This window comes from Micrococcus sp. R8502A1 (genome assembly GCF_006704135.1).
Classification (GTDB): Bacteria; Actinomycetota; Actinomycetes; order Actinomycetales; family Micrococcaceae; genus Micrococcus; species Micrococcus luteus.
Genome location: NZ_VIGS01000005.1, coordinates 1 through 53,930 on the forward strand (window position 1 = coordinate 1; position 53,930 = coordinate 53,930).

At 70.9% G+C, this 53,930-nt stretch carries 65 protein-coding genes and 1 tRNA gene (1 of these 66 running past the window's edge); 54 read left to right on the plus strand and 12 right to left on the minus strand.

Features of this window, described 5'->3' with window-relative positions:
* Window positions 1-122: 122 nt before the first annotated feature.
* From asd to mshD, 7 genes are all read right to left on the minus strand, one after another.
* The gene (gene asd / locus FLM69_RS01830; RefSeq protein ID WP_181743464.1) at window positions 123-1,295 is read right to left on the minus strand and encodes an aspartate-semialdehyde dehydrogenase; all 1,173 of its coding nucleotides are present in this window, start codon (window positions 1,293-1,295) and stop codon (window positions 123-125) included.
* Window positions 1,296-1,305: 10 nt separating this feature from the next.
* Window positions 1,306-1,536, minus strand: coding sequence for an NF038396 family protein (locus tag FLM69_RS01835; protein WP_141842814.1), 231 nt, complete (start codon window positions 1,534-1,536; stop codon window positions 1,306-1,308).
* A 1-nt stretch (window position 1,537) separates the two neighbouring features.
* A complete protein-coding gene (locus FLM69_RS01840) occupies window positions 1,538-2,098 on the minus strand; it encodes a dihydrofolate reductase (protein ID WP_061867131.1) in 561 nt (186 codons plus the stop codon).
* Between the two features lie 22 nt (window positions 2,099-2,120).
* Window positions 2,121-2,951, minus strand: coding sequence for a thymidylate synthase (locus tag FLM69_RS01845; protein WP_061867130.1), 831 nt, complete (start codon window positions 2,949-2,951; stop codon window positions 2,121-2,123).
* A gap of 82 nt (window positions 2,952-3,033) precedes the next feature.
* Entirely contained in the window at window positions 3,034-3,390 is a 357-nt protein-coding gene (locus FLM69_RS01850) for a GNAT family N-acetyltransferase (RefSeq protein WP_036337891.1), read from the minus strand.
* 59 nt (window positions 3,391-3,449) lie between these two features.
* Window positions 3,450-4,460, minus strand: coding sequence for an NUDIX domain-containing protein (locus FLM69_RS01855; RefSeq protein WP_141842817.1), 1,011 nt, complete (start codon window positions 4,458-4,460; stop codon window positions 3,450-3,452).
* A 137-nt stretch (window positions 4,461-4,597) separates the two neighbouring features.
* Window positions 4,598-5,551: a mycothiol synthase gene (gene mshD, locus FLM69_RS01860; RefSeq protein ID WP_141842819.1), complete on the minus strand. Its 954-nt coding sequence runs from the start codon at window positions 5,549-5,551 to the stop codon at window positions 4,598-4,600.
* A 101-nt stretch (window positions 5,552-5,652) separates the two neighbouring features.
* On the opposite strand from mshD, the gene FLM69_RS01865 reads away from it, so the two are divergent.
* From FLM69_RS01865 to FLM69_RS01875, 3 genes are all read left to right on the plus strand, one after another.
* Window positions 5,653-6,459: a hypothetical protein gene (locus FLM69_RS01865; protein WP_255502650.1), complete on the plus strand. Its 807-nt coding sequence runs from the start codon at window positions 5,653-5,655 to the stop codon at window positions 6,457-6,459.
* Between the two features lie 187 nt (window positions 6,460-6,646).
* Window positions 6,647-7,315, plus strand: a complete 669-nt coding sequence (locus tag FLM69_RS01870) for an FABP family protein (RefSeq protein ID WP_036337900.1) — start codon at window positions 6,647-6,649, stop codon at window positions 7,313-7,315.
* Complete coding sequence (locus FLM69_RS01875) at window positions 7,312-8,508, plus strand: folate-binding protein YgfZ (protein WP_141842822.1); 1,197 nt, start codon at window positions 7,312-7,314, stop codon at window positions 8,506-8,508. The genes FLM69_RS01870 and FLM69_RS01875 overlap by 4 nt, the downstream gene beginning before the upstream one ends.
* A gap of 13 nt (window positions 8,509-8,521) precedes the next feature.
* Here the strand turns inward: FLM69_RS01875 and FLM69_RS01880 are convergent, their stop codons facing one another.
* From FLM69_RS01880 to FLM69_RS01890, 3 genes are all read right to left on the minus strand, one after another.
* Entirely contained in the window at window positions 8,522-9,274 is a 753-nt protein-coding gene (locus FLM69_RS01880; RefSeq protein ID WP_141842823.1) for a hypothetical protein, read from the minus strand.
* Window positions 9,271-10,302 carry a 6-phosphofructokinase gene (locus tag FLM69_RS01885; protein ID WP_061867126.1) on the minus strand — a complete coding sequence of 344 codons (1,032 nt, stop codon included), beginning with the start codon at window positions 10,300-10,302 and terminating at the stop codon, window positions 9,271-9,273. The genes FLM69_RS01880 and FLM69_RS01885 overlap by 4 nt, the downstream gene beginning before the upstream one ends.
* 88 nt (window positions 10,303-10,390) lie before the next feature.
* Window positions 10,391-11,455: a PspC domain-containing protein gene (locus FLM69_RS01890; protein ID WP_061867125.1), complete on the minus strand. Its 1,065-nt coding sequence runs from the start codon at window positions 11,453-11,455 to the stop codon at window positions 10,391-10,393.
* Window positions 11,456-11,551: 96 nt separating this feature from the next.
* Between FLM69_RS01890 and FLM69_RS01895 the strand changes: the two genes are divergently transcribed.
* Entirely contained in the window at window positions 11,552-12,811 is a 1,260-nt protein-coding gene (locus FLM69_RS01895; RefSeq protein ID WP_036381519.1) for an ATP-binding protein, read from the plus strand.
* Window positions 12,808-13,506, plus strand: coding sequence for a response regulator transcription factor (locus FLM69_RS01900; RefSeq protein ID WP_036381522.1), 699 nt, complete (start codon window positions 12,808-12,810; stop codon window positions 13,504-13,506). Before FLM69_RS01895 ends, FLM69_RS01900 begins: the two co-directional genes overlap by 4 nt.
* 47 nt (window positions 13,507-13,553) lie before the next feature.
* Here FLM69_RS01900 and FLM69_RS01905 read toward each other — a convergent pair whose 3' ends face one another.
* The gene (locus FLM69_RS01905) at window positions 13,554-14,762 is read right to left on the minus strand and encodes a pyridoxal phosphate-dependent aminotransferase (protein ID WP_036381525.1); all 1,209 of its coding nucleotides are present in this window, start codon (window positions 14,760-14,762) and stop codon (window positions 13,554-13,556) included.
* Window positions 14,763-14,935: 173 nt separating this feature from the next.
* On the opposite strand from FLM69_RS01905, the gene FLM69_RS01910 reads away from it, so the two are divergent.
* From FLM69_RS01910 to ppk2, 48 genes are all read left to right on the plus strand, one after another.
* A tRNA-Trp gene (locus FLM69_RS01910) sits at window positions 14,936-15,008 on the plus strand.
* Window positions 15,009-15,088: 80 nt separating this feature from the next.
* The gene (gene secE / locus FLM69_RS01915) at window positions 15,089-15,340 is read left to right on the plus strand and encodes a preprotein translocase subunit SecE (RefSeq protein WP_002854774.1); all 252 of its coding nucleotides are present in this window, start codon (window positions 15,089-15,091) and stop codon (window positions 15,338-15,340) included.
* A 104-nt stretch (window positions 15,341-15,444) separates the two neighbouring features.
* On the plus strand, window positions 15,445-16,329 hold the full coding sequence (gene nusG / locus FLM69_RS01920; RefSeq protein WP_036381527.1) for a transcription termination/antitermination protein NusG: 885 nt from the start codon (window positions 15,445-15,447) through the stop codon (window positions 16,327-16,329).
* Window positions 16,330-16,461: 132 nt separating this feature from the next.
* Window positions 16,462-16,893, plus strand: a complete 432-nt coding sequence (gene rplK, locus FLM69_RS01925; RefSeq protein ID WP_002854778.1) for a 50S ribosomal protein L11 — start codon at window positions 16,462-16,464, stop codon at window positions 16,891-16,893.
* Between the two features lie 77 nt (window positions 16,894-16,970).
* Window positions 16,971-17,678 carry a 50S ribosomal protein L1 gene (rplA, locus tag FLM69_RS01930; RefSeq protein WP_141842825.1) on the plus strand — a complete coding sequence of 236 codons (708 nt, stop codon included), beginning with the start codon at window positions 16,971-16,973 and terminating at the stop codon, window positions 17,676-17,678.
* A gap of 344 nt (window positions 17,679-18,022) precedes the next feature.
* Window positions 18,023-18,544, plus strand: a complete 522-nt coding sequence (gene rplJ, locus FLM69_RS01935; protein WP_141842827.1) for a 50S ribosomal protein L10 — start codon at window positions 18,023-18,025, stop codon at window positions 18,542-18,544.
* Between the two features lie 69 nt (window positions 18,545-18,613).
* Window positions 18,614-19,003, plus strand: coding sequence for a 50S ribosomal protein L7/L12 (gene rplL, locus FLM69_RS01940; RefSeq protein WP_036317747.1), 390 nt, complete (start codon window positions 18,614-18,616; stop codon window positions 19,001-19,003).
* 285 nt (window positions 19,004-19,288) lie between these two features.
* A complete protein-coding gene (gene rpoB / locus FLM69_RS01945) occupies window positions 19,289-22,795 on the plus strand; it encodes a DNA-directed RNA polymerase subunit beta (protein ID WP_141842829.1) in 3,507 nt (1,168 codons plus the stop codon).
* Between the two features lie 83 nt (window positions 22,796-22,878).
* A complete protein-coding gene (locus tag FLM69_RS01950; RefSeq protein WP_141842831.1) occupies window positions 22,879-26,775 on the plus strand; it encodes a DNA-directed RNA polymerase subunit beta' in 3,897 nt (1,298 codons plus the stop codon).
* A gap of 310 nt (window positions 26,776-27,085) precedes the next feature.
* A complete protein-coding gene (gene rpsL / locus FLM69_RS01955; protein WP_002854787.1) occupies window positions 27,086-27,460 on the plus strand; it encodes a 30S ribosomal protein S12 in 375 nt (124 codons plus the stop codon).
* Entirely contained in the window at window positions 27,460-27,930 is a 471-nt protein-coding gene (gene rpsG, locus FLM69_RS01960) for a 30S ribosomal protein S7 (protein ID WP_010080379.1), read from the plus strand. The genes rpsL and rpsG overlap by 1 nt, the downstream gene beginning before the upstream one ends.
* A 117-nt stretch (window positions 27,931-28,047) precedes the next feature.
* Window positions 28,048-30,162, plus strand: coding sequence for an elongation factor G (gene fusA / locus FLM69_RS01965; protein ID WP_036381535.1), 2,115 nt, complete (start codon window positions 28,048-28,050; stop codon window positions 30,160-30,162).
* Window positions 30,163-30,443: 281 nt separating this feature from the next.
* Window positions 30,444-31,634, plus strand: coding sequence for an elongation factor Tu (tuf, locus tag FLM69_RS01970; protein WP_141842833.1), 1,191 nt, complete (start codon window positions 30,444-30,446; stop codon window positions 31,632-31,634).
* Between the two features lie 128 nt (window positions 31,635-31,762).
* The gene (locus FLM69_RS11350; RefSeq protein ID WP_181743465.1) at window positions 31,763-31,903 is read left to right on the plus strand and encodes a hypothetical protein; all 141 of its coding nucleotides are present in this window, start codon (window positions 31,763-31,765) and stop codon (window positions 31,901-31,903) included.
* Window positions 31,900-32,367 carry a DUF3817 domain-containing protein gene (locus FLM69_RS01975; protein WP_141842835.1) on the plus strand — a complete coding sequence of 156 codons (468 nt, stop codon included), beginning with the start codon at window positions 31,900-31,902 and terminating at the stop codon, window positions 32,365-32,367. Before FLM69_RS11350 ends, FLM69_RS01975 begins: the two co-directional genes overlap by 4 nt.
* Window positions 32,368-32,693: 326 nt before the next feature.
* Window positions 32,694-33,002: a 30S ribosomal protein S10 gene (rpsJ, locus tag FLM69_RS01980; RefSeq protein ID WP_002857463.1), complete on the plus strand. Its 309-nt coding sequence runs from the start codon at window positions 32,694-32,696 to the stop codon at window positions 33,000-33,002.
* Between the two features lie 20 nt (window positions 33,003-33,022).
* Window positions 33,023-33,673 carry a 50S ribosomal protein L3 gene (gene rplC, locus FLM69_RS01985; protein WP_036317759.1) on the plus strand — a complete coding sequence of 217 codons (651 nt, stop codon included), beginning with the start codon at window positions 33,023-33,025 and terminating at the stop codon, window positions 33,671-33,673.
* A gap of 4 nt (window positions 33,674-33,677) precedes the next feature.
* Window positions 33,678-34,313: a 50S ribosomal protein L4 gene (rplD, locus tag FLM69_RS01990; RefSeq protein ID WP_041103272.1), complete on the plus strand. Its 636-nt coding sequence runs from the start codon at window positions 33,678-33,680 to the stop codon at window positions 34,311-34,313.
* Window positions 34,310-34,615, plus strand: coding sequence for a 50S ribosomal protein L23 (gene rplW / locus FLM69_RS01995; protein WP_002857471.1), 306 nt, complete (start codon window positions 34,310-34,312; stop codon window positions 34,613-34,615). Before rplD ends, rplW begins: the two co-directional genes overlap by 4 nt.
* A gap of 37 nt (window positions 34,616-34,652) precedes the next feature.
* Window positions 34,653-35,492 carry a 50S ribosomal protein L2 gene (rplB, locus tag FLM69_RS02000; protein ID WP_010080386.1) on the plus strand — a complete coding sequence of 280 codons (840 nt, stop codon included), beginning with the start codon at window positions 34,653-34,655 and terminating at the stop codon, window positions 35,490-35,492.
* 15 nt (window positions 35,493-35,507) lie between these two features.
* Window positions 35,508-35,789 (plus strand): 30S ribosomal protein S19, encoded by a 282-nt coding sequence (gene rpsS, locus FLM69_RS02005; protein WP_002857475.1) that lies wholly within the window; start codon window positions 35,508-35,510, stop codon window positions 35,787-35,789.
* A gap of 51 nt (window positions 35,790-35,840) precedes the next feature.
* Complete coding sequence (rplV, locus tag FLM69_RS02010; RefSeq protein ID WP_017487837.1) at window positions 35,841-36,206, plus strand: 50S ribosomal protein L22; 366 nt, start codon at window positions 35,841-35,843, stop codon at window positions 36,204-36,206.
* A 2-nt stretch (window positions 36,207-36,208) separates the two neighbouring features.
* The gene (gene rpsC, locus FLM69_RS02015) at window positions 36,209-37,027 is read left to right on the plus strand and encodes a 30S ribosomal protein S3 (RefSeq protein WP_002857479.1); all 819 of its coding nucleotides are present in this window, start codon (window positions 36,209-36,211) and stop codon (window positions 37,025-37,027) included.
* Window positions 37,027-37,443, plus strand: coding sequence for a 50S ribosomal protein L16 (gene rplP / locus FLM69_RS02020; RefSeq protein ID WP_036317764.1), 417 nt, complete (start codon window positions 37,027-37,029; stop codon window positions 37,441-37,443). The genes rpsC and rplP overlap by 1 nt, the downstream gene beginning before the upstream one ends.
* A gap of 4 nt (window positions 37,444-37,447) precedes the next feature.
* Entirely contained in the window at window positions 37,448-37,717 is a 270-nt protein-coding gene (gene rpmC, locus FLM69_RS02025) for a 50S ribosomal protein L29 (RefSeq protein WP_036317766.1), read from the plus strand.
* A complete protein-coding gene (gene rpsQ, locus FLM69_RS02030; protein ID WP_141842839.1) occupies window positions 37,714-37,995 on the plus strand; it encodes a 30S ribosomal protein S17 in 282 nt (93 codons plus the stop codon). Before rpmC ends, rpsQ begins: the two co-directional genes overlap by 4 nt.
* Before the next feature lie 342 nt (window positions 37,996-38,337).
* Complete coding sequence (rplN, locus tag FLM69_RS02035; protein WP_002857487.1) at window positions 38,338-38,706, plus strand: 50S ribosomal protein L14; 369 nt, start codon at window positions 38,338-38,340, stop codon at window positions 38,704-38,706.
* A 4-nt stretch (window positions 38,707-38,710) separates the two neighbouring features.
* Entirely contained in the window at window positions 38,711-39,052 is a 342-nt protein-coding gene (gene rplX / locus FLM69_RS02040; protein ID WP_002857489.1) for a 50S ribosomal protein L24, read from the plus strand.
* Window positions 39,052-39,627, plus strand: coding sequence for a 50S ribosomal protein L5 (rplE, locus tag FLM69_RS02045; protein WP_036337950.1), 576 nt, complete (start codon window positions 39,052-39,054; stop codon window positions 39,625-39,627). Before rplX ends, rplE begins: the two co-directional genes overlap by 1 nt.
* A gap of 73 nt (window positions 39,628-39,700) precedes the next feature.
* Window positions 39,701-40,099: a 30S ribosomal protein S8 gene (gene rpsH, locus FLM69_RS02050; protein ID WP_002857494.1), complete on the plus strand. Its 399-nt coding sequence runs from the start codon at window positions 39,701-39,703 to the stop codon at window positions 40,097-40,099.
* Window positions 40,100-40,129: 30 nt separating this feature from the next.
* On the plus strand, window positions 40,130-40,663 hold the full coding sequence (rplF, locus tag FLM69_RS02055; RefSeq protein WP_002857496.1) for a 50S ribosomal protein L6: 534 nt from the start codon (window positions 40,130-40,132) through the stop codon (window positions 40,661-40,663).
* Window positions 40,663-41,037, plus strand: coding sequence for a 50S ribosomal protein L18 (rplR, locus tag FLM69_RS02060; RefSeq protein WP_002857498.1), 375 nt, complete (start codon window positions 40,663-40,665; stop codon window positions 41,035-41,037). The genes rplF and rplR overlap by 1 nt, the downstream gene beginning before the upstream one ends.
* Entirely contained in the window at window positions 41,034-41,783 is a 750-nt protein-coding gene (gene rpsE, locus FLM69_RS02065) for a 30S ribosomal protein S5 (RefSeq protein WP_141842841.1), read from the plus strand. The genes rplR and rpsE overlap by 4 nt, the downstream gene beginning before the upstream one ends.
* Before the next feature lie 3 nt (window positions 41,784-41,786).
* On the plus strand, window positions 41,787-42,011 hold the full coding sequence (gene rpmD / locus FLM69_RS02070) for a 50S ribosomal protein L30 (RefSeq protein WP_141842842.1): 225 nt from the start codon (window positions 41,787-41,789) through the stop codon (window positions 42,009-42,011).
* Window positions 42,004-42,456, plus strand: a complete 453-nt coding sequence (gene rplO / locus FLM69_RS02075; RefSeq protein WP_141842844.1) for a 50S ribosomal protein L15 — start codon at window positions 42,004-42,006, stop codon at window positions 42,454-42,456. The genes rpmD and rplO overlap by 8 nt, the downstream gene beginning before the upstream one ends.
* 165 nt (window positions 42,457-42,621) lie before the next feature.
* Complete coding sequence (secY, locus tag FLM69_RS02080; protein WP_119217866.1) at window positions 42,622-43,929, plus strand: preprotein translocase subunit SecY; 1,308 nt, start codon at window positions 42,622-42,624, stop codon at window positions 43,927-43,929.
* A 51-nt stretch (window positions 43,930-43,980) separates the two neighbouring features.
* The gene (locus FLM69_RS02085; RefSeq protein ID WP_063188717.1) at window positions 43,981-44,598 is read left to right on the plus strand and encodes an adenylate kinase; all 618 of its coding nucleotides are present in this window, start codon (window positions 43,981-43,983) and stop codon (window positions 44,596-44,598) included.
* A 4-nt stretch (window positions 44,599-44,602) separates the two neighbouring features.
* On the plus strand, window positions 44,603-45,445 hold the full coding sequence (map, locus tag FLM69_RS02090) for a type I methionyl aminopeptidase (protein ID WP_036317782.1): 843 nt from the start codon (window positions 44,603-44,605) through the stop codon (window positions 45,443-45,445).
* A gap of 204 nt (window positions 45,446-45,649) precedes the next feature.
* Entirely contained in the window at window positions 45,650-45,871 is a 222-nt protein-coding gene (infA, locus tag FLM69_RS02095; protein WP_010080397.1) for a translation initiation factor IF-1, read from the plus strand.
* A 35-nt stretch (window positions 45,872-45,906) separates the two neighbouring features.
* Window positions 45,907-46,020 carry a 50S ribosomal protein L36 gene (gene rpmJ / locus FLM69_RS02100; RefSeq protein ID WP_002857509.1) on the plus strand — a complete coding sequence of 38 codons (114 nt, stop codon included), beginning with the start codon at window positions 45,907-45,909 and terminating at the stop codon, window positions 46,018-46,020.
* A 274-nt stretch (window positions 46,021-46,294) separates the two neighbouring features.
* Window positions 46,295-46,663, plus strand: a complete 369-nt coding sequence (rpsM, locus tag FLM69_RS02105) for a 30S ribosomal protein S13 (RefSeq protein ID WP_017487821.1) — start codon at window positions 46,295-46,297, stop codon at window positions 46,661-46,663.
* An 83-nt stretch (window positions 46,664-46,746) separates the two neighbouring features.
* The gene (rpsK, locus tag FLM69_RS02110; RefSeq protein WP_141842846.1) at window positions 46,747-47,151 is read left to right on the plus strand and encodes a 30S ribosomal protein S11; all 405 of its coding nucleotides are present in this window, start codon (window positions 46,747-46,749) and stop codon (window positions 47,149-47,151) included.
* A gap of 132 nt (window positions 47,152-47,283) precedes the next feature.
* Window positions 47,284-48,282, plus strand: coding sequence for a DNA-directed RNA polymerase subunit alpha (locus FLM69_RS02115; protein ID WP_141842847.1), 999 nt, complete (start codon window positions 47,284-47,286; stop codon window positions 48,280-48,282).
* 75 nt (window positions 48,283-48,357) lie between these two features.
* Window positions 48,358-49,086 (plus strand): 50S ribosomal protein L17, encoded by a 729-nt coding sequence (rplQ, locus tag FLM69_RS02120; protein ID WP_141842849.1) that lies wholly within the window; start codon window positions 48,358-48,360, stop codon window positions 49,084-49,086.
* 116 nt (window positions 49,087-49,202) lie between these two features.
* The gene (gene truA, locus FLM69_RS02125) at window positions 49,203-50,096 is read left to right on the plus strand and encodes a tRNA pseudouridine(38-40) synthase TruA (protein ID WP_141842851.1); all 894 of its coding nucleotides are present in this window, start codon (window positions 49,203-49,205) and stop codon (window positions 50,094-50,096) included.
* Window positions 50,097-50,373: 277 nt separating this feature from the next.
* Window positions 50,374-50,817: a 50S ribosomal protein L13 gene (rplM, locus tag FLM69_RS02130; RefSeq protein ID WP_036337972.1), complete on the plus strand. Its 444-nt coding sequence runs from the start codon at window positions 50,374-50,376 to the stop codon at window positions 50,815-50,817.
* Window positions 50,818-50,858: 41 nt separating this feature from the next.
* A complete protein-coding gene (gene rpsI, locus FLM69_RS02135) occupies window positions 50,859-51,347 on the plus strand; it encodes a 30S ribosomal protein S9 (protein ID WP_036317791.1) in 489 nt (162 codons plus the stop codon).
* 200 nt (window positions 51,348-51,547) lie between these two features.
* Window positions 51,548-52,537, plus strand: coding sequence for a polyphosphate kinase 2 (gene ppk2 / locus FLM69_RS02140; RefSeq protein ID WP_141842855.1), 990 nt, complete (start codon window positions 51,548-51,550; stop codon window positions 52,535-52,537).
* 67 nt (window positions 52,538-52,604) lie between these two features.
* Here the strand turns inward: ppk2 and FLM69_RS02145 are convergent, their stop codons facing one another.
* Entirely contained in the window at window positions 52,605-53,405 is an 801-nt protein-coding gene (locus FLM69_RS02145; RefSeq protein WP_141842857.1) for a peptidoglycan recognition family protein, read from the minus strand.
* Between the two features lie 162 nt (window positions 53,406-53,567).
* Here FLM69_RS02145 and glmM point away from each other — a divergent pair, with 162 nt between their 5' ends.
* Window positions 53,568-53,930 carry the start of a phosphoglucosamine mutase gene (gene glmM / locus FLM69_RS02150; RefSeq protein ID WP_181743466.1) on the plus strand. It continues 993 nt past the right edge of the window, so 363 of the gene's 1,356 nt are visible here — the first part of the coding sequence; it begins with the start codon at window positions 53,568-53,570; its stop codon lies off the right edge, out of view.

A 53,930-nucleotide genomic window follows, 5' to 3' on the forward strand; every position in this document is an offset into this window, starting at 1 on the left:
ATTTCTTTTTGACTCTAGAGTGCGTCGGCATCCACAGATGTATACACGTGTGCGATCGTCGGCAGCATCATATGTGTATAGGAGACAGGGCCGGGTGCGCGCCGCCGCGCCGGCGTCGCGGCTCAGAGGTTGCCGGTGGCGATCATCAGCATGCGGCGCACGGGCTCGGCCGCACCCCACAGCAGCTGGTCGCCGACGGTGAACGCCGAGAGGTACTCGGGACCCATGTTGAGCTTGCGCAGCCGACCGACGGGGATCTGCAGGGTGCCGGTCGCGGCGATCGGGGTCAGGTCGGTGACCGTGGCCTCCTTGGTGTTCGGCACCACCTGCACCCACTCGTTGTCCGCGGCGATGATCTGCTCGACCTCGTCCAGCGGCACGTCCCGGGTGAGCTTGAGGGTGAGGGCCTGCGAGTGGGAGCGCATGGCGCCGATCCGCACGCACAGCGAGTCGAACGGGATCCGGTCCGCCCCGGTCAGTCCGAGCACCTTGTTGGTCTCGTCGTAGGCCTTGCGCTCCTCGCGGGAGACGCCGTCGCCCAGGTCGGAGTCGATCCAGGGGATCAGCGAGCCACCCAGCGGCACGCCGAACTGCGTCGAGTCCAGGCCGCCGCGCTGCAGCTCGATCACCTTGCGGTCGATCTCGAGGATCGCCGACGCCGGATCGGCCAGCTCGGCCCGCACCGCGCCGCCCAGCTCGGCGTACTGGGTGAGCAGCTCGCGCATGTGCCGGGCGCCGCCGCCGGAGGCGGCCTGGTAGGTCATGGCGGTGCCCCACTCGACCAGGCCCGCCTTGAACAGGCCACCCAGGCCCATGAGCATGCAGGACACGGTGCAGTTGCCGCCGATGAAGTCCTTCGTCCCGTTCGCCAGGGCGGCGTCGATCACGCCGCGGTTCACGGGGTCCAGCGCGATCACGGAGGTGTCCGCCATGCGCAGGGTGGAGGCGGCGTCGATCCAGATGCCGTCCCAGCCGGCGGCGCGCAGCTTCGGGTACACGGCCTGCGTGTAGTCCCCGCCCTGCGCGGTGAGGATCACGGGCAGGGCCTTGAGCGCGTCCACGTCGTACGCGTCCTGGAGCACGCCCGGGTCGCCGGCCATGCCCTCGAGCACGGGCGCGGGACCGCCGGCGTTGGACGTGGAGAAGAAGACGGGGTGGACGCGGGCGAAGTCGCCCTCCTCGGCCATGCGCTGCAGGAGGACGGACCCCACCATGCCGCGCCAGCCGACCAGTCCCACGGTGGGCACGGCGGCCGCGTCGGGGGCGTTCACAGATGCGGGGGCAGCGGAAGTCATGCCCTCCAGGCTAGCGGCCCTGCTGCGCACGCTTCCGCCTGTTCCACGCGATGAGACCGCCCACGGCGAACACCTGGGTCAGCACGAGCAGGAACACCAGCCCCGCGATGGTCTTGCCCTGCAGCACGAGGATCAGCCCGAACACGGCGCACACGAACGCCAGCACGGGCAGGGCGACGAGCGCGAGGAACGAGACCGCCTGCGGGGAGAGCAGACGCTGGTCGTAGTCGGTCGGGGCCATGTCAGTCGCGTTCCCATCGTTCGAAGCGGTGGCGCGGGCCGGAGGCGGAGTCCAGCCACGCGTCGGGGGCGGGCTCGACGGCGGTGCGCCGCCAGCGGGCGTCGAGCAGCGGGGCGTGCGTGTCGCCGTCGACGTCCGCGTCGATCACGGTCACCTCGGCGCGCGAGGCCACGTCGAGGGCCTGCTCGTAGAGCGTCGCCCCGCCGATCACCCACACGGTGTCACAGCCGTCGGCCTCGGCCGCGGCGGACAGGGCCGCCCCGAAGTCCGGCACGACGACGGCACCCGCGGCCCGCAGCTCCGCGCCGGCCTCCTCGGTGGCCGTCAGGGTGCGGGAGACCACGATGTTCGTGCGCCCGGGCAGCGGGCGGAACCGCGCCGGGAACGACTCCCACGTGCGCCGGCCCATGATCACGGGGTGGCCGTGCGTGTGGGCCCGGAAGTGGGCGAGGTCCTCGGGCACGTGCCACGGCATGGTGCCGTCGCGGCCGATGACGCGCTCGGGGGTCTGGGCCCAGATCATGGCGATCACGGGCTCGGTGGGACGGGTGGCCCGGCTCATGGGGTCGCTGCGCATCCTCGGCTCAGACGGCGATCGGCGCCGTGATGGTGGGGTGGTGACGGTAGTCGAGGACCTCGAAGTCGTCGTAGTCGTAGTCGAAGATCGACGCGGGGGTGCGCCGCAGCCGCAGCCGCGGGTACGGGTACGGCTCGCGGGAGAGCTGCTCGCGCACCTGCTCCTCGTGGTTCGCGTAGATGTGCGCGTCCCCACCGGTCCACACGAACTCGCCGGGCGTCAACCCGGTCTGCTGCGCGACCATCACCGTGAGCAGCGCGTACGAGGCGATGTTGAACGGCACGCCGAGGAACAGGTCCGCCGAGCGCTGGTAGAGCTGGCACGAGAGCCGCCCGGGGGCGCCGTCCTGACCGGGGGAGACGTAGAACTGGAACAGCGCGTGGCACGGCGGCAGCGCCATCTCGTCCACCTCGGCGGGGTTCCACGCGGTGACGATGTGCCGGCGCGAGTCGGGGTTCGTCCGGATCTGCTCCACGACCTTGGCGATCTGGTCGATGTGGCCCCCGTCCGGGGTGGGCCACGAGCGCCACTGCACGCCGTAGACGGGGCCGAGCTCGCCGTCCTCGTCCGCCCACTCGTTCCAGATCCGCACGCCGCGCTCCTGGAGCCACCGCACGTTCGAGTCCCCGCGCAGGAACCACAGCAGCTCGAGCGCGACCGACTTGAAGTGCACGCGCTTGGTGGTGATCAGCGGGAAGGACTCGGCCAGGTCGAAGCGCAGCTGGCGACCGAACACGCTGCGCGTGCCCGTGCCGGTCCGGTCCGTCTTGACGACCCCGTGGGCCATCACGTCGGCGAGGAGGTCCTCGTAGGGGGTGGGGATGCTCACCTGGCCCACTCTAGCGATCCGAGCGGACGCGCTGAGCGTCGTCGACGGCCCGGCGGAGGCGGGTACCGGCAGGGCAGGGCCCCGCCCCCGGTCAGCCGTGGAAGACCATGTCCTGGTACTCGGGGTAGCGGCGCAGGTAGTCCTCCACGTAGGAGCACTCGGGCACGATCCGGTCACCCTCCGCGCGCAGCCGGTCCAGGACCATGGTCACGAGGGCGCGGGCGAAGCCGCGGCGGCCGAACTGCTCGTCGATGATGGTGTGCTGCAGGCGCAGGACCACGGTGTCCTCGCCGTCCGCGCCGCGCACGGTCTCCTGGTCGTAGCCGAGGAACCCGATGAAAGTCCCGTCCTGGCGCAGCTCGAAGCGCTGACGGTCCGGGTCCCGGGTCACCGTGAGGCGCTCGTGGACGATCTTCTCGGGCTGGCTCTGGGCGGCGGTGTTCTCCATGACCCGAGCCTAGGGCCGGGGGCGGGCCCGCTCAACGGTGGCCCGGTCGCGCGGGCGGCTCAGTCGTCCCAGGGGTCGTAGACCTCGACGGCCACCACGTCGCCGTCGAGGTCGAGCGCGCGGTGCGCCACGAGCACAGCGCCGGGCCGCAGCCACGGGTCCTCGGTCGGCAGGGCCCGCAGCACGCGGTCCGCCTGGCCGGCGGCCGCGTCCTCGACCACCTCGAACAGCGTCGGCAGCACCGGCCGGTGCGTGCACACGACCAGCGGCCGGGAGCGGCCCATGAGCTCGGCCATCACCTTGCGGGTCTTCTTGGGCTTCTCCCGGGCCGTGGTCTCCGTGAACGCGCCCTTGGTCTTCAGCGGCAGCCGGCTGGACTTCACGAGCGGGGCCAGCGTCTCCACGCAGCGGCGCCACGGGGAGGAGACCAGCCGCTCCGGCCGCCAGGCCGCCACGAGGCCCTCGACAGCGAGCGCCTGCCGCCGGCCCGTCGCCGCCAGCGGGCGCTCCTGCTCGGCGCGGGACCACGAGGAGCGGGGCTTGGCCTTGGCGTGGCGCAGCACCAGCAGCGGCACGGTCCGCAGGCGCCCCCGGGAGGCGGCACGCAGCAGCAGCTCGAGCGGTTCGCGATCCGAGTCGTTCGTCAGCAGCCGCCGGGCCTCGTCCGGCCCGACCCAGCGGACCTCGTCCACCTCGTCGCCGTCGGGCAGGGCGCGCTGGCCGTCGACCTCGGCGGCCCAGTACCAGACCTCCTTGCTCAGACGTGCGCCCCGCTTGCCGGGCACCTCGTACGCGGTCACGCACAGCGGGATGCCCGGCCGCAGCTCCAGGCCGACCTCCTCGCGCAGCTCGCGCACCGCGCACTCCGGCAGCGTCTCACCCGGATCGAGCTTGCCCTTGGGCCACGACCAGTCGTCGTAGCGCGGCCGGTGGATCACCATCACCTCGAGGCCGCCGGGCACGCGGCGCCACGGCAGCATGCCGGCGGCCAGCACCTCGGCGCGGGGGCCTTCCGAGACACGGTCCTCCGTGGACCAGCGGGCGACGCGGTCGGCGTGGGACGAGGGCATGGGGCGGGTTCCTCTCGGGTGCGGCGGCCGCGACGACTGCTGGGGCAGGGCACGGGGCGTGGCCGACCCCGCGGGGGCCGGCCCCACCAGGATACGAGGCCGCCGGGATGTGCCCGGCCGGTCCCCGCCCGAGGGTCTCAGGGGCGGCGGTATTGGGCGTCGGCGGCGAACAGCTCGAAGCCGAGGGACGCGTAGAGCGTGACGGCGGCCGTGTTGTCCGCGTCCACGTACAGGTCCACGACGTCGACCCCCTGCTCCGCCATCCGGTGCAGCCCCGCCAGGGTGAGGGCCCGACCGAGGCCGAGGCCCTGGGCGTCGGGGGAGACGCCCACGGCGTACACCTCCCCGACGCGCGGGCCGTCGGCTCCGGCATCCGGCTCCATCTTCGTCCAGTGGAAGCCGAGCAGCCGCCCGTCCGCCTCGCGGGCGGCGAGCAGGAGGCCGTCGGCGTCGAACCAGTCCTCCGCCATGCGGTCGTCGAGGTCGGCGCGGGTCAGGCTGCCCTGTTCGGGGTGGTCCGCGAAGGCGGCGGCGTTCACGTCCAGCCACGCCTGCTCGTCCTGGCCGGGGACGAAGCCGCGCAGGGTGACCCCGTCGGCGAGCCGCACCTCCGGCAGGGCGGCGAGCGCCGCGTGCGACAGGCGCATCCGGCGCAGCTCGCGGACGGGCTCGAGGCCGTGCCGCCGGGCGAGCCGGACCGCCCCCGGGAGCATGCCGTGGGCCCAGACGCTCGTGGTGTCCTCCCGCGCCAGGTCTCGGACCGCGGCGGCCGCGGCGTCGGCCAGGGCCGTCCCCCGGCCGATGCGGCGTGCCGCCGGGTCGACGACGAGCTCGAGCACGGCCGCCGTGCCCTCGGGCACGAGCACGGCCGCCCCGTCGATCGCCCCGTCCGTGCCCCGGGTGGCCCCCCACCAGAGCTGCCCGCCGCGGGCGAGCAGCACGCGCGTCTGGTCCGAGAGCGGGGGATGACCGTCCGCCGCCCCGGCGCGGTCGGCCAGGTCCAGGACGGCGCTCGCCTCCTCCGGGCGCGGGGTGACGACGCGCGGCGTTTCGTCGGCGTCGGAGGTCGTGGGGGTGGGGTGTTCGGCCATGCCGGCCACCCTACGGAAGGAGGGCGGTGGCCCGCGAGGTGCGCCCCGCCGTCGCCCGCCCAGGGCCGAGCCGGTGCGCACCTGGCAGGATGGGGCAGGTGATGCGCTTGTCCATGGCCCTGAGTGCGGCCGTCGCCGCCCTCGTCCTGGGCGGTGCCGCGTTGCTGGGCCCGGTCCCCGCCGCCCTCGCCGCCGCCGTCGTGATCCTGGTCATCGCCTGGGGCTGGCCGCGGCAGATGGGCGCGCCCGCGCGCCTCTCGCTCAGCCTCACCCTGGCCGTCGCCGGGGGCGCCGCGGTGCTGCTCATGCTGCTGTGGCCGCCGCTCGAGGACGGCCACAGCGGGGCCTGGACGCTCTTCGAGCCGCTCGCCGTCGTCGTCGCCTGGAGCACCATGGCCTCGTTCGTCGTCCAGCTGGTGCGCGGGACCGGCCGGCCGCTGCGCCTCGAGTCCACCGTCGCCACGATGGGCGGGGCGTTCATGGCCGTCGTGACGGCGTGCTGGGTGGCCGTCTCGCGCTGGACCGACACCCCCGCGGTCGCCGGGCTGGTCATCACGCTGGCGGTCACGGTGGCCGCGGTCTGCCTCGTCGGCCTCACCCCGTGGATGCAGGGCCGGCCGGGAGTCCTGGCGCTCGTCGTCATCCCCCTCGGCACGGTGCTCGCGTGGCCCGTCTCGGCGCTGGCCGGCGTGGGCGCCCAGGACCGGCCGGCCGTCACGGCCGCGGCGCTCGCGGTGGCCGTGCTGGTGTCCCTGACCGCCGCCACGGCGCCGTCGTCGCGGCCGCGACCCGAGGACCGGCCGGTGGGCACCACCCTGCGCCCGCGCCGGGCGGGCTACGCCCTCGCGTTGGCGCCCGTGGGCGCGGCCGGCGTCGTGGCGCACGTCATGGTGGGCTTCCTGGCCTGACAGGTCGGGCCCGCTCGGTAGGATGTCCCGCATGGATACCCTTCTTGCGCTCGAGATCTTCTTCCTGGCCCTCGTGGTCCTGGCCGGCCTGGGCATGGCCGCCGTCGCCGCGGTCGTCATCAGCGGCCTCTTCAAGGGCCAGCGCTGAGGACGCGCGGCCCGCTGTCGGGCCGCGCCGTGATCTGCCATGGCGACTGAACTCCCCTACGACCTCACCCCCGAGCTCGCGCCCCTGTCCTGGCTCATCGGCAGCTGGGAGGGCCAGGGTCGCCTCGGCGACGGCTCCGCCGGCACCGAGATCTTCTACCAGCGGGTGGACTTCACCGAGCACGGTCTGCCGTTCGTCGAGTACCGCGCGGAGTCGTGGCTGTGCGAGGCGGACGGCACGCTGCTGCGTCCGCTGACCGTGGAGTCCGGCTTCTGGCAGGTGGACCGGGCGCGGCGCGACGGCGACGTCGGCCCCGGCATGCGCCCGGCGGACATCGTCCCCGCGTTCCGCTCCGCCGAGGACGTCGAGCGGCTGCGCGCCGGCGACGAGGGCTTCGGCCTGACCGCCACCATCACGCATCCGGGCTCGCTGTCCGAGCTGTACTACGGCCGCATCAAGGGCCCGCAGCTGCAGCTGGCCACGGACGCGGTCCTGCGTGGCTCCGCCGCCGGCCCGTACCACCGGGCCACCCGCATGGCCGGTCTCGTGAACGGGCAGCTGTTCTGGCGCTGGGACGTCGCGGACGCCGCGGGCGCCGAGCTCGAGGCGCACGCCTCCGCCATCCTGGACCGCATGCCGAGCGCGGCCGAGGGTCGGCTCGCCCCGGGGGCCGAGCGTCCTCGCGGGGCTCGCGGGGAGCAGTCGTGACGGCCTCCCGCAGCCCGCTGCTGGACCTGGCCGTGGCCGAGCCGCAGGGGCCGGCCGGCGGCGCCGTCGAGGGCCGCGGCCCGGACGCCGGCGTCGCCGCGCACTACGGTCGCCCCCTGCCCGAGCAGCGCGCCCTCGCCCGGGGCCGCGCCCTGGTCGACCTCTCCCACCGGGCCGTGCTCTCCGTGTCCGGCCCGGACCGGCTGAGCTGGCTGCACACGCTCGGCACGCAGCACGTCGAGACGCTGCCCCCCGGCACGAGCACCGAGATCCTCTTCCTCGACGTGCAGGGGCGGATCGAGCACGCCGCCCACCTGCTCGAGGACGGTACCGCGGCCTGGCTCGTCACGGACCGCGAGGACGGCCCGGGCCTGGCCGCGTGGCTCACCTCGATGCGCTTCTCCCACGACGTCACGCTGCGGGACCACACTGGGGCGGTCGCCGTCGTGGGCGCCACCGCGCCCGTGCCCGGCTGGGAGGACCGCACCGTGTGGCTGGACCCGTGGCCGCGCGTCGGGGCGGGCGGCTGGGCCTACACGGCCGATCCGGATCCGGCGACCCACCCGGGGGCGGACTGGTCCTGGCGCGAGTACCTCGTCACCCGGGCCGACCTCGAGGCCACCGTCCGCGCGCTCGGCACGGGCGTGCTCGCGGGCTGGTCCCTGGCGGGCACGACGGCGGCCGAGGCGCTGCGCATCGAGGCCGGCCGCCCCCGCCGGGCCCTCGACGTGGACGACCGCGCGATCCCGCACGAGCTGGACCTGCTGCGCACTGCCGTGCACCTCGAGAAGGGCTGCTACCGCGGTCAGGAGACCGTGGCGCGCGTGCACAACCTGGGCCGCCCGCCCCGCCGCCTCACCCGCCTGCTCCTGGACGGCTCCGTCCACGCGCTCCCCGAGCACGGTGCCCCCGTGATCCTCCGGCCGGCCGAGGACACGCCCGAGGCCCGCGCCGCCGCCCGTCCGGTGGGGACGGTCACCGCCGCGGCCCAGCACCATGAGGCGGGCGCCGTCGCCCTGGCGCTGCTCAAGCGCACGGTGCCCGTGGACGCCGAGCTGCTGGTCCGCGAGGACGCTCCCGGCGAGGACGGTGCCGCCGAGGGCGGCTGGATCGCCGCGAGCCAGGAGCCGCTCGTGTCCCCGGACGCCGGGCAGGTCGTCGGCCGACCGCGCGGCGTGGGCCGCCTGCGCTGACCGACTCGCCGGCTCAGTCCAGCGCGAGGACGGTCCGCGTGCCCGCCGCCTCCAGCCCGACGGCGATCGCCACGTGGTGCGCGGCTGTGTGGCCCGCCGGCACCTCGGCGAACGGCAGCAGCCCCTCCAGCGCCGCCCGGTCCATCGCCACGGCCACCGCGTAGCGGCCGAGCCCACGACCGCGCAGCCGCGGTGGGGTGAGGGTGCCCAGCGAGGCCAGCACGCCGCCCGTCACGCGATGCCCCGCCGCCGCCACCGCGGCTTCGATCGCCCGTCCTGCGCCGTCGTCGGGAACGAGCGCGACCGAGGACTCCCAGGAGGGGACACCCGCCTCGGCCACGTCGTCTGCGGGGGCCTGCGCGACCACGGCGTGGACGTGGGCGGGGTCGTCGGACACGGCGACGGTGCGCGAGGGGTCGACCGGCGGCGGTTCCTCGGCGGCGTAGAGCGTGAACTCGGCGCGCGAGCGCACGGCCTCCCCGGCGGCGGCGCGCACCGCCGTCCGCAGCAGGGCCGACTCCACGCCCAGCGCCTCGACGGGCACGCCGCGGCAGGCACGCGTGAACCACGCCGGCCCCGCCACGACGGTGGCCCAGGGCAGGGCCAGCACCTCCGCCTCGGCCATATCCGGCCGGACCACCTCGATGCGGCGCGGCTCGGCGCCCGCCGCCGGGGCGTCGCCGGGCAGCAGCGCGGTGTCGGGCAGGCCAAGCCGACGCGCCAGCCCGAGGGCCAGCACGCCGACGGCGGGGTGGTCGGGTCTCACCGGCCGAACAGGATCTTCGCCTCGTCGTAGCGCGAGACCGGCACCTTCTTGAGGCCCTTGAGGGCGGCGCTCATGGGGATGGAGATGATCTCCGTGCCGTTGGCCGCCACCATCTGTCCCCAGCGGCGCTGGGCGACGAGGTCGACGGCGCCCATGCCGAAGCGCGTGGAGAGCACGCGGTCCGTGGCGGTGGGGGCGCCGCCGCGCTGGATGTGGCCCAGGATGGTGCTGCGCGTCTCGATGCCCGTCATCTCCTCGATCTCGCGGGTCACCCACTCGCCGATGCCGCCCAGACGCGGCCGGCCGGACGCCTCGACGCCGGCCTCGGCCAGCGGGTCGTCGTGGCCCTCGGGGACGAAGCCCTCCGCCACCACGACCAGCGGGGAGCGACCGCGGTCGTGGACCTGCTGCACCCACTCGGCGACCTGGGACATCGGGGTGCGGACCTCGGGGATGAGGATCGCGTGGGCGCCGGCGGCCATGCCCGAGTGCAGGGCGATCCAGCCGACGTGGCGGCCCATGACCTCGGCGACCATGCAGCGGTGGTGGGACTCGCCCGTGGTGCGCAGCCGGTCCATGGCGTCCGTGGCGATCTGCACGGCCGTGTCGAAGCCGAACGTGTAGTCGGTGCCCTGCAGGTCGTTGTCGATCGTCTTGGGCACGCCCACGATCGGCAGCCCGTCCGCGGCCAGGCGGTTCGCGCCGGCCAGGGTGCCCTCGCCGCCGATGGCGATGACGGCGTCGATGTCCAGCTCGCGCAGGTTGCGGAGCATGTTCTCCGGGCCGCCGCCCTCCGCGTCGTAGGGGTGCGTGCGCGAGGTGCCGAGGATGGTGCCGCCGGTGCGGGCCAGGCCGCGCACGCGGGAGCGGGGCAGGTCCTCGACGTCCTTCTCGATCAGGCCGGACCATCCGTTGCGGATGCCCACCATCTCCATGTCGTACGACTTGATGCCGTGCAGGACGGCGGAGCGGATGACGGCGTTCAGGCCGGGGCAGTCGCCTCCGGAGGTGAGCATTCCGACGCGCATGGGGTCCTCTCGGGCGTTCTCGTGGGGGTCGGCACTACCCTAGGCGTGCCCGCCGCGTCGCGTCAGGGGACGGGCGACGGGCGGCGGGTCAGCCGAGGGCCACGAGGACGGCGACCTGGAGGGCCGTCGCACCCACGAGGATGCCGCTCGCCGGGCCGAGGGTGCCGGGACGACGGCCGCTGAGCAGAGTGCCCAGCATGACGGGGGCGATCACCGCGAGCGCGGCCACGAGCATCGGCACGGCCAGCAGCGTGGGGGTCGGACCGACGCCGAGCAGCAGGCTGATCCCGAGGGCGGCGAGCGCGGCGAGGACGGCCCCGACGTAGGTGGCGGCCTGCGCGATCGGCCCGAGGCGCGGCTTCGCGGCCGTGGCTGCGGACCCCGAGCCGGTCGGGGTGGTGGCCGCCCGCGGGGCCTCGTCGGCCAGACGCGCCGCGGCCCGCCGCTCGCGAGAGTGGACGGGCTCGCGCCACGCGCCGGTCGCGGGGTCGATCCATTCGGGGCGGAAGCCGTGCGGGTCGGCGACCTCGGCTGCCCGCTCGCCCGGGCCTCCGCCGACGTACCAGGCCGGGCGCGGCACGGCGTGGGTGGGCTGGTCGGCGTCGGGGGCCCGGCCCGGGGCCACGCGGGCCTGCGCCCGGCCGTCCCAACGGGTCACGAGCCACCAGACGAGCACGGCCAGCGCGCCCAGGCCCACGAGGGAGCCGGGGCCGCCCACGGCTGGGGCGATGAGGGTGAACCCGGCGCCGAGCAGCAGGTTGAGGGCGCCGATCGCCCCGATCACGCCGATGGCCACGGTGGCGTCCTGCCACTCCCCGCGGCGCAGGCGGCCGAACTGCACGCGTCCGTCGGCGTCGGGGAGGACGGCCCAGGCGGCCGCGTAGGCCAGCAGGCCCAGGCCCGCGGAGACCATGCATACGGCGACGAACACGCCGCGGGCGAGCAGCGGGTCGATGCGGTAGCGCTCGGCCACGCCGCCGAGCACCCCGCCGACCCACGAGGCCGGCGAGCGGCGCACGCCCCAGCCCAGGACGGCGCGGCGCAACCAGCCCGGCAGGGCGTCCAGTCCGTCGGGGCCGGTCTCGCCCGCAGTGGCTCCGTCGGGGGCGACGTGGGGGCCGGGGCCGGTGAACGGGTCGTGTGTGCTCGTCATGTCTCCATCCTCGTCCGCCCGCGGCCCCCGCCCATCCGGGAACTCCCGGAATCCTCCCCGGATGTGTCACCCCGTCCGACGCGGCAGGATGGGGGCATGCCCACCCCGTCCGCGCCCGCGCAGGCCCCACGTCCGCCGTTGATGCGGCACGGGGCCGACCGCCCGGTGTCCGGCGTCGCCGCGGGGCTCGCCCGGCATCTCGGGGTGCCCGTCGGCCGTGTCCGCGCGGCCCTGGCGCTGCTGAGCCTGATGGGCGGCGCGGGCCTGGCCCTGTACGTGTGGCTCTGGCTGCTCATGCCGGAGGAGGGCCCGGACGGCGCTCCCGCCGCCGACGCCCCCACCCTGCGTGGTCGCGCCCCCGAGGTGCTCGAGCGGGTGCGCGAGGGCGGCTGGCCGGTCCTGCTGGCCGCCGTGGTGCTCGGCGTGGGCGTGCTGACCGTCGCGGACGGCCTCGGCCTCGCCGTCGACTGGGCGCTCGTGGGCCCGGTGGCCGTCCTCGTGATCGGCCTCGGCCTGGCCTGGATGCAGCTCGACCTGGCGGGCGGGCCCCGGGCCGGGCGGAGCGGACGACTGGTCCGCCTCGTGCTCGGCACGGCCCTCGTGCTGCTGGCGGTGCTGGCCATCGTCCTGGGCGCCGTGAGCTCGGGCGAGCTGTGGCGGGCCCTGCTGGCCGCCGTCGCGATGCTCGCCGGCGCGGCGCTGGTGGCCATGCCCTACGTCCTGGCCTGGCTGCGCCGACGCGACGCGGAGCGGACCGCGTTCGCGGTGCAGGTCCAGCGCGCCGAGATCGCGGCGCACCTGCACGACTCGGTGCTGCAGTCCCTCGCCCTCATCCAGCGGCGCGCCCATGACGCAGACGCGGTGGCCCGGGTGGCCCGCGCCCAGGAGCGTGAGCTGCGTCAGTTCCTCGCCCTGGACTCCCGTGGCGGCCCGCGCTCCCTGGCGGAGGCGCTCGAAGAGCACGCCGCCGCCGTCGAGGACGCACACGGGTCCCGGGTGGAGGTCGTGGCCGTGGGCCGGGCCGCCGGGGCGTGGCTCGAGCCGCTCGCGGCCGCGGCACGCGAGGCCATGCAGAACGCGGCCCGGCACGCCGGCGACGCGCAGGTCTTCGCGGAGGCCGGTGAGGACGACCATGGCCGCACCGTCGCGGAGGTGTTCGTCCGGGACCGTGGCCCCGGCTTCGACCTGCACACGGTCCCGGCCGACCGGCTCGGCGTGCGGGAGTCGATCCTCGGCCGCATGGAGCGTGCCGGCGGGGCCGCCCGCATCCGGTCCGGCCCGGGCGGCACCGAGGTCCACCTGACGCTGACCGAGCCCGAGGGAGCGCGAGCGCGCGCCGGACAGGAGCACCCATGACCGACCCCGCCCCGCGCACGGCCGTCATCGTGGACGACCACGCGATCTTCCGCTCCGGCCTGCGCGCCGACCTGGACCCGGACCGACTGGCCATCGTCGGCGAGGCCGGGGACGTGGACGAGGCCGTCCGCACCGTGCTGGACCTGGTGCCGGATGTGGTGCTGCTGGACGTGCACCTGCCCGGCGGGGCCGGCGGCGGGGGAGCGGAGGTGGCCGAACGCGTCCTCGCGCGCCGACCCGCGCAGCGGTTCCTGGCACTGTCCGTCTCGGACGCGGCCGAGGACGTCGTCGCCGTGATCCGTGCGGGGGCCCGCGGCTACATCACCAAGACGGCCTCCGGCGCGGAGGTGGCGGACGCGGCGGTCCGCGTGGCCGACGGCGATGCCGTGTTCTCGCCCCGACTGGCCGGGTTCGTCCTCGACGCCTTCCGCGGCACGGCGCCCGCGTCCCCGCCCGTCCCCGCCGCGGCGACGAGCGGCGCTGCGGCCCCCGACGAGGACCTCGACCGCCTCTCGGCACGGGAGCGGGAGGTCATGCGGCTGATCGCCCGCGGCTACACCTACCGGGAGGCCGGGGTGGAGCTGTTCATCTCGGACCGCACGGTCGAGACCCACGTGTCCTCCGTGCTGCGCAAGCTCCAGCTCTCCAACCGCCACGAGCTGACCCGCTGGGCCGCGCGCCGCGGATACGCCTGAGCCCCGCGGCACGCGGCGTCGCGGGGCTCAGGGGCGGGGTGTGCGGCTCAGGCGCTGAGCAGGGCGCGGATGCGCTCGACGCCCTCGGCGAGGTCCGCATCGCCCAGCGCGTAGGACAGTCGCAGATAGCCGGACGGGCCGAACGCCTCGCCCGGGACCACGGCGACCTCCGCGTCGTCGAGGATGAAGGCGGCCAGCTCGGCCGACGTCGTGGGGGTGACGCCGCCGCGGTAGGTCTTCCCGAGCGCCTCCCGCACGTCCACGTACGCGTAGAACGCGCCCTGCGGGGTGGGGCAGTGGAAGCCCGGCACGGCGTTCATGGCCTCGACCATGGCCCGGCGCCGGCGGTCGAACGCCGTCTTCATCTCCGCCACGGCGTCCAACGGGCCGGCGACGGCGGCCAGCGCGGCCCGCTGCGACACGTTCGCCACGTTCGAGGTGGCGTGGGACTGCAGGTTCGTGGCGGCCTTGACCACGTCCAGCGGACCGGCCATCCAGCCGACGCGCCAGCCCGTCATGGCGTAGGTCTTGGCGACGCCGTTGAGGATCACGGACTGCTCCGCCAGCTCGGGCACGGCGCGGACGATCGAGGTGAACGGCATGCCGTCGTAGGTCAGGTGCTCGTAGATCTCGTCGGTGACCACCCACAGCCCCCGCTCCCGCGCCCACTGGCCGATCGCCGCCGTCTCCTCGGGGGAGTACACGGCGCCGGTGGGGTTGGAGGGGGAGACGAACAGGAGCACCTTGGTGCGGTCCGTGACGGCCGCGTCGAGCTGGTCCACGGTGACCTTGTAGCCCTGCTCGGGGCCGGCGAACACCTCCACCGGCACGCCGCCGGCCAGGCGGATCGCCTCCGGGTAGGTGGTCCAGAAGGGGGCGGGGACGAGCACCTCGTCCTGCGGGTCCAGCAGGGCGGCGAAGGCGTTGTACACGGCCTGCTTTCCGCCGTTGGTCACGAGCACCTGGGCGGCCTCGAGGGACACGCCGGAGTCGCGCAGCGTCTTGGTCGCGATCGCCTCGCGCAGCTCGGGCAGGCCGGAGGCGGGGGAGTAGCGGTGGTTCTTCGGGTCCCGGGCCGCGGCGACGGCGGCCTCCACGATGTAGTCCGGGGTGGGGAAGTCGGGCTCGCCGGCGCCGAAGCCGATCACCGGGCGCCCGGCGGCCTTGAGCTCCTTGGCGCGGGCGTCGACGGCGAGGGTGGCGGAGGGCGCGATGGCGGACAGACGGGCGGAGACGCGGCGGGCGGGCGCGGCCATGGGGACCTTCTTCGAGCTCGACGGGGAGGGCGGGGCGGAGCGGGGCTCCGTCCTGCCAGGGTACTGACTGCCCGGGACCCGTTCGACTCCCGCCGCCCGATGGCGTATCCTGGATCTCCGGTACCGCGTTCACGGTCGATCCCGCGAGGGTTCGGCCGGCCCCGTCGGTCCGAAGGGTAGTGGCGCAATTGGTAGCGCAGCGGTCTCCAAAACCGCAGGTTGCAGGTTCGAGTCCTGTCTGCCCTGCTCGATGCCGGGCCTCGTGCTCGGCATCGGACGTGTAGAAAGCGATTCGGCGATCCGACGAGTGAGGCCACGTGACTGAGATGGCGGCGAACGGCGGGGGACCCACCCCCACGCCGAGCAGGCAGCGTCGCGGGCTGTTCGCGCGGATCGCGCTGTTCCTGCGCCAGGTGGTGGACGAGCTCCGCAAGGTCGTCACCCCCACGAGCGAGGAGCTGCTGCGTACGACCGGAGTGGTGCTCGCCTTCGTGGCGTTCATGATCCTGCTGGTCATGGGGCTGGACTGGGTGTTCGGCACCGTGGCGGGTCTCCTGTTCGGCGCCGGCGGCCTCTGAGCCCGGCGCGGACGGTCCCGACCTCGCAGGACGCGTCCCCCGCACGCCCGTGAGGGCCCTCCCCGACGGCAGGGCCCGCCGTCCGTCAGCAGAAAGCAGGAATCGTGTCCGAGCAGGAACTGGATCGTCAGCCCGCCGAGGAGTTCGTCCCGATGTCGGAGGACGCCGTGGCCGAGGAGACCGCCGAGACCGCGCAGGACGCCGGGACGCCCGTCGAGGACGCCCTGGACGAGGCCGCCGGCAGCGGTGACGAGACCGCCGAGGCCACCGTGCAGGAGGCCGACCTGGCCGTCGCCGAGGGCGAGGACGCGCCGACCCCCGTCGAGGAGCAGGCCGACGACGAGCCCGCCGTGGACCCCGCCGAGGAGCTGCGCACCCGCCTGCGCCGCCAGCCCGGCGACTGGTACGTCGTCCACACCTACGCCGGCTACGAGAAGCGCGTGAAGACGAACCTCGAGGCCCGCATCCTGACCCAGGACATGGAGGACTCGATCTACGAGATCGAGGTCCCCATGGAGGAGGTCGTGGAGATCAAGAACACCACGCGCAAGATCGTCTCGCGCGTGCGCATCCCGGGCTACGTGCTCGTCCGCATGGACCTCGACGACGCCTCGTGGGGCGTCGTGCGGCACACCCCGGGCGTCACGGGCTTCGTGGGCAACGACGCCCACCACCCGCAGCCGCTCAGCCTGGACGAGGTGTACGACATGCTCGCCCCGTCCGTGATCCAGGAGGCCGCCCGCGCTGCCGAGAAGGCCGGCCTGGCCGTCCCCGCCTCGGTCGAGTCCGGTGCGCCCGCCGCCCCCGCGATCCACGTGGACTTCGAGGTCGGCGAGTCGGTCACCGTCAACGACGGCCCGTTCGAGACCCTCCCGGCCACGATCTCCGAGATCAAGCCGGAGGCCCAGCAGCTCGTGGTGCTCGTCTCGATCTTCGAGCGCGAGACCCCCGTGACGCTGTCCTTCAACCAGGTGACCAAGGCCATCTGAGGACACCCGACGCTTCCGCACCGGGCCGGCCGCCTGCCGGCCCGGACGCGGCACCGGCCGCCGCGCCACGGCGGCCACCGCCCCCGGTGCGCTCCTGCGCCGAGGGTCCCCCAGTGAGAGAAGGATCCACTCATGGCTCCCAAGAAGAAGGTCACCGGTCTGATCAAGCTTCAGATCCAGGCCGGCGCCGCCAACCCGGCCCCGCCCATCGGCCCCGCCCTGGGCCAGCACGGCGTGAACATCATGGAGTTCTGCAAGGCGTACAACGCCGCCACCGAGTCGCAGCGCGGCAACGTGATCCCGGTCGAGATCACCGTGTACGAGGACCGCTCGTTCACCTTCGTGACCAAGACCCCGCCGGCCGCCGAGCTCATCAAGAAGGCCGCCGGCGTCGCCAAGGGCTCCGCCACCCCGCACACGGCCAAGGTCGGCACGTTGACCCAGGCCCAGTGCGAGGAGATCGCCCAGACCAAGATGGAGGACCTGAACGCCAACGACGTGCAGGCCGCCGCCAAGATCATCGCGGGCACCGCCCGCTCGATGGGCATCACCGTCGAGGGCTGACGCCCACCCCCACCCCCTTCCAGTGGCAGGGCCGAGCGCGGCCCGCAGACCACGACTGCACAAGGAGAAGAACGCAGATGGCAAAGCGCAGCAAGGCATACAAGGCGGCCAAGGCCGCGATCGGCGAGGATCTGTACTCGCCGGTGGAGGCGATCCGCCTCGCCAAGGAGACGAACCCCTCCAAGATCGACGCCACCGTGGAGGTGGCCCTCCGCCTCTCGGTCGACCCCCGCAAGGCCGACCAGATGGTCCGCGGCTCCGTGAGCCTGCCCCACGGCACCGGCAAGACCGCCCGCGTCGTCGTGTTCGCCACCGGTGACCGCGCCGAGGCCGCCCGCGCCGCCGGCGCGGACGTCGTGGGTGACGACGACCTGATCGCCCGGATCTCCGAGGGCTGGGTGGACTTCGACGCCGCCGTGGCCTCCCCGGAGCTCATGGGCAAGGTCGGCCGCCTGGGCAAGGTGCTCGGCCCCCGCAACCTGATGCCGAACCCCAAGACCGGCACCGTGACCCCGGACGTGGCCAAGGCCGTGGCCGACATCAAGGGCGGCAAGATCGACTTCCGCGTCGACAAGCACTCCAACCTGCACTTCATCATCGGCAAGACCTCCTTCGAGGCCAAGGCCCTGGTGGAGAACTACGCCGCAGCCCTCGAGGAGGTCCTGCGTCTGAAGCCGTCCTCCTCCAAGGGCCGCTACATCTCCAAGGCCACCGTGGCCACCACCTTCGGCCCGGGCGTGCCCATGGACCCGAACGTGACCTCGGTGGACTCCTCGGAGCTCTGAGCCACGCGGCCCCGGCGACCGGGGCCCACGACGCCGGCCGGTCGTCCCCGCAGCGGGGACGACCGGCCGACGTCGTCCCGGGTCGATTTTGCGGGCCCACCCCGGACGTGTACGCTGGTGCCTACCGAAGACCGCCGGTCGTGGTGCCCTGCCTCCGGGCAGAGCCCACCGAAGGATCTCCCTGACGGAGATGGCCCGCGCAGGTGAACGTGAGCCACGCTCGCATCCGCTCGTCGACCCTCCGGGTCCGACCGCGTCGATGCTCCTGCCGCGCCCCGTGCATCTGCACGGGGCGCTTTCTCGTCTCGGGGTGGCGGTTCCCACGCATCATCGAGAGGAGTGCCATGGCGACGTCCGCGAAGGAGTCGGCGGTGGCTGAGCTCACGGACCTGTTCCGTCAGTCCAGCGCCGCTGTTCTGACGGAATACCGTGGCCTGACGGTGACGGAGCTCAAGCAGCTGCGTGACTCCATCCGTCAGGACGCGACCTACGCCGTGGCGAAGAACACGCTGGCCGAGATCGCGGCCAAGGACGCCGGTCTGGAGGGCCTCGAGGCTCACCTGTCCGGTCCCACCGCGATCGCGTTCGTGACCGGGGACCCGGTCAACGTCGCGAAGGCCCTGCGTGACTTTGCCAAGGATCACGAGAAGCTCGTGCTCAAGGGCGGCTACATGGATGGCCAGCCCCTGGACGAGGCCGGCATCAAGAAGCTCGCGGACCTCGAGTCCCGCGAGGTGCTGCTGGCCAAGTTCGCCGGCGCGATGAAGGGCAGCATGTCCAAGGCTGCCGCCCTGTTCCAGGCGCCGCTGTCCAAGACCGTCCGCACGGTCGAGGCGCTGCGCGCCGCGCAGGGCGAGGCTGCCTGAGCAGTCCGCCCCGGGCTGCACGGCCCACCACTTCACACGTAGTCAAGACGTACCCGTAAAGGAGCCATCATGGCCAAGCTGACCACCGAAGAGCTGCTCGCCGCGTTCGAGGAGCTGACCCTCATCGAGCTGTCCGAGTTCATCAAGGCGTTCGAGGAGAAGTTCGACGTCACCGCCGCCGCCCCCGTGGCCGTGGCCGCCGCCGGCGGTGCCGCCGGTGGTGCCGAGGCCGCCGCCGCCGAGGAGAAGGACGAGTTCGACGTCGTCCTCGAGGCCGCCGGCGACAAGAAGATCGGCGTCATCAAGGAGGTGCGCGCCCTCACCTCCCTCGGCCTGAAGGAGGCCAAGGACCTGGTGGACGGCGCCCCCAAGCCCATCCTCGAGGGCGTCAACAAGGAGACCGCCGAGAAGGCCAAGGAGCAGCTCGAGGGCGCCGGCGCCACCGTCACCCTCAAGTGATGATCGCGGCCTGAGCCGCATCACGCCTCCTCACGAGGCCCCCGGATCCGCACTGCGGACCGGGGGCCTCGTGGCGTCCCAGGTCACGCACCCGCGGCTGGACAGGGGAGACGGGCGGGGATAGGATGGATCTTTGCATCTCCCCTGTTCCGTGCCGCCCGCAGGACCCCGCGTCCCGCCGTGGCCCGCACGGTTCCGCACGGCCTTCATATAGCGGTGGGCCGGCGCCGCCGTCTCGCGGCAGGGGAGCGAACGGAACCCAGAAGGCCTGTGGAAGGATCCTACGTGGTCGCCTCGAGCACCTCCAACGAAACCGCTACCGTCTCCCCGCGATCCGGCGCCTCCGCCGGACGCGTCTCCTTCGCCAAGATCTCCGAGCCGCTGGACGTGCCGGACCTGCTGGCGCTGCAGACCGAGTCGTTCGACCGCCTGATCGGCAATGAGCGGTGGGCCGCGCGCGTGGACGCCGCCCTGGCCGCCGACGACCACTCCGTGCCCGTCACCTCGGGACTGACGGACATCTTCGAGGAGATCTCCCCGATCGAGGACTTCCAGGGCACCATGTCCCTGTCCTTCGCCGAGCCGGAGTTCGCCGACGCCAAGATGACGGAGGAGGAGTGCAAGGATCGCGACGCGACCTTCTCCGCCCCGCTGTACGTCAAGGCCGAGTTCATGAACAACACGACCGGCGAGATCAAGCAGCAGACCGTCTTCATGGGCGACTTCCCGCTGATGACCCGCAACGGCACGTTCATCATCAACGGCACCGAGCGCGTCGTCGTCTCCCAGCTGGTCCGCTCCCCGGGCGCCTACTTCGAGCGCACCCCGGACAAGACCTCGGACAAGGAGATCTTCTCCGCGAAGATCATCCCCTCGCGCGGCGCCTGGTTCGAGCTCGAGGTGGACAAGCGTGACCAGGTCGGCGTCCGCCTCGACCGCAAGCGCAAGCAGCCCGTGACGGTGCTGCTCAAGGCCATGGGCTGGACCGAGTCCCGCATCCTGGAGGAGTTCGGCCACTACGACTCCATCCGCGCCACCCTCGAGAAGGACGGCACCGCGGACCAGGACGAGGCCCTGCTCGACATCTACCGCAAGCTGCGCCCGGGCGAGCCGGCCGCCGTCGACGCCGCGCAGACGCTGCTGAACAACCTGTACTTCACCCCGAAGCGCTACGACCTCGCCAAGGTGGGCCGCTACAAGCTCAACCGCAAGCTCGGCGTGGACGTGCACCTCGGCGACCCCAACGCGTCTGTGCTCACCGAGGACGACATCGTCCAGATGGTGCACTTCATCGCCGCGCTGCACGCCGGCGAGACCGTCATCAAGGGCACGCGCGACGGCGAGCCGGTGGACGTGCGCGTGGAGATCGACGACATCGACCACTTCGGCAACCGTCGCATCCGTGCGGTGGGCGAGCTGATCGAGAACCAGATCCGCACCGGCCTGTCCCGCATGGAGCGCGTCGTGCGCGAGCGCATGACCACTCAGGACGTCGAGGCGATCACCCCGCAGACCCTGATCAACATCCGCCCCGTGGTGGCGGCGATCAAGGAGTTCTTCGGCACCTCGCAGCTGTCCCAGTTCATGGACCAGAACAACCCGCTGGCCGGCCTGACGCGCAAGCGCCGCCTGTCCGCGCTCGGCCCGGGCGGCCTGTCCCGCGACCGTGCCGGCATGGAGGTCCGTGACGTCCACCCGTCGCACTACGGCCGCATGTGCCCCATCGAGACCCCGGAAGGCCCGAACATCGGCCTCATCGGCTCGCTGGCGACCTTCGGCCGGATCAACTCCTTCGGCTTCATCGAGACCCCGTACCGCCGCGTGGTCGACGGCCGGGTCACGGACACCGTGGACTACCTGACCGCCGACGACGAGCTGGCCTTCCAGATCGCCCAGGCGAACGCCCCGGTGGATGAGGACGGCCGGTTCGAGGAGGAGTTCGTGCTCTGCCGCCAGCGCGGCGGCGACGGCGAGCCCGTGCTCTCGACCGTGGACGAGATCGACTACATGGACGTGTCCCCGCGCCAGATGGTGTCGGCGGCCACCGCCCTGATCCCGTTCCTCGAGCACGACGACGCCAACCGCGCGCTCATGGGCGCGAACATGCAGCGTCAGGCCGTGCCGCTGCTCCGCTCCGAGGCCCCCTACGTGGGCACCGGCATGGAGAAGTACGTGGCCGTGGACGCGGGCGACTCCGTGACGGCCACCCAGGGCGGCGTCGTGACCGAGGTGGCCGCGGACCTGGTGACCGTCATGAACGACGACGGCACCACCACGCACTACCCGATCATGAAGTTCGCCCGCTCGAACCAGGGCAACGCCTACAACCAGCGGGTGCGCGTCTCCGAGGGCGAGCGGGTGGAGCCGCTGAGCATCATCGCCGACGGTCCCGCCACGGACAACGGCGAGCTCGCGCTCGGCAAGAACCTCCTCGTCGCGTTCATGCCCTGGGAGGGCCTGAACTACGAGGACGCGATCATCCTGTCCCAGCGCATGGTCTCGGAGGACGTCCTCACCTCGATCCACATCGAGGAGCACGAGGTCGACGCCCGCGACACCAAGCTGGGCGCCGAGGAGATCACGCGCGACATCCCCAACGTGTCCGAGGAGGTGCTCTCGCAGCTCGACGAGCGCGGCATCATCCACATCGGCGCCGAGGTGGAGGCCGGCGACATCCTGGTCGGCCGCGTGACCCCGAAGGGCGAGACCGAGCTGACCCCGGAGGAGCGCCTGCTGCGCGCGATCTTCGGCGAGAAGTCCCGCGAGGTCCGCGACACGTCCCTGAAGGTGCCGCACGGCGAGTCCGGCACCGTCATCGGCGTGCGCATCTTCGACCGCGACGAGGACGACGACCTGCCCCCGGGCGTGAACCAGCTGGTGCGCGTCTACGTGGCGCAGAAGCGCAAGATCACCGACGGCGACAAGATGGCCGGCCGCCACGGCAACAAGGGCGTCATCTCGAAGATCCTGCCGCTCGAGGACATGCCGTTCCTGGCGGACGGCACCCCGGTGGACATCGTGCTGAACCCGCTCGGCGTCCCCGGCCGCATGAACCTCGGCCAGGTCATGGAGCTGCACCTGGGCTGGGCCGCCTCGCGCGGCTGGGACATCCAGGGCGAGCCGGAGTGGATCAAGGACCTGCCGAACTTCCCGCGGCAGTCCGGTCCGGTCAACGTGGCCACCCCGGTGTTCGACGGCGCCGAGGCGTACGAGATCACGGGCCTGCTCGGCCACGTGAACGTGACCCGCGACGGCGACCGTCTCATGAGCGACAGCGGCAAGGCGCAGCTGTTCGACGGCCGCACCGGCGAGCCGTTCCCGGACCCGGTGTCCGTGGGCTACATGTACATGCTCAAGCTGCACCACCTGGTGGACGACAAGATCCACGCCCGTTCCACGGGCCCGTACTCGATGATCACGCAGCAGCCGCTGGGCGGTAAGGCCCAGTTCGGCGGCCAGCGCTTCGGCGAGATGGAGGTGTGGGCGCTCGAGGCGTACGGCGCGGCGTTCACCCTCCAGGAGCTGCTGACCATCAAGTCCGACGACATCCACGGCCGCGTGAAGGTCTACGAGGCCATCGTCAAGGGCGAGAACATCCCGGAGCCGGGTGTTCCCGAGTCCTTCAAGGTGCTCATCAAGGAGATGCAGTCCCTCTGCCTGAACGTGGAGGTCCTCTCCGCCGACGGCCAGGCCATCGAGATGCGCGACGCGGAGGACGAGGTCTACCGCGCCGCCGAGGAGCTGGGCATCGACCTCTCCCACGCCGAGCCCAGCTCGGTGGAGGAAGTCTGAGCCGGGCCCGATCCCGCATCCACAAGACGTCACCTGAGAACCACTGAACCAAGGGAGTTCACCGGAGCATGAGCGTGAACAGCATGTCCACTGACAACTCTTTCGGCCTGATGCGCATCGGCCTGGCCACGGCGGAGGACATCCGCCGCTGGTCCTACGGCGAGGTCAAGAAGCCGGAGACCATCAACTACCGCACCCTGAAGCCGGAGAAGGACGGACTCTTCTGCGAGAAGATCTTCGGCCCCACCCGTGACTGGGAGTGCGCGTGCGGCAAGTACAAGCGCGTGCGCTTCAAGGGCATCATCTGCGAGCGCTGCGGCGTCGAGGTGACCCGCTCGAAGGTGCGCCGCGACCGCATGGGCCACATCGAGCTGGCTGCGCCGGTCACCCACATCTGGTACTTCAAGGGCGTGCCCTCGCGCCTGGGCTACCTGCTGGACCTGGCGCCGAAGGACCTCGAGAAGGTCATCTACTTCGCGGCGTACATGATCACCTCGGTGGACGAGGAGGCCCGGCACCGCGACCTGGCCAACCTCCAGGCCGAGTACGACCAGGAGACCCGTGTCCTGGCCGACCAGCGTGACTCCGACATCGCCGCGGTGGCCGCCGACCTCGAGAAGGACCTGGCCAAGCTGGAGTCCGAGGGCGCCAAGGCCGCCGAGAAGAAGAAGGCCCGCGACGCCGCGGACAAGACCATGGCGCAGATCCGCAAGCGCGCGGACGCGGACCTGGACCGCAAGGAGCAGGTCTGGGACCGCTTCAAGAACCTCAAGGTCGCCGACCTCGAGGGCGACGAGGGTCTGTACCGCGCCATGCGGGACAAGTACGGCCAGTACTTCGAGGGCTCGATGGGCGCGGAGGCGATCCAGCGTCGCCTGCAGACCTTCGACCTCGAGGCCGAGTCCGAGATGCTGCGTGAGACCATCAAGACGGGCAAGGGCCAGCGCAAGACCCGTGCCCTGAAGCGCCTGAAGGTCGTCAACGCGTTCATGACCACGGACAACTCGCCCGAGGGCATGGTCCTGGACGCCGTCCCGGTGATCCCGCCGGAGCTGCGTCCGATGGTGCAGCTGGACGGCGGCCGCTTCGCGACCTCCGACCTCAACGACCTGTACCGTCGCGTGATCAACCGTAACAACCGCCTGAAGCGGCTGCTCGACCTCGGCGCGCCCGAGATCATCGTCAACAACGAGAAGCGCATGCTGCAGGAGGCCGTGGACTCGCTGTTCGACAACGGCCGCCGCGGCCGGCCGGTGACCGGCCCGGGCAACCGCCCGCTCAAGTCGCTCTCCGACATGCTCAAGGGCAAGCAGGGCCGGTTCCGTCAGAACCTGCTCGGCAAGCGCGTGGACTACTCGGGCCGCTCGGTCATCGTGGTGGGTCCCCAGCTCAAGCTGCACCAGTGCGGCCTGCCGAAGCAGATGGCGCTGGAGCTGTTCAAGCCGTTCGTGATGAAGCGTCTCGTGGACCTGAACCACGCGCAGAACATCAAGTCCGCCAAGCGCATGGTGGAGCGCTTCCGTCCGCAGGTCTGGGACGTGCTCGAGGAGGTCATCACCGAGCACCCGGTCCTGCTGAACCGCGCCCCCACCCTGCACCGTCTGGGCATCCAGGCCTTCGAGCCGCAGCTCGTGGAAGGCAAGGCCCTGCAGCTGCACCCGCTGGTCTGCTCCGCGTTCAACGCGGACTTCGACGGCGACCAGATGGCGGTCCACCTGCCCCTGTCGCCGGAGGCCCAGGCCGAGGCGCGCCTGCTCATGCTCTCGAGCCACAACATCCTGAAGCCCTCGGACGGCCGCGCGGTCGCCGTGCCGGCCCAGGACATGATCATCGGACTGAACCACCTCACCACGGTGCGTCCGGACGAGGTCGGCGCGGGCAACCTGTACGCGACCGTCGGCGAGGCCATCATGGCGTTCGACGGCGGCGACCTGCACCTGAACGCGCCCGCACGGATCGGCGTCGAGGGCTTCGTGCCGTCGGCGGACGTGCCGGCCCCCGAGGGCTGGTCCGAGGGCGAGATCGCCCTCATCGAGACCACCCTGGGCAAGGTGCTGTTCAACGAGCTGCTGCCGGACGACTACCCGTGGCTGGACAAGCAGGCGACCAAGGGCACCCTCGGTCAGCTGGTCAACGACCTGGCCGAGCGCTACCCGATGGTCGTCACCGCGCAGACGCTGGACAACCTCAAGGACGCCGGCTTCCACTGGGGCACCTGGTCGGGTGTGACCGTGGCGATCTCGGACATCACCTCCGACTTCGACAAGGCCGCCATCATGGAGGGCTACGAGGAGCAGGCCCAGCGCGTGCAGCAGCAGTACGACAAGGGCCTGATCGCGGACGACGAGCGTCGCTCCGAGCTGATCGACATCTGGAACAAGGCCACCGACGAGGTCGCCGCGGCCATGAAGGACGGCCTGCCGGAGCTCAACACCATCAACCGCATGGTGTCCTCCGGTGCGCGAGGCAACTGGCTCCAGGTGCGCCAGATCGCGGGCATCCGCGGCCTCGTGGCCAACCCGAAGGGTGAGATCATCCCGCGTCCGATCAAGTCCTCGTACCGCGAGGGCCTGTCCGTGCTCGAGTACTTCTCCGCCACCCACGGCGCCCGCAAGGGCCTCGCGGACACCGCGCTGAAGACCGCGAACTCGGGCTACCTGACCCGTCGTCTCGTCGATGTGTCCCAGGACGTCATCGTCCGCGAGGACGACTGCGGCACCGAGCGCGGCCTGTCCGTCACGATCGCCGCCCCGAACGCCGACGGCGAGCTGGTGGCCCACGAGCAGGTCGAGAACTCGGCCTTCGCCCGCACGCTGGCCCAGGACGTCACGGGCGAGGACGGCACGGTGCTGGCCTCGGCCGGTGCGGACGTGGGCGACGTGCTGATCGGCGAGCTGGTGGCCGCCGGCGTCACGGAGATCAAGGTCCGCTCGGTCCTGACCTGCGAGTCCGCCGTGGGCACCTGCGCGAAGTGCTACGGCCGCTCCATGGCCACCGGCCAGCTGGTGGACATCGGCGAGGCCGTCGGCATCATCGCGGCCCAGTCGATCGGTGAGCCGGGCACCCAGCTCACCATGCGCACGTTCCACACCGGCGGTGTGGCCTCGGCCGACGACATCACGCAGGGTCTGCCCCGCATCCAGGAGCTCTTCGAGGCCCGCACCCCGAAGGGCGTGGCCCCGATCTCCGAGGTCGCCGGCCGCGTGACCATCGAGGACACCGAGGCGTCCGTGCGCCTGCTGCTCACGCCGGACGACGGCTCCGAGGAGATCGCCTACCCGGTGCTGCGCCGTGCGCGCATCCTCGTGGCCGACGGCGAGCACGTGCCGGTGGGCACGCAGCTCGTGGCCGGCGCCGTGGACCCGAAGCAGGTCCTGCGCGTGCTCGGCCCGCGGGCCGCGCAGCGGTTCCTCGTGGACGAGGTGCAGAACGTGTACCAGTCCCAGGGCGTGGGCATCCACGACAAGCACGTGGAGGTCATCGTCCGGCAGATGCTGCGTCGCATCACCGTCATCGAGTCCGGTGACACCGACCTGCTGCCGGGCGAGCTCACGGACCGGGCGCGCTTCGTGGCCGCCAACCGCGCCGCCGTCGCTGAGGGCCGCCAGCCGGCCTCCGGCCGCGACGAGCTGATGGGCATCACGAAGGCCTCGCTGGCCACGGACTCGTGGCTGTCGGCCGCGTCCTTCCAGGAGACGACCCGCGTCCTGACGCAGGCGGCCATGGAGGGCAAGTCCGACCCGCTGCTGGGCCTGAAGGAGAACGTGATCATCGGCAAGCTGATCCCGGCCGGCACGGGCCTGGACCGCTACACGAAGACCGTCGTGGAGCCGACGGAGGAGGCGAAGGCCAACCTGTTCGCCTCGCCGGCCGGCTTCGCGGACTTCGACTACCCGGGCCTGGACCAGTCGCTCGGCGAGAACGACTTCCACGCCGTCTCGTTGGACGACTACGACCGCGGGGGCGACTTCCGCGCCTGATCCCCGTCCCCCAGGGGGCCCGCCGTTCCGCCGCTCACGCGGGGGAGCGGCGGGCCCCTTGGCGTGCGGGGCCGGCTCGTCGACGGCGCCGGGGCGTGCTATGCTGTCAAGGATTGTTTTTCGTGTGGCAAATTGGACGCTGTCCGGGTCGCGGGGTCATTGCGCGGCAGATGCCACACTTTTGCACGCCTGCGGACGTCTGCTCGTTGCGAGCCCCCACAGGGAGAGGCAGAGCAGAGGAACGAGCAGCCGGCGCCCCGGGCGCCGGTCGATCACGTCAGCGATCACCGAAACACAGGAAGGCTGAAGAGTGCCTACGATTCAGCAGCTGGTCCGCAAGGGCCGCTCACCCAAGGTCGTCAATACGAAGGCCCCTGCCCTGCAGGGGAACCCCATGCGTCGTGGCGTGTGCACCCGTGTGTACACCACCACGCCCAAGAAGCCGAACTCGGCGCTGCGCAAGGTCGCCCGTGTGCGCCTGAACGGCGGCATCGAGGTCACCGCCTACATCCCCGGCGAGGGCCACAACCTGCAGGAGCACTCGATCGTGCTCGTCCGCGGCGGTCGTGTGAAGGACCTGCCCGGCGTGCGCTACAAGATCGTGCGCGGCGCCCTCGACACCCAGGGCGTGAAGAACCGCGGCCAGGCCCGCTCCCGCTACGGCGCCAAGAAGGAGAAGAAGTAATGCCTCGTAAGGGTCCTGCGCCGAAGCGCCCCCTCGTCGTCGATCCCGTCTACGGCTCCCCGCTGGTCACGCAGCTGATCAACAAGGTGCTCGTCGACGGCAAGAAGTCCACCGCCGAGCGCATCGTGTACGGCGCGCTCGAGGGCGCCCGTGCCAAGAACGGCGCCGATCCCGTGGCCACCCTCAAGAAGGCCATGGACAACATCAAGCCGGCCCTCGAGGTGCGCTCCCGCCGCGTCGGCGGCGCCACCTACCAGGTGCCCGTCGAGGTCAAGCCGGGCCGCTCCACGGCCCTGGCCCTGCGCTGGCTGGTCGGCTTCTCCAAGGCCCGCCGTGAGAAGACCATGACCGAGCGTCTGATGAACGAGATCCTGGACGCCTCGAACGGCCTGGGCGGCGCCGTGAAGCGTCGCGAGGACACCCACAAGATGGCCGAGGCCAACAAGGCCTTCGCCCACTACCGCTGGTGATCCGTGTGGCCCGGGGCGCGCGATCCGCGCCTCGGGCCGCAGGTGCGTCCTCTCGGACGGGCCACCCACCGCATCCACCTCACGAGCCCCCCATTCCACCCGACCAAGGGAGACACCGTGGCACAGGACGTGCTGACCGACCTGCACAAGGTCCGCAACATCGGCATCATGGCCCACATCGATGCCGGCAAGACCACCACCACCGAGCGCATCCTGTTCTACACGGGTGTCAACCACAAGCTGGGCGAGACCCACGACGGCGGCGCGACGACGGACTGGATGGAGCAGGAGAAGGAGCGCGGCATCACCATCACCTCCGCCGCGGTGACCTGCTTCTGGAACGACCACCAGATCAACATCATCGACACCCCCGGCCACGTGGACTTCACGGTCGAGGTGGAGCGCTCGCTGCGCGTGCTCGACGGCGCCGTCGCCGTGTTCGACGGCAAGGAGGGCGTGGAGCCCCAGTCGGAGACCGTGTGGCGCCAGGCGGACAAGTACAACGTCCCGCGCATCTGCTTCGTCAACAAGATGGACAAGCTGGGCGCGGACTTCTACTTCACCGTCGACACGATCGTGAAGCGCCTCGGCGCGCGTCCGCTCGTGATGCAGCTGCCGATCGGCGCCGAGAACGACTTCGTGGGCGTCGTCGACCTGCTCTCCATGAAGGCCTTCGTGTGGCCGGGCGACGCCAAGGGCGACGTCACCATGGGCGCCTCCTACGAGACCCGCGAGATCCCCGCCGAGCTCCAGGAGAAGGCCGAGGAGTACCGCAACGAGCTCGTCGAGGCCGTCGCCGAGACCTCCGAGGAGCTCATGGAGAAGTACCTCGAGGGCGAGGAGCTCACCGTCGAGGAGATCCAGGCCGGCGTGCGCCAGCTGACCGTGAACGCCGAGGCCTACCCGGTGTTCTGCGGCTCCGCGTTCAAGAACCGTGGCGTGCAGCCGATGCTGGACGCCGTGGTCGCCTACCTGCCGAACCCGCTGGACGCCGGCTCCGTCAAGGGCCACGCCGTGAACGACGAGGAGGAGGTGCTGGAGCGCGAGGCGTCGAAGGAGGCCCCGTTCTCGGCGCTCGCCTTCAAGATCGCCACGCACCCCTTCTTCGGCACGCTGACCTTCATCCGCGTGTACTCCGGCCGTCTGGAGTCCGGTGCGCAGATCCTCAACGCCACCAAGGGCAAGAAGGAGCGCATCGGCAAGCTGTTCCAGATGCACGCCAACAAGGAGAACCCGGTGGACGAGGTGGTCGCCGGCCACATCTACGCCGTGATCGGTCTCAAGGACACCACCACGGGCGACACCCTGTGCGATCCCGCGAACCCGATCATCCTCGAGTCGATGACCTTCCCGGAGCCCGTGATCTCCGTGGCCATCGAGCCGAAGACCAAGGGTGACCAGGAGAAGCTCTCCACCGCCATCCAGAAGCTCGTCGCCGAGGACCCCACGTTCCGCGTGAACCTCAACGAGGAGACCGGCCAGACCGAGATCGGCGGCATGGGCGAGCTCCACCTGGACGTGTTCGTGGACCGCATGAAGCGCGAGTTCAAGGTCGAGGCCAACGTGGGCAAGCCCCAGGTCGCGTACCGCGAGACCATCAAGCGCAAGGTCGACAAGGTCGACTACACGCACAAGAAGCAGACCGGCGGCTCCGGCCAGTTCGCCAAGGTGCAGCTGTCCTTCGAGCCCCTGGACACCGCCGAGGGCGAGGTCTACGAGTTCGAGAACGCCGTCACCGGCGGTCGCGTGCCCCGCGAGTACATCCCCTCGGTGGACGCGGGCATCCAGGACGCCATGCAGTTCGGCGTGCTGGCCGGCTACCCGATGGTCGGCGTGAAGGCCACCCTGCTCGACGGCGCGTACCACGACGTCGACTCCTCGGAGATGGCGTTCAAGATCGCCGGATCCCAGGCCTTCAAGGAGGGTGTCCGCAAGGCCAACCCGATCATCCTCGAGCCGCTGATGGCCGTGGAGGTCCGCACCCCCGAGGAGTTCATGGGCGACGTCATCGGCGACCTGAACTCCCGCCGTGGCCAGATCCAGTCCATGGAGGACGCCACCGGTGTGAAGGTGGTCAACGCCCTCGTGCCGCTGTCGGAGATGTTCGGCTACATCGGCGACCTGCGCTCCAAGACGCAGGGCCGCGCGGTGTACTCGATGACCTTCCACTCCTACGCCGAGGTCCCCAAGGCCGTGGCGGACGAGATCATCCAGAAGTCCCAGGGCGAGTGACCGCAGGTCACCTGCTCTGAACGACCTGCCCCGGGTCGGCCGCCGCAGCCGCGGCCGGCCCGGGGCGACCGGACCGCCCTCCCCGGCGCGGCGGTCCGCGATCAGGACGGGTCAGGTCCGGTCCGCTTCCGGCGGTCCCGACGGCCTGGAACCGGACTGGCCCTCGTGAGGCCGGGATTTCCCCAACCCCGCACCATCCGAGTAGACTCAGTCAAGTTGTCAGCACGTCGCAGGCGGCTGAGCAGTCTTCTTGACGATGAACCAGTTCTTAGGAGGAACTAGTGGCAAAGGCAAAGTTCGAGCGGACGAAGCCGCACGTCAACATCGGCACCATCGGCCACGTTGACCACGGCAAGACCACGCTGACCGCCGCCATCTCGAAGGTCCTGTACGACAAGTACCCGGACCTGAACGAGGCCCGTGACTTCGCGACGATCGACTCCGCCCCCGAGGAGCGTCAGCGCGGCATCACCATCAACATCTCCCACGTGGAGTACCAGACCGAGAAGCGTCACTACGCCCACGTGGACGCCCCCGGCCACGCCGACTACATCAAGAACATGATCACCGGCGCCGCTCAGATGGACGGCGCGATCCTCGTGGTCGCCGCCACCGACGGCCCGATGGCCCAGACCCGTGAGCACGTGCTCCTGGCCCGCCAGGTCGGCGTGCCGGCCCTGCTCGTGGCCCTGAACAAGTCGGACATGGTCGAGGACGAGGAGCTCCTCGAGCTCGTCGAGATGGAGGTCCGCGAGCTGCTGTCCTCCCAGGAGTTCGACGGCGACGAGGCCCCGGTCATCCGCACCTCCGGTCTGAAGGCCCTCGAGGGCGACCCTCAGTGGGTCAAGTCCGTCGAGGACCTCATGGATGCCGTGGACGAGTACATCCCGGACCCGGTGCGCGACAAGGACAAGCCGTTCCTGATGCCGATCGAGGACGTCTTCACCATCACCGGCCGTGGCACCGTGGTGACCGGTCGCGCCGAGCGCGGCACCCTCGCCATCAACTCCGAGGTCGAGATCGTGGGCATCCGCGACGTGCAGAAGACCACCGTCACCGGCATCGAGATGTTCCACAAGCAGCTCGACGAGGCCTGGGCCGGCGAGAACTGCGGTCTGCTGCTGCGCGGCCTGAAGCGCGACGACGTCGAGCGCGGCCAGGTCGTGGTGGAGCCGGGCTCCATCACCCCGCACACCAACTTCGAGGCGAACGTCTACATCCTGTCCAAGGACGAGGGTGGCCGTCACAACCCGTTCTACTCGAACTACCGCCCGCAGTTCTACTTCCGCACCACCGACGTCACCGGCGTCATCACGCTGCCCGAGGGCACCGAGATGGTCATGCCCGGCGACACCACCGAGATGTCGGTCGAGCTCATCCAGCCGATCGCCATGGAGGAGGGCCTCGGCTTCGCCATCCGCGAGGGTGGCCGCACCGTGGGCTCCGGCCGCGTCACCAAGATCACCAAGTGATCTGACGCATCCCGTCTCGTGGCTCCGTTGAGCCGCCGACGCGCGACGCCCCCGTCTCCGGGTCTCCCGGAGGCGGGGGCGTCGCCGTGTCCGACGACGGCGCGGCCGCGGCCGCTAGGCTGGGGAGCATGCCTGAACTGCTCATCCTCATCGTGGTGCTCGCCGTGGTCGTCGTGGCCGTGCGCTGGGCGCTGCGGACCTTCCGTCCCGAGATCGACCGTGCCCGGCGCATCCGGCGCGCGAACCGCGGCGGGGAGCTGGAGCGATGAGCCTGCCCGGCCCGCGCCGCCTGTTCGCCGTCACGGCGATGGCCGAGATGTTCACCTGGGCCGGTCTGCTGATCGCCATGGGCCTCAAGTACGGCGGAGTCACGGAGCGGGTGGTGCCGATCGCCGGCGGCGTCCACGGCTTCGTGTTCCTCTGCTATCTCGTGGTGACGGTCGCCGTGTGGATCGACGGGCGGTGGCCCGTGGCCCGCGGACTCCTCGGCCTCGGTTCGACGATCGTCCCGTTCATGACGGTCCCGTTCGAGCGGGTCCAGCGGCGGCGCGGCGAGCCGGCGTCGCGGTGGCAGGTCGTGGACCGTGCGCCGGGGGAGCGGCGGCCCCTCGAACGACTCCTCGTCGTGGTGCTGCGCCATCCGGTGGTCAGCGCGCTCCTGGCGGTCGCCGTGGTCGCCGTCGTCTTCACCCTGCTGCTCAACGCCGGCCCGCCCACCCAGTGGGGCCGCTGAGCCCCGGGGGCCGCCGGGCCCGGCCCGCCGATTGGCGGACCGGGCCCGGTTCTGTCTATACTGATTCGGTTGCTCAAGCGCCATTGCGCTGTCGTCGTGTGTCTCGCGGCGGCAGCTCGGCCCAGATGTGACGTCACCACTCCGACCCACCGCAGGCGTGTGCCCTCCCAGGAATGCGACACGCCCGACCGCGTGGACCGGAGTCCGGCGGCGGCGAGGAACCCGGTCCGACCGGATTCGCCCCGCGCGGGTGGAGGACAAGAAGGCGGACCCGATCCGCCGCACAGGGACAGGAACAGCACACCCGACGAGAGAGGCGTGACGCCATGGCGGGACAGAAGATCCGCATCCGGCTGAAGTCGTACGACCACGAGGTCATCGACGTCTCGGCCCGCAAGATCGTTGACACGGTCACGCGCGCAGGCGCGACGGTGGTCGGCCCCGTGCCGCTGCCGACGGAGAAGAACGTGTACTGCGTTATCCGTTCTCCCCACAAGTACAAGGACAGCCGCGAGCATTTCGAGATGCGCACCCACAAGCGGCTCATCGACATCATCGACCCGACCCCGAAGGCCGTCGACTCGCTCATGCGACTGGACCTGCCCGCGGACGTCAACATCGAGATCAAGCTCTGAGAGGGAGGTGCTGAGAGACTATGACCAACACCCAGAACATCAAGGGCCTGCTGGGCACGAAGCTCGGCATGACCCAGGTCTGGGATGAGGACAACAAGCTCATCCCCGTGACCGTGGTCAAGGCAGACCCGAACGTCGTCACCCAGCTGCGCTCCGAGGAGACCGACGGCTACACCGCCGTGCAGATCGCCTACGGCCAGATCGATCCCCGCCGCGTGACCAAGCCCCTGGCCGGTCACTTCGAGAAGGCCGGCGTGACCCCGCGTCGCCACCTCGTCGAGCTGCGCACCGCCGACGCCGCCGAGTACTCGCTCGGCCAGGACGTGACCGTGGAGGTCTTCGAGGCCGGCCAGAAGGTCGACGTCGTGGGCACCACCAAGGGCAAGGGCTTCGCCGGCGCCATGAAGCGCCACGGCTTCGCCGGTGTGGGCGCCTCGCACGGCCAGCACAAGAACCACCGCAAGCCCGGCTCCGTGGGCGGCGCGTCCACCCCCGGCCGCGTGTTCAAGGGCCAGCGCATGCCCGGTCGCATGGGCGCCGTGCGCCAGACCACCATGAACCTGACCCTCCACGGCATCGACGTGGAGAACAACCTCCTGCTGATCAAGGGCGCGGTGCCCGGCTCCAAGGGCCAGGTCGTGCTCGTCCGCAGCGCCGTGAAGGGAGCCTGAGACCATGGCTGAGAACTCCGTGAAGACCGTCCAGGTCGATCTGCCCGCCGAGCTCTTCGACGTGCAGTCCAACGTGCCGCTCATGCACCAGGTCGTCGTCGCCCAGCTCGCCGCCGCCCGTCAGGGCACGCACAAGACGAAGCGCCGCGGCGAGGTGTCCGGTGCCGGTCGCAAGCCGTTCAAGCAGAAGGGCACCGGCCGCGCCCGTCAGGGCTCCATCCGCGCCCCGCACATGACCGGTGGTGGCGTCGTCCACGGCCCGACCCCGCGTGACTACTCGCAGCGCACCCCCAAGAAGATGAAGGCCGCCGCCCTGCGCGGTGCCCTGTCGGACCGCGCCCGCAACGGCCGCGTCCACGTCATCGAGGCCCTCGTGTCCGGGACCACCCCGTCCACCAAGGCCGCCAAGGCGGGCCTCGCGTCCCTGAACACCGGCCGCAAGAACGTGCTGCTGGTGATCGACCGGGCCGACGACGTCGCCGCCCTGTCCGCCCGCAACCTGCCTGCGGTCCACACCCTGTACGCCGACCAGCTGAACACCTACGACGTGCTCGTCTCCGACGACGTCGTGTTCACCCAGGCGGCCTACGAGGCGTACGTGGCCCAGGCTTCCGGCGCCAAGAAGGAGGATGCCCAGTGAGCGGCTCCATCAACAAGGATCCCCGCGACGTGATCATCGCTCCCGTCGTGTCGGAGAAGAGCTACGGTCTGATCGACGAGGGCAAGTACACCTTCCTGGTCGACCCGCGCTCCAACAAGTCCGAGATCAAGCAGGCGGTGGAGCGCATCTTCAACGTCGACGTGGCCTCGGTCAACACCCTGAACCGTTCCGGCAAGCGCCGTCGCACCCGCTTCGGGTGGGGCCAGCGCAAGTCCACCAAGCGTGCCATCGTCACGCTCAAGGACGGGACCATCGACATCTTCGGAGGTCCGCTCGCCTGATCGGCGTGCGGAGACCACTTAATCGAGGAACTGACACATGGCTATCCGTAAGTACAAGCCGACCACCCCGGGCCTGCGTGGCTCGTCCGTGGCCGACTTCGCAGAGATCACCCGGTCCACGCCGGAGAAGTCCCTTCTCCGTCCGCTGCACAAGACCGGCGGCCGCAACAACACCGGCCGCATCACCACCCGTCACAAGGGCGGCGGCCACAAGCGCCAGTACCGCCTGGTCGACTTCCGTCGCCACGACAAGGACGGCGTGCCCGCCACCGTCGCGCACATCGAGTACGACCCGAACCGCACCGCCCGCATCGCGCTGCTGCACTACGCGGACGGCGCCAAGCGCTACATCCTGGCCCCGGCCAAGCTGAAGCAGGGCGACGTGGTCGAGGCCGGCCCGAACGCCGACATCAAGCCCGGCAACAACCTGCCGATGCGCAACATCCCCGTGGGCACCACCATCCACGCGGTGGAGCTGCGCCCCGGCGGCGGCGCCAAGATGGCCCGCTCCGCCGGCGCGTCCGTGCAGCTGGTCGCCCGCGAGGGCAAGTACGCCCAGCTGCGTCTGCCCTCCGGCGAGATCCGCAACGTCGACGTGCGCTGCCGCGCCACGATCGGCGAGGTCGGCAACGCCGAGCAGTCGAACATCAACTGGGGCAAGGCCGGCCGCATGCGCTGGAAGGGCGTCCGCCCGACCGTCCGCGGCGTCGTCATGAACCCGGTCGACCACCCGCACGGCGGTGGCGAGGGCAAGACCTCCGGCGGTCGTCACCCCGTCAACCGGAACGGCAAGCCCGAGGGCCGCACGCGTCGTCCGAACAAGGAAAGCGACAAGCTCATCGTGCGTCGCCGTCGTACCGGCAAGAACAAGCGATAAGGGAGCAGGGAAGACATGCCTCGCAGCCTGAAGAAGGGCCCCTTCGTCGATCAGCACCTCTACCTGAAGGTTCTGGCCGAGAACGAGAAGGGCAGCAAGAACGTCATCAAGACCTGGTCCCGCCGGTCGATGATCATCCCGGACATGCTGGGTCACACCATCGCGGTCCACGACGGACGCAAGCACGTCCCGGTGTTCGTCACCGAGTCCATGGTGGGTCACAAGCTGGGCGAGTTCGCCCCGACCCGGACCTACCGCGGCCACGTGAAGGACGACAAGAAGGGCAAGCGCCGCTGAGCCTGAGGGCACAGCACGCTTGACCTTCTCGAGAATCGAAAGAGAGAAGCAATGGAAGCCAAGGCAATTGCGCGCCACCTGCGCGTGACGCCGATGAAGGCCCGGCGCGTCGTCGACCTGGTCCGTGGCAAGCAGGCCACCGAAGCACTGGCCATCCTGAAGTTCGCCCAGCAGGGCGCTTCGGAGCCGGTGTACAAGCTGGTGGCCTCCGCGGTGGCGAACGCCCGCGTCAAGGCGGACCGCGAGGGCCAGGCCTTCGACGAGGACGCCCTCTACATCACCGAGGCCTTCGTGGACGAGGGCCCGACCATGAAGCGGTTCCAGCCCCGTGCTCAGGGCCGCGCGTACCGCATCAACAAGCGCACGAGCCACGTGACCGTGGTCGTCGCGTCCAAGGACGAGAAGGGTGGGAACTGACAATGGGCCAGAAGATCAACCCCAACGGGTTCCGCCTCGGCATCACCACCGACCACGTCTCGCACTGGTTCGCGGACTCCCACAAGGAGGGCCAGCGCTACGCTGACTTCCTCAAGGAGGACGTCAAGATCCGCGAGCTGATGACCACCGGCATGGAGCGCGCCGGCATCTCCAAGGTGGAGATCGAGCGCACCCGTGACCGCGTGCGCGTGGACATCCACACCGCGCGCCCGGGCATCGTGATCGGCCGCCGCGGCGCCGAGGCCGACCGCATCCGCGGTGAGCTCGAGAAGCTCACCGGCAAGCAGATCCAGCTGAACATCCTCGAGGTCAAGAACCCCGAGACCGATGCCCAGCTGGTGGCGCAGGGTGTGGCCGAGCAGCTCGCCTCGCGCGTGGCGTTCCGCCGCGCGATGAAGAAGGCGATCCAGTCCGCCATGCGCGCCGGCGCGCAGGGCATCCGCATCCAGTGCTCCGGCCGCCTCGGCGGCGCCGAGATGAGCCGCTCGGAGTTCTACCGCGAGGGTCGCGTGCCGCTGCACACCCTCCGCGCGAACATCGACTTCGGCAAGTTCGAGGCCAAGACCACCTTCGGCCGCATCGGCGTGAAGGTCTGGATCTACAAGGGCGACCTGACCGCCAAGGAGCTCGCGGCCAAGGAGGCCGCGCAGCCCTCCGGCCGTGGCCGTGGCGGCGAGCGCCGTGGCGGCGGCGAGCGTCGTCGTCGCAACGATCGCGCCGAGCGTGCTCCCCGCCAGGAGAACGCCGGCGCCGGCGCCGAGACCCCGGCCGCCGCTCCCGCTGAAGGAGGCAACGCCTGATGCTGATCCCCCGTCGCGTCAAGCACCGCAAGCAGCACCACCCCAAGCGTTCCGGCGCCGCCAAGGGCGGCACCACCGTGACGTTCGGTGAGTGGGGCATCCAGGCGCTCACGCCGGCCTATGTGACCAACCGTCAGATCGAGGCCGCCCGTATCGCCATGACCCGCTACATCAAGCGTGGCGGCAAGGTCTGGATCAACATCTACCCGGACCGTCCGCTCACCAAGAAGCCCGCCGAGACCCGCATGGGCTCCGGCAAGGGCTCGCCGGAGTGGTGGGTCGCCAACGTCAAGCCCGGACGCGTGCTCTTCGAGCTGTCGGGTGTCACGGAGGACGTCGCCCGCGAGGCGCTCCGCCTGGCCATCCACAAGCTGCCGCTGAAGGCCCGTATCATCCGTCGAGAGGGTGGTGAGTGATCCCATGGCGATCGGCACCAAGGATCTGAACGTCGAGTCCCTGGACGGGATGGACAACGCCCGCCTGCTGGAGGCCCTGAAGTCCTCCAAGGAGGAGCTGTTCAACCTGCGCTTCCAGGCCGCCACCGGTCAGCTGGACAACGCCAGCCGGCTGAAGGCCGTCAAGCGTGACATCGCGCGCATCTACACGATCCTGCGCGAGCGCGAGCTGGGCATCCGCGGCGATGTCGCCGCCGAGGCGCAGGCCGAGAAGAACGAGGAGGCTGCCAAGTGACCGAGCAGACCCCGGCCGTCTCCGAGGAGCGCGGCTACCGCAAGGCCCTCCGTGGCATCGTCGTCTCCGACAAGATGGACAAGACCATCGTCGTCGAGGTCGAGGACCGCAAGAAGCACTCGCTCTACGGCAAGGTGCTGAAGACCTCGAAGCGCGTGAAGGCGCACGACGAGGACAACACCGCCGGCGTGGGCGACCGCGTCCGCATCGCCGAGACCCGCCCGCTGTCCGCCTCCAAGCGGTGGCGCCTGGTGGAGATCGTCGAGCGCGCCAAGTGATCGACCCGGCCCCCTGAGGGCCGGCGACGCAGAAGGCCGTTCCGTGCACTGGCACGGGGCGGCCTTGTGCGTTAGACTCTGATATTCGTGCGCCCTCTCGTTGGCAGGACCATCCATCCTGTGTGCCGAGGGCCGCGCACGCCGATCCCGGATCCGCCTCGGCCCTGCCCTGCGCGCCCCTCCGCTCTCGACCTCCCCGACGCTGTCTGAACACGCGTCGTCGGGGGACGACGGCGGGCGGCCCGCCTCGGGGGAGGGGTAAGCGTCCCGGGATGCCCGTTCAACCGTTCCGCAAGGCTCGCCCATCGTGGGGGAGAACCGGCGCGACGCTAGGAGAGACAAGTGATCCAGCAGGAGTCGCGGCTCAAGGTCGCCGACAACACCGGTGCGAAGGAAATCCTGACCATCCGTGTTCTCGGCGGTTCCGGACGCCGCTACGCAGGCATCGGCGACACCATCGTCGCCACCGTGAAGGACGCCATCCCCGGCGGCAACGTCAAGAAGGGCGACGTCGTCAAGGCCGTGGTGGTCCGCACCCGCAAGCAGTCCCGCCGTCCCGACGGCTCGTACATCAAGTTCGACGAGAACGCGGCGGTCATCCTGAAGACCGACGGCGAGCCCCGTGGCACGCGCATCTTCGGCCCCGTGGGTCGCGAGCTGCGTGACAAGAAGTTCATGAAGATCGTGTCGCTCGCCCCGGAGGTGATCTGATCTCATGGCCAAGATCAAGAAGGACGACCTCGTCCAGGTCATCAGTGGCAAGGACAAGGGCAAGCAGGGCAAGGTCCTGCGCGTGTTCCCGACGGATGAGCGCGTGCTCGTCGAGGGCGTGAACCGCGTGACCAAGCACCTGCGCGCCGGTCAGGACAACAACGGTTCCACCGAGGGCGGCCTGCAGGTCGTCGAGGCCCCGATCCACATCTCGAACGTGGCCGTGGTGGACCCGGAGACCAAGAAGCCGACCCGTGTGGGCTACCGCTTCGAGACCGTCGAGAAGGACGGCGTGAGCAAGACCGTGAAGGTCCGCTTCGCCAAGGCCTCGGGGAAGGAGCTGTGATGACCGAGGTGCAGCAGACCGAGAAGGTCACCCCGCGTCTGAAGACCAAGTACCGCGAGGAGATCCGCGACGCCCTGCAGGAGCAGTTCCAGTACGGGAACGTCATGCAGGTGCCGGGCCTTGTGAAGGTCGTCGTCAACATGGGCGTCGGCGAGGCCGCCAAGGACTCCAAGATCATCGACGGCGCGGTCACCGACCTCACCGCCATCACCGGCCAGAAGCCGATGATCACCAAGGCCCGCAAGTCCATCGCGCAGTTCAAGCTGCGTGAGGGCATGCCCATCGGCACCCACGCCACCCTCCGTGGCGATCGCATGTGGGAGTTCCTGGACCGCCTGGTCACGCTCGCGCTGCCGCGCATCCGTGACTTCCGCGGCCTGTCCGACCGCCAGTTCGACGGCAACGGCAACTACACCTTCGGCCTGTCCGAGCAGACCGTGTTCCACGAGATCGATCAGGACAAGATCGACCGCGTGCGCGGCATGGACATCACCGTGGTGACGACCGCCAAGAACGACGACGAGGGCCGCGCGCTGCTGAAGGCGCTGGGCTTCCCGTTCAAGACCGACCAGTAAGACCTCCACGCCACAGGTCCTCCACCGGTGAACCGGTGGCGGAAACCACGGCGAGAAAGGGCGTGAAGCCCACATGACCATGACCGATCCCGTCGCAGACATGCTGACCCGTCTGCGCAACGCAAACTCGGCCTACCACGACACCGTGTCCATGCCGTCCTCGAAGCTGAAGACTCGCGTCGCCGAGATCCTCAAGGCCGAGGGCTACATCCAGGACTGGCGCGAGGAGGAGGCCGAGGTCGGCAAGAAGCTGACCATCGACCTGAAGTTCGGCCCGCAGCGTGAGCGTGCGATCGCCGGCCTGCGCCGCATCTCCAAGCCGGGCCTGCGCGTGTACGCGAAGTCCACGAACCTGCCCCACGTGCTGGGCGGCCTCGGCATCGCCATCCTGTCCACCTCCTCTGGTCTCCTCACGAACCAGCAGGCCGCCAAGAAGGGCGTGGGCGGAGAAGTCCTCGCCTACGTCTGGTGACGGGCAAGACGGAAGAAAGGCTGAACTGACATGTCTCGAATCGGACGTCTCCCGATCACCATCCCCGCCGGCGTCGATGTGACCATCGACGGCGACCGCGTCTCCGTGAAGGGCCCCAAGGGCCAGCTCGAGCACTCGCTGCCCACGCCCATCACGGCCACCCTCGAGGAGGGGCAGGTCACCGTGGCCCGCCCCGACGACGAGCGTGAGTCCCGCTCCCTGCACGGTCTGACCCGCACCCTCATCAGCAACATGGTCGAGGGCGTGACCAACGGCTTCTCCAAGCAGCTCGAGGTCGTCGGCACCGGCTACCGCGTGCAGGCCAAGGGCCAGGACCTCGAGTTCGCCCTGGGCTACTCCCACCCTGTCCCGGTGAAGGCGCCCCAGGGCATCACCTTCACGGTGGAGGGCAACCGGGTCACCGTCGCCGGTATCGACAAGCAGCAGGTCGGCGAGACCGCCGCCAACATCCGCAAGCTGCGCCGCCCCGACCCGTACAAGGGCAAGGGCGTGCGCTACGCGGGCGAGCAGATCCGCCGCAAGGCCGGAAAGGCAGGTAAGTGATGTCTACTCTGAAGGTGAAGGGCAAGGGCAAGTTCAACGCCCGCACCCGCCGCCACCTCCGGGTGCGCAAGCGGATCTCCGGCACCACCGTCCGTCCCCGCCTCGTCGTCAACCGCTCTGCACGGCACATGTTCGTGCAGGTCGTGGACGACACGCAGAGCCGCACGCTCGCGTACGCCTCCACCATGGAGGCCGACGTGCGTGCGCTCGAGGGTGACAAGACGGCCAAGGCCAAGCGCGTGGGCGAGCTCGTCGCCGAGCGTGCCAAGGCGGCCGGCATCGAGGCCGTGGTCTTCGACCGCGGCGGCAACAAGTACCACGGGCGCGTCGCGGCCGTGGCCGACGGTGCGCGAGAGGGTGGGCTGCAGCTGTGACCGAGAACATCAACCAGAAGGACACTCAGGTGACCGAGAGCACCGAGACCACCGTCTCCGAGACCGGGTCGGGCTCGGCGAGCCAGACCACCGAGCGCGCCGCCGGTGGCCGCGGCGGTCGCGACGGCGGCCGCGGTGGCCGTGACGGCGATCGTCGTGGCGGCCGTCGCGACGACCGCAACCGTCGTGGCGCCCAGGACGACGAGAAGGACCAGTTCCTCGAGCGAGTCGTGGGCATCAACCGCGTCTCCAAGGTCGTCAAGGGCGGCCGCCGATTCTCCTTCACCGCCCTCGTGGTGGTGGGTGACGGCGACGGCACCGTCGGCGTCGGCTACGGCAAGGCGAAGGAGGTCCCCGCTGCGATCCAGAAGGCCGTGGAGGAGGCCAAGAAGTCCTTCTTCCGCGTCCCCCGCGTCGGCTCCACCATCCCGCACCTGGTGCAGGGTGAGGACGCCGCCGGCGTCGTGCTGCTCCGCCCGGCCTCCCCGGGTACCGGCGTGATCGCCGGCGGTCCGGTGCGCGCCGTGCTCGAGTGCGCCGGCATCTACGACGTGCTGTCCAAGTCCATGGGCTCCGTGAACGCGATCAACATCGTGCGCGGCACCGTGGACGCCCTCAAGAAGCTGGAAGAGCCCCAGGCCGTCGCCGCCCGCCGCGGCAAGGCCCTGGACGAGATCGCCCCCCATGCGATGCTGCGCACCATGGAGAACGATCGCGCCCAGAAGAGCGCGAAGGCAGGTGCGTGAGCCGTGTTTGAGCCCACTCGCAAGAACATCCAGCCCTCGGACGCCACCCTGGTCATCACCCAGACCCGCGGCGTCACGGGCTCCAAGCAGAACCATCGGGACACCCTGCGCTCGCTGGGCCTGAAGCGGATCGGCCACCAGGTCACCCGCAAGGCCGACGCGGTGACGGTCGGCTTGGTCAACACCGTGCCGCACCTGGTGTCCGTGGAGGAGGTCAACAATGGCTGACAACGACGCCATCAAGGTCCACGACCTGCGTCCGGCCCCCGGTGCCAAGACCGCCAAGACCCGTGTGGGTCGCGGTGAGGCGTCGAAGGGCAAGACCGCCGGTCGCGGCACCAAGGGCACCAAGGCCCGTTACCAGGTCCGTGCGGGCTTCGAGGGCGGCCAGCTGCCCCTGCAGATGCGTCTGCCGAAGCTCCGCGGCTTCAAGAACCCGTTCCGCACGGAGTACCAGGTCGTGAACCTGGACAAGCTCTCCGCGCACTTCCCTGAGGGCGGTGAGATCACCGTGGACGCGCTCGTGTCCAAGGGCCTCGTCCGTCGCGGTCAGCCCGTGAAGGTGCTGGGCGCGGGGGAGATCACCTCGGCCGTGCAGGTGAAGGCGAACGCCTTCTCCTCGTCCGCCGTGGAGAAGATCCAGGCCGCCGGCGGGTCCACCGAGACCCTCTGACACGCCGACCCATCCACCGAGGGCCCTGGCCCGGAGCAGCCGCTCCGGACCAGGGCCCTCGGTCCGTCCGTGTAGACTCGCACAGCGGCCGCCCCGGTGTGGCCGCCGTCTCGTGCCCCGCCCCGCGGCCGGCGCGCGCCCCACAGGACCACCGCAGGAGGACTCGTGCTCAAGGCCATCGCCCGGATCGTCCGGACGCCTGACCTGTTGCGGAAGATCGCCTTCACGCTCGCGCTCATCGCCGTCTACCGGATGGGCGCCTTCGTGCCGGCCCCCGGGGTGGACTACCCGGCGGTGCAGCAGTGTCTCGCGGCGGGCAACGCCCAGGGCGGCCTGTACTCCTTCGTGAACATGTTCTCGGGCGGGGCGCTCCTGCAGGTGTCCGTCTTCGCGCTCGGCATCATGCCCTACATCACGGCGTCGATCATCGTGCAGCTGCTGCGCGTGGTGATCCCGCGCTTCGAGCAGCTCCACCAGGAGGGCCCGCAGGGCCAGGCGACGCTGACGCAGTACACCCGCTACCTGACCCTCGCCCTCGCCCTGCTGCAGGCGACCACGATGGCCTCGCTGGCCCGCACCGGGGCCCTGCTCGGATGCAGCCTGCCGCTGCTGCGCGACGGCTCCATCCTCACGGTGCTGCTCGTGGTCATCGCCCTGACCACCGGATGTCTCATCGTCATGTGGTTCGGCGAGCGGATCACCGAGAACGGCGTGGGCAACGGCATGTCCCTGCTGATCTTCACCTCCATCGCGGCGGGCTTCCCGGCCGGCCTCGGCCAGGTGGTCCAGACGCAGGGCTGGCGCGTTTTCGCGATCGTCATGGGGATCGGCCTGCTCACCATGCTGGCCATCGTCTTCGTGGAGGAGTCGCAGCGCCGGATCCCGGTCCAGTACGCCAAGCGGCAGATCGGCTCGCGGACCGTGGGCGGGTCGAGCACCTACATCCCGGTCAAGGTGAACATGGCCAACGTCATCCCGGTCATCTTCGCCTCCTCCGTGTTGATGCTCCCGGGCATCCTCATCCAGTTCAACACGCCGCAGGACGGCAGTGCGCCGGCCCCGTGGATCACGTGGCTGAGCCGGTACTTCGGCTCCGGCGACCACCCGGTGTACATGGCACTGTACTTCCTGCTCATCATCGGCTTCACGTACTTCTACGTGTCCATCACGTTCAACCCGGTGGAGATCTCGGACAACATGAAGCGCTATGGCGGCTTCATCCCCGGCGTCCGCGCCGGACGGCCCACCGAGCGTTACCTGCAGTACGTCATCAGCCGCATCACGTTCGTGGGCGCCCTCTACCTCGGTATCGTGGCCATGATCCCGCTGATCGCCTTCGCGGTGATCGGCACCAGCCAGAACTTCCCGCTCGGCGGCACGTCCATCCTCATCATGGTGGGCGTCGGCCTCCAGACCGTGAAGCAGGTCAGCGCACAGATGGAGCAGCGCCACTACGAGGGCCTGCTGCGCTGAGCCCCGACCCGATCCCGCAACGCCGTCCGTATCGACAGTGAGGAACACACGATGACCCGCATGCTGCTCATGGGCCCTCCCGGTTCCGGCAAGGGCACCCAGGCCACCCGGATCGCCGACAAGCTGGGGATCGTCCCGATCTCCACCGGTGACATCTTCCGCCACAACGTGAAGTCGATGACGCCGCTCGGCGTCGAGGCCAAGAAGTACATCGACAACGGCGACTTCGTCCCCGATGAGGTCACGAACCGCATGGTCGCGGACCGCATCGCCCAGGCCGACGCGGAGCACGGCTTCCTGCTGGACGGCTACCCGCGCACGAAGGGCCAGGTCGAGGCGCTGGACGCCATGCTCGCCGAGTCCGGCCAGTCGCTGTCCGCCGTCGTCGAGCTGGAGGTGCCCGACGAGGAGCTCGTGGAGCGTCTGCTCAAGCGTGCCGAGATCGAGGGCCGCGCGGACGACACCCAGGAGGTCATCGAGCACCGCCTGGACCTGTACCACCGCGAGACCGAGTCCGTCATCCAGGAGTACGTGGAGCGCGGCATCGTCGCCCGCGTGGACGGCACCGGGCAGATCGACGACGTCACCGAGCGCCTGCTGCAGGCCGTGTACTCCGTGCGCGCCGCCACGGGCTCCCTGCCCGTGATCCAGCCGGGCGCGGAGTCCTGACCCCGTGATCGGCCGCCGCTCGCTCGAGCTCAAGACCGCCCCCCAGCTGCAGGCCATGCAGCGCGCGGGGGTGGTCCTGTCCGAGGCCCTGGACGCCACGCTGACCGCGGCCGCGCCGGGCGTCACCACCGCGGAGCTGGACGCCGTGTTCGCGGGCGTCCTGGCCGAACGCGGTGCGACCTCCAACTTCCTGGGCTACTACGACTTCCCGGCCTCGATCTGCACCTCGGTCAACGACGAGGTCGTGCACGGCATCCCCGGGGACCGGGTCCTGCAGACCGGCGACGTGCTGAAGGTCGACGGGGGCGCGATCGTGGACGGCTGGCACGCCGACTCGGCCCGCACGGTGATCCTGGGCTCCTCCGCGGCCGGCACCGCGGACCCGGCCGACGAGCGCCTCTCGGCGATCACGCGGGAGGCACTCTGGGTCGGCATCGCGGCCTTCGCCTCCGCCACCCACGTCGGGGACATCGGGGACGCCATCGACGACTTCGTCTCCGCGCAGCCGGGCGAGGAGCTCGGCATCCTCGAGGAGTACGTGGGGCACGGCATCGGCTCGGCCATGCACCTGCCGCCGGACGTGTTCAACTACCGCACCGGCCACCGGGGGCCCAAGATCCGCCCCGGTCTGGCGCTCGCCATCGAGCCGATGCTGGTGCGCGGCTCCATCGACACGAAGGTGCTCGCGGACGACTGGACCGTGGTGACCCTGGACGGCGCCCGCGCCAGCCAGTGGGAGCACTCGGTCTGCCGGCACGACGGCGGCGTGTGGGTGCTCACCGCGCCCGACGGCGGCGCCTCCGAGCTCGCGCGGTTCGGCGTGGTCCCGGTCCCGCCGGGGGAGTGAGGGGCCCGAGCTGTCGGCCGTCCGTCCCGCCCGTCCGGCGGGCCGGGCGGCCGTCGTCGTCTGTGCTGGTTCTCAAACCGAGAATGCGGTATCATCGAACGTTGTTCGTGTGCGCGCACTCATGTGCGCCGGCGAGCAGACCCGTTCCCGCCCCGTCACCCGGCCCTCCGCGGCCGTGCCCGGGGCATGACGATTGTGGAGGACATGGCTAAGAAGGAAGGTGTCATCGAGGTCGAGGGCACGGTGTCGGAAGCATTGCCGAACGCGATGTTCCGGGTCCGTCTGCAGAACGAGCACGTCGTGCTCGCCACGATCTCCGGAAAGATGCGTCAGCACTACATCCGCATCCTCCCCGAGGATCGCGTCGTGGTGGAGCTTAGCCCGTACGACCTCAACCGGGGTCGGATCGTGTACCGATACAAGTAAGAACCCCCGTCCAAGCGAGCGCAGGAGGAAGAGCCGTGAAGGTTCAGCCGAGCGTGAAGCGGATTTGTGACAAGTGCCAGGTCGTGCGCCGTAAGGGCCGCGTGCTGGTGATCTGCTCGAACCCGCGCCACAAGCAGCGCCAGGGCTGATCGCCTCCCCGGGAGCCCGGGGAGCGACGCCGTCGCGTTGACCACACCACCCACCGGCCATCGGGCCGAACAGCAGGGACAGCGGTCCACCCCGTGAGGGGAGGGCCCCCACCTCCGGCCGCAGGGGCCGGAGACCGACGACGGCGGACGCCCGCCGCGGAGCACGCCGGATCTTCCCCGGCGCCGCGACGACGGGTCCGCGAGGCCGAGTGCCGCGTCGTACGGGACGTCCCTGGTGCAGACCCCTGCTGCAGAAGAACAGGAGGACGGCCACATGGCTCGTCTTGCAGGCGTTGACATTCCGCGCGAGAAGCGCGTGATCATCGCACTCACGTACATCTACGGTGTGGGCAAGACCCGCGCTGAGGAGACCCTCGCCGCCACGGGCATCGACCCGAACATCCGCGTGAAGGACCTCTCCGACGAGCAGCTGGTGCAGCTGCGCGACCACATCGAGGGCAGCTACAAGGTGGAGGGCGACCTCCGCCGCGAGGTGGCCGCCGACATCCGTCGCAAGGTGGAGATCGGCTCCTACGAGGGCCTGCGCCACCGCCGCGGCCTGCCGGTGCGCGGCCAGCGCACGAAGACCAACGCCCGTACCCGCAAGGGCCCCAAGAAGACGGTCGCCGGCAAGAAGAAGTGATCCTGCACCGGCGGTGACCGCGTCCACGTCCGGACGCCCCGCCCGCAGCATCAGCACCAGCAGCTTTCCCGGAGGAGAATCACATGCCCCCCAAGACTCGCGCAACGGCTGCCCGCAAGCCGCGTCGCAAGGCCAACAAGAACATCACCGTGGGCCAGGCCCACATCAAGAGCACGTTCAACAACACCATCGTGTCCATCACGGACACCACGGGTGCCGTCATCTCCTGGGCCTCGTCCGGCGAGGTCGGCTTCAAGGGGTCGCGCAAGTCGACCCCGTACGCCGCGCAGATGGCCGCCGAGCAGGCCGCCAAGCGTGCGCAGGAGCACGGCATGAAGAAGGTGGACGTCTTCGTGAAGGGTCCGGGCTCGGGCCGCGAGACCGCCATCCGCTCCCTGCAGGCCGCCGGCCTCGAGGTGGGGTCCATCCAGGACGTCACCCCCATGGCCCACAACGGCGCTCGCCCGGCGAAGCGCCGCCGCGTCTGACCTGAGCGCTGTGTCCGCGTCCGCCCCCGCCCGGGGCGGACGCGGACAGGTCTGCGGACCTGCCCCCACCCCGTCCTCGTTTCCACCCACCGCGTGCGTCATATGGCGGACGCTCGCCGAAAGGAAATGTCCGTGCTCATTGCACAGCGCCCCACGCTGACCGAAGAGGTCGTCTCCGACCGTCGTTCCCGGTTCGTCATCGAGCCCCTGGAGCCCGGCTTCGGCTACACCCTCGGCAACTCCCTGCGCCGCACTCTGCTCTCGTCGATCCCCGGTGCTGCCGTGACCAGCATCCGCGTGGACGGCGTGCTGCACGAGTTCAGCACCGTCAACGGAGTCAAGGAGGATGTCACCGAGATCATCCTCAACATCAAGAAGCTCTCCGTCTCCTCGGAGAACGACGAGCCCGTGGTGGCCTACCTGCGCAAGCAGGGGGCCGGCGTCGTCACCGCCGCGGACATCACCGCGCCGGCCGGCGTCGAGATCCACAACCCGGACCTGCACATCGCGACCCTGAACGCGAAGGGCAAGTTCGACATGGAGCTGACCATCGAGCGCGGTCGCGGCTACGTGACCGCCGCCCAGAACAAGTCCGCGGACGCGGAGATCGGCCGCATCCCGGTCGACTCCATCTACTCCCCGGTCCTCAAGGTGACCTTCAAGGTCGAGGCCACCCGTGTAGAGCAGCGCACCGACTTCGACCGTCTGATCCTGGACGTGGAGACCAAGGAGAACATGCTGCCGCGTGACGCGGTGGCCTCTGCCGGCTCCACCCTGGTCGAGCTGTTCGGCCTGGCCCGCTCGCTCAACGTCGAGGCCGAGGGCATCGACCTGGGCGACGAGCCCCAGGTCGTCGAGGGCTCCGCCGACCTGGCCCAGCCGATCGAGGAGCTCGAGCTCACCGTGCGCTCGTACAACTGCCTCAAGCGCGAGGGCATCCACACCGTGGGCGAGCTCGTGGGTCGTTCCGAGGCCGACCTGATGGACATCCGCAACTTCGGCGCGAAGTCCATCGACGAGGTCAAGGAGAAGCTCCAGGAGCTGGGCCTGTCCCTCAAGGACTCGCCGGCCGGCTACGACCCGCAGGCGCACGCGCGCCAGATGGACGACGACCCGTTCTCGGACTTCTGAGCCGATCCCGCACCACCTGACATCTTCGACCCGACGCCGCAGCCGGCTGAAGGGTCCCACCCGAGGAGAAACACCATGCCTACCCCCACCAAGGGTCCGCGTCTGGGCGGCAGCCCGGCCCACGAGCGCATCATGCTGGCGAACATGTCCGCCCAGCTGTTCGAACACAAGTCGATCACCACGACGCTCACCCGCGCCAAGCGTCTGCGCCCGTACGCCGAGCGCCTGATCACCTTCGCCAAGAAGGGCGATCTGCCGGCCCGCCGCAAGGTGCAGGGTCTCATCGCCGCCAAGAACCGCACCAACAAGGCGGTCGTGCACGAGCTGTTCACCGTGATCGGCCCGGCGATGGCCGAGCGCAACGGCGGCTACACCCGCATCACCAAGATCGGCAACCGCCAGGGCGACAACGCGCCCATGGCCGTGATCGAGCTGATCATGGACCCGATCTCCGGCAAGCAGGCCGTCGTGCGTGAGGCCGAGCAGGCCGCCGCGTCCGCGCCGGCCGCCCCGGCCGAGTCCACCCCGGTGGAGGCCGTCGACCCGGCCGCCACCGAGGAGGTCACCGTGGCCGAGTCGCAGGAGACCGCCGCCGAGATCGACGGCGCCGTGCCCACCACCGAGGACGGCTCGGCTCCGGCCGAGGCCACCATCAAGGGCAACGCCAGCTCGAAGAAGTACCACGTCCCCGGCTCGCGCTGGTACGACCAGACCACCGCCGAGGTCTGGTTCTCCACCGTCGAGGAGGCCAAGGCCGCGAGCTTCGAGCCCGCCGGTGGCGAGGCCGCCCAGAAGATGGCCTGACGCCATCGCGTGAGTCCGCGTCCGTCCCCGTGACGACGCATCGGCGAGGGCCGTCCACCACTCGGTGGGCGGCCCTTCGCCGTCCCCGCCCCGCCCCGACCCGCTTGAGGAGCAGCATGAGCGAGCAGCCCCGCCCGGACGTCCCCCCGGCACCCGGGGATCCCGCATCCGTGCGCGTCCGCCTGGACCTGGCCTACGACGGCGGCGCCTTCCACGGCTGGGCCCGCCAGCCCGGTCTCGACTCGGTCCAGGGTGCGCTGGAGGACGGGCTCGAGCGGATCCTGCGCCGGCCCGTGCGCACGGTGGTCGCCGGCCGCACCGACGCGGGGGTGCACGCGCGCGGTCAGGTCGTCCACCTCGACCTGACCGAGACGGAGTGGACGGGCCTGACCCGCGGCCGGCCCGGACTGGAGCCGGCCACCTCCCTCACCCGCCGCCTCGGCGGGGTGCTCTCCGGGTGGGGCGGGGCCGTCGTCGTGCACGGGGCCCGGCGGGCCGCTGCGGGCTTCGACGCGCGGTTCAGCGCGCTGTGGCGCGAGTACGAGTACCGGATCGACGACGCGCCCGCCGCGCGAGATCCGCGCACGCGGGGCTTCACCCACTGGCACGGCGCCGCCCTGGACGACCGCCTCATGGCGATGGAGGCCGACGCCGTCCTCGGACTGCACGACTTCCTGTCCTTCTGCCGGCCCCGCGAGGGCGCCACGACCATCCGCGAGGTCCAGCACCTGGAGGTGCGACGCGACGAGGACGGCGTCGTGCGCGTCCGGATCCGGGCCGACGCGTTCTGCCACAACATGGTCCGGGCGATCGTCGGAGCGCTGCTGCAGGTGGGGGAGGGGGCCCGCGAGCCCGGCTGGCTCGCGCACCGGGTGGCGAGGCCGGCCCGCGACTCCGAGGTGCGCCTCGCCCCGCCCGGGGGGCTGACGCTGCTCGCCGTCGGCTATCCCGACGAGGCGGAGGAGCTGCGCCGGCGCGCCGAGGGCACCCGGGCGAAGCGGACCCTGTGAGCCGGGGTCGCCCGCGGCGACGGCTTTTGGCTCCGCGGCCCGCGTTCGGTAGGATGGGTGCACGTTGCGCATGCCCGCACCCGGATGCGTCGTGCCGCGAGTGGCTCAGTTGCATGGCCTTCAGCTCGCGCCGCACCCCCGGGGCATCGGGCCCGGACGCCTTCCAGCCCTCACCTGGGGGACCGGCGCGCACGGAGAACTGACAGCGCGAGCGCGCCGGAATCACGACCCGGCGGGCAGGTGCTGTGGACCACCACCGACCCTGAAGGCAGACAACGTGCGTACGTACTCTCCCAAGCCTGGTGACGCCGACCGTCAGTGGCACATCATCGATGCCACCGACGTCGTCCTCGGCCGCCTGGCCTCCCACACCGCCGCCCTCCTGCGCGGCAAGCACAAGCCGACGTTCGCCCCCCACATGGACATGGGCGACTACGTCATCATCGTGAACGCCGAGAAGGTCGCCCTCACCGGCGCCAAGCTCGAGAAGAAGCGCGCCTACCGCCACTCGGGCTACCCGGGCGGCCTGAAGTCGCAGTCCTACGCCGAGCTGCTCGAGACCAACCCGGTCCGCGCCGTGGAGAAGGCCGTCAAGGGCATGCTCCCGAAGAACTCGCTGGCCGCCCAGCAGCTCTCCAAGCTGAAGGTGTACAAGGGCGCCGAGCACCCGCACACCGCCCAGCAGCCCCAGACCTTCGAGATCGGCCAGGTCGCCCAGTGACCCCGGCGGGCCACTGACGCAGACCTTCCCTGAGGAGAACCATGAGCATCAACGAGAACGACGACGTGGAGCTGACGAGCTACACCTCTGAGTCCACCGCCGCCGCCGAGGCCCCCGTCGCCTCCGAGCGCCCGGCCCTGACCGTGCCCGGCTCCGCCGTCGGCCGCCGCAAGGAGGCCGTGGCCCGCGTGCGCCTCGTCCCCGGCTCCGGCCAGTGGACCATCAACGGCCGCGCCCTGGAGAACTACTTCCCCAACAAGCTGCACCAGCAGGAGGTCTCCGACCCCTTCACGCTGCTGGAGCTGACCGGCGCCTACGACGTGATCGCCCGCATCCACGGCGGCGGCCCCTCCGGCCAGGCCGGTGCGCTGCGCCTGGGCATCTCCCGCGCCCTCAACGAGATCGACCGCGAGCACAACCGCCCGGCGCTCAAGAAGGCCGGCTTCCTGACCCGCGACGCCCGCGTCATCGAGCGCAAGAAGGCCGGCCTCAAGAAGGCCCGCAAGGCCTCGCAGTTCTCGAAGCGCTGATCCTGCGCCGCACGGTGTCCCCACCGTGCCCCCGCCGACGCCCCGTCCCGCTCCTCACGAGCGGGGCGGGGCGTCCGCCGTCTCCGTGGGCCGGCGGCACGTGACCCAGGGGTAATATGAAGGCGCATGGCGACGACGCCATGACGGGTCGCTCGCCCGTCCGGTGCGCGGTCCGATCGGAGACACCCTCAGGAGCCGCCGTGGCCGAGAACACGAGTCCTACGCCCGACCCCCGCACCCGTGGCGAGCACGGCGCGGAGCACGCCGCGCAGGCCCCCTTCGCCGTGACCCGTGACTACGCCGCCGAGGTGGACGAGATCCGAGAGCTGGGCCGCAAGCTCGGCGGGGAGAAGAAGACCCCCACCCCGGACCCGCAGGCCTGGCGTGAGGGCTACCCGTACAAGACCAAGCTCAGCCGCAAGAGCTACGAGCGACGCAAGCGCGAGCTGCAGATCGAGCTGCTGAAGATGCAGCTCTGGGTCAAGGAGACCGGCCAGAAGGTCCTGATCATCTTCGAGGGCCGCGACGCCGCCGGCAAGGGCGGCGCCATCAAGCGCTTCAACGAGCACCTCAACCCCCGCGGCGCCCGGACCGTGGCCCTGGAGAAGCCCACGGAGGAGGAGGCCTCGCAGTGGTACTTCCAGCGTTACATCCAGCACCTGCCCTCCGGCGGTGAGATCGTGATGTTCGACCGCTCCTGGTACAACCGGGCCGGCGTCGAGCGCGTCATGGGCTACTGCACGGCGCAGCAGTATCTCGAGTTCATGCGTGAGACCCCCGAGCTGGAGCGCATGCTCGTCAACTCCGGCGTGCACATCATCAAGTTCTGGTTCTCCGTGTCCCAGCGCGAGCAGCTCAACCGCTTCGCCGCGCGGGAGACCGACCCCGTGCGTCGCTGGAAGCTCTCGCCCACCGACCTGGCCTCCCTGGACAAGTGGGACGACTACACGAACGCGAAGGAGGCCATGTTCTTCTACACGCACACGGCCGACGCCCCGTGGACCGTCGTGAAGTCGAACGACAAGAAGCGCGCCCGCCTCGAGGCCATCCGCCATGTGCTGCACACGCTGCCCTACCCGGACAAGGACGAGCGCATCGTCCATCGCCCCGACCCGCAGATCTGCGGCCCGGCCAACGAGCTGGCCGAGTACGGCGAGGTCTCCCGCGGCTCGTTCCCGCGCGTGCGCTGACCGGGCCGCACACGACGGCGCCCCTCACCGTCCGGTGAGGGGGGCCGTCGTGGGCAGCGGGGCGGATTCAGCCGCGCTCCTCCTCCACGTACTCCGGGGTGACGTGTGCGTCGTCGAAGAGGTTGTCCGCCCCGAAGCCCTCCGAGACGTGGTACTCGCCCGAGGCCAGGGAGAGGCGGACGTCCTCGCGCAGGATCGGCAGCTTGGCGTAGAACGCGTCGCCGCAGCAGCTGGTGGCGGTGACGTCGCGGTGGCCGATGATGCGGGACGGCGGCAGCTCGTACTGCTGGCAGATGTAGGCGACGAGCGGCACCAGGCCGGCGTAGAGGCTCTGCGGCGGCGGGTTCAGCATGTACAGCCCCTCGCACTCGATGCCGAGCGCGTACGCGTTGAACCCGAGCGCGTGGACGCCGAGCATGAACGTCTGCCCGCCCTCGAGCGCGTGCCGGGAGCCGTGGCGGCCCTCCATCGCGAAGCCGCCGCGGGAGACGGTGAAGTGCTGCCCGGTGTCGCCCCAGTCGTTCGCGGGGCTCATGTGCGCGTTCTGGACCACCTGCGCGATGCTCTCCGCCGCCTCCCGGGAGCCGTCCGTGACGTTCGGCGTGGTGGTGTGGTGGATCACCAGGTAGGAGGGGCGCGTGTTCAGGGTCTGCAGGTAGTAGTTGGGCTGCATGGCGCCCCACTGCGCGGTGGTGATGATGTCCGGGGCGGGCAGGCGGGTGGCCTGCTCGTCGGCCTCCGAGCTCTGCTCGGCCTGCTCATCACGCCCGCAGCCGGCCACGCCGGCGGCGATCGCCAGGCCCGTGCCGCCCAGCACGCTGCGGCGCGTCCAGGAACGGGAGGGCGGGGGCGGGGTCACGTCGGGCATGGATCGAGGTCCTTCGGGTTCGGGGCGGGGCCTCCCGGGCGGATGTGAGCGGACGGGCGCGCGGCCGCGGGGGCTCGACCGGTCCGATGCTACCGCCCCCGGGCCCGTTTCGTGACCCTCCCGTGATGCAGGCCGCAGGGGCGGCCCCTACACTGACTGATCATGTCGAGATTGTTCGGAACCGATGGCGTCCGTGGCCTGGCCAACGAGACCCTCACCGTGGAGTTGTCCGTCCAGCTGGCCCAGGCCGCCTCGCCCGTCCTCGGCGCGGAGGCCTTCGACGCCGGCCGACGCCCGGTCGCCGTCGTGGCCCGGGACCCGCGCATCAGCGGCGAGTTCATCGCGGCCGCCGTGCAGGCGGGTCTGGCGTCCTCGGGCGTGGACGTGTGGGACGCGGGCGTGCTGCCGACCCCCGCCGCCGCCTATCTCGTGGGGGACCTGGACGCCGACTTCGGCGTGATGATCTCCGCCTCCCACAACCCGGCCCCGGACAACGGCATCAAGTTCCTCGCGCGCGGCGGCGAG

What these genes read in the sequence shown, in the direction of transcription:
- rplB (WP_010080386.1), top strand. Translation starts at nt 34,653, where the DNA reads ATGGCTATCCGTAAGTACAAGCCGACCACCCCGGGCCTGCGTGGCTCG.
- rplL (WP_036317747.1), top strand. Translation starts at nt 18,614, where the DNA reads ATGGCCAAGCTGACCACCGAAGAGCTGCTCGCCGCGTTCGAGGAGCTG.
- rpsI (WP_036317791.1), top strand. Translation starts at nt 50,859, where the DNA reads ATGAGCATCAACGAGAACGACGACGTGGAGCTGACGAGCTACACCTCT.
- rplR (WP_002857498.1), top strand. Translation starts at nt 40,663, where the DNA reads ATGTCTACTCTGAAGGTGAAGGGCAAGGGCAAGTTCAACGCCCGCACC.
- secE (WP_002854774.1), top strand. Translation starts at nt 15,089, where the DNA reads ATGGCGGCGAACGGCGGGGGACCCACCCCCACGCCGAGCAGGCAGCGT.
- rpsG (WP_010080379.1), top strand. Translation starts at nt 27,460, where the DNA reads ATGCCTCGTAAGGGTCCTGCGCCGAAGCGCCCCCTCGTCGTCGATCCC.
- rplO (WP_141842844.1), top strand. Translation starts at nt 42,004, where the DNA reads ATGGCTGACAACGACGCCATCAAGGTCCACGACCTGCGTCCGGCCCCC.
- rpsM (WP_017487821.1), top strand. Translation starts at nt 46,295, where the DNA reads ATGGCTCGTCTTGCAGGCGTTGACATTCCGCGCGAGAAGCGCGTGATC.
- FLM69_RS01840 (WP_061867131.1), bottom strand. Translation starts at nt 2,098, where the DNA reads ATGAGCCGGGCCACCCGTCCCACCGAGCCCGTGATCGCCATGATCTGG.
- FLM69_RS11350 (WP_181743465.1), top strand. Translation starts at nt 31,763, where the DNA reads ATGCCTGAACTGCTCATCCTCATCGTGGTGCTCGCCGTGGTCGTCGTG.
- rplX (WP_002857489.1), top strand. Translation starts at nt 38,711, where the DNA reads ATGGCCAAGATCAAGAAGGACGACCTCGTCCAGGTCATCAGTGGCAAG.
- FLM69_RS01895 (WP_036381519.1), top strand. Translation starts at nt 11,552, where the DNA reads ATGCCCACCCCGTCCGCGCCCGCGCAGGCCCCACGTCCGCCGTTGATG.
- rplC (WP_036317759.1), top strand. Translation starts at nt 33,023, where the DNA reads ATGACCAACACCCAGAACATCAAGGGCCTGCTGGGCACGAAGCTCGGC.
- rplK (WP_002854778.1), top strand. Translation starts at nt 16,462, where the DNA reads ATGGCTCCCAAGAAGAAGGTCACCGGTCTGATCAAGCTTCAGATCCAG.
- FLM69_RS01950 (WP_141842831.1), top strand. Translation starts at nt 22,879, where the DNA reads ATGTCCACTGACAACTCTTTCGGCCTGATGCGCATCGGCCTGGCCACG.
- rpsH (WP_002857494.1), top strand. Translation starts at nt 39,701, where the DNA reads ATGACCATGACCGATCCCGTCGCAGACATGCTGACCCGTCTGCGCAAC.
- FLM69_RS01870 (WP_036337900.1), top strand. Translation starts at nt 6,647, where the DNA reads ATGGCGACTGAACTCCCCTACGACCTCACCCCCGAGCTCGCGCCCCTG.
- rpsS (WP_002857475.1), top strand. Translation starts at nt 35,508, where the DNA reads ATGCCTCGCAGCCTGAAGAAGGGCCCCTTCGTCGATCAGCACCTCTAC.
- truA (WP_141842851.1), top strand. Translation starts at nt 49,203, where the DNA reads ATGAGCGAGCAGCCCCGCCCGGACGTCCCCCCGGCACCCGGGGATCCC.
- FLM69_RS01900 (WP_036381522.1), top strand. Translation starts at nt 12,808, where the DNA reads ATGACCGACCCCGCCCCGCGCACGGCCGTCATCGTGGACGACCACGCG.
- FLM69_RS01975 (WP_141842835.1), top strand. Translation starts at nt 31,900, where the DNA reads ATGAGCCTGCCCGGCCCGCGCCGCCTGTTCGCCGTCACGGCGATGGCC.
- rplP (WP_036317764.1), top strand. Translation starts at nt 37,027, where the DNA reads ATGCTGATCCCCCGTCGCGTCAAGCACCGCAAGCAGCACCACCCCAAG.
- FLM69_RS01850 (WP_036337891.1), bottom strand. Translation starts at nt 3,390, where the DNA reads ATGGAGAACACCGCCGCCCAGAGCCAGCCCGAGAAGATCGTCCACGAG.
- rpsK (WP_141842846.1), top strand. Translation starts at nt 46,747, where the DNA reads ATGCCCCCCAAGACTCGCGCAACGGCTGCCCGCAAGCCGCGTCGCAAG.
- mshD (WP_141842819.1), bottom strand. Translation starts at nt 5,551, where the DNA reads ATGGCCGAACACCCCACCCCCACGACCTCCGACGCCGACGAAACGCCG.
- FLM69_RS01865 (WP_255502650.1), top strand. Translation starts at nt 5,653, where the DNA reads ATGCGCTTGTCCATGGCCCTGAGTGCGGCCGTCGCCGCCCTCGTCCTG.
- FLM69_RS01885 (WP_061867126.1), bottom strand. Translation starts at nt 10,302, where the DNA reads ATGCGCGTCGGAATGCTCACCTCCGGAGGCGACTGCCCCGGCCTGAAC.
- rpsJ (WP_002857463.1), top strand. Translation starts at nt 32,694, where the DNA reads ATGGCGGGACAGAAGATCCGCATCCGGCTGAAGTCGTACGACCACGAG.
- FLM69_RS02085 (WP_063188717.1), top strand. Translation starts at nt 43,981, where the DNA reads ATGACCCGCATGCTGCTCATGGGCCCTCCCGGTTCCGGCAAGGGCACC.
- rplJ (WP_141842827.1), top strand. Translation starts at nt 18,023, where the DNA reads ATGGCGACGTCCGCGAAGGAGTCGGCGGTGGCTGAGCTCACGGACCTG.
- FLM69_RS01905 (WP_036381525.1), bottom strand. Translation starts at nt 14,762, where the DNA reads ATGGCCGCGCCCGCCCGCCGCGTCTCCGCCCGTCTGTCCGCCATCGCG.
- rplF (WP_002857496.1), top strand. Translation starts at nt 40,130, where the DNA reads ATGTCTCGAATCGGACGTCTCCCGATCACCATCCCCGCCGGCGTCGAT.
- infA (WP_010080397.1), top strand. Translation starts at nt 45,650, where the DNA reads ATGGCTAAGAAGGAAGGTGTCATCGAGGTCGAGGGCACGGTGTCGGAA.
- rplA (WP_141842825.1), top strand. Translation starts at nt 16,971, where the DNA reads ATGGCAAAGCGCAGCAAGGCATACAAGGCGGCCAAGGCCGCGATCGGC.
- rplV (WP_017487837.1), top strand. Translation starts at nt 35,841, where the DNA reads ATGGAAGCCAAGGCAATTGCGCGCCACCTGCGCGTGACGCCGATGAAG.
- rpsC (WP_002857479.1), top strand. Translation starts at nt 36,209, where the DNA reads ATGGGCCAGAAGATCAACCCCAACGGGTTCCGCCTCGGCATCACCACC.
- rplE (WP_036337950.1), top strand. Translation starts at nt 39,052, where the DNA reads ATGACCGAGGTGCAGCAGACCGAGAAGGTCACCCCGCGTCTGAAGACC.
- asd (WP_181743464.1), bottom strand. Translation starts at nt 1,295, where the DNA reads ATGACTTCCGCTGCCCCCGCATCTGTGAACGCCCCCGACGCGGCCGCC.
- rplQ (WP_141842849.1), top strand. Translation starts at nt 48,358, where the DNA reads ATGCCTACCCCCACCAAGGGTCCGCGTCTGGGCGGCAGCCCGGCCCAC.
- rpmC (WP_036317766.1), top strand. Translation starts at nt 37,448, where the DNA reads ATGGCGATCGGCACCAAGGATCTGAACGTCGAGTCCCTGGACGGGATG.
- FLM69_RS01890 (WP_061867125.1), bottom strand. Translation starts at nt 11,455, where the DNA reads ATGACGAGCACACACGACCCGTTCACCGGCCCCGGCCCCCACGTCGCC.
- FLM69_RS01855 (WP_141842817.1), bottom strand. Translation starts at nt 4,460, where the DNA reads ATGCCCTCGTCCCACGCCGACCGCGTCGCCCGCTGGTCCACGGAGGAC.
- rplD (WP_041103272.1), top strand. Translation starts at nt 33,678, where the DNA reads ATGGCTGAGAACTCCGTGAAGACCGTCCAGGTCGATCTGCCCGCCGAG.
- FLM69_RS02145 (WP_141842857.1), bottom strand. Translation starts at nt 53,405, where the DNA reads ATGCCCGACGTGACCCCGCCCCCGCCCTCCCGTTCCTGGACGCGCCGC.
- FLM69_RS01835 (WP_141842814.1), bottom strand. Translation starts at nt 1,536, where the DNA reads ATGGCCCCGACCGACTACGACCAGCGTCTGCTCTCCCCGCAGGCGGTC.